52 protein-coding genes (2 of these 52 running past the window's edge) are annotated in these 57,671 nt (G+C 31.7%); 36 read left to right on the top strand and 16 right to left on the bottom strand.

Annotated elements, in window-relative coordinates:
- The 11 genes from ispH to ppk1 all read left to right on the top strand — a co-directional run.
- Nucleotides 1-522, top strand: the 3' portion of a protein-coding gene (ispH, locus tag GXM21_RS09030; protein WP_008537277.1) for a 4-hydroxy-3-methylbut-2-enyl diphosphate reductase. Its footprint begins 315 nt before the window's first position; 522 of the gene's 837 nt are visible here — the last part of the coding sequence; its start codon lies off the left edge, out of view; it ends in the stop codon at nt 520-522.
- Nucleotides 507-1,631 (top strand): 30S ribosomal protein S1, encoded by a 1,125-nt coding sequence (rpsA, locus tag GXM21_RS09025; RefSeq protein WP_039881346.1) that lies wholly within the window; start codon nt 507-509, stop codon nt 1,629-1,631. Before ispH ends, rpsA begins: the two co-directional genes overlap by 16 nt.
- 106 nt (nt 1,632-1,737) lie before the next feature.
- Nucleotides 1,738-3,111, top strand: coding sequence for a DUF512 domain-containing protein (locus GXM21_RS09020; RefSeq protein WP_008537280.1), 1,374 nt, complete (start codon nt 1,738-1,740; stop codon nt 3,109-3,111).
- A 59-nt stretch (nt 3,112-3,170) separates the two neighbouring features.
- On the top strand, nt 3,171-4,505 hold the full coding sequence (gene der, locus GXM21_RS09015; protein WP_008537281.1) for a ribosome biogenesis GTPase Der: 1,335 nt from the start codon (nt 3,171-3,173) through the stop codon (nt 4,503-4,505).
- Nucleotides 4,505-5,104: a glycerol-3-phosphate 1-O-acyltransferase PlsY gene (plsY, locus tag GXM21_RS09010; protein WP_008537282.1), complete on the top strand. Its 600-nt coding sequence runs from the start codon at nt 4,505-4,507 to the stop codon at nt 5,102-5,104. The genes der and plsY overlap by 1 nt, the downstream gene beginning before the upstream one ends.
- A 105-nt stretch (nt 5,105-5,209) precedes the next feature.
- Nucleotides 5,210-5,656, top strand: a complete 447-nt coding sequence (locus GXM21_RS09005; RefSeq protein ID WP_008537283.1) for an ACT domain-containing protein — start codon at nt 5,210-5,212, stop codon at nt 5,654-5,656.
- Nucleotides 5,657-5,683: 27 nt separating this feature from the next.
- Nucleotides 5,684-6,979 (top strand): homoserine dehydrogenase, encoded by a 1,296-nt coding sequence (locus tag GXM21_RS09000; protein ID WP_008537284.1) that lies wholly within the window; start codon nt 5,684-5,686, stop codon nt 6,977-6,979.
- 2 nt (nt 6,980-6,981) lie between these two features.
- The gene (gene thrB, locus GXM21_RS08995; protein WP_008537285.1) at nt 6,982-7,896 is read left to right on the top strand and encodes a homoserine kinase; all 915 of its coding nucleotides are present in this window, start codon (nt 6,982-6,984) and stop codon (nt 7,894-7,896) included.
- Nucleotides 7,897-7,962: 66 nt separating this feature from the next.
- Nucleotides 7,963-9,195 carry a tRNA nucleotidyltransferase/poly(A) polymerase-related protein gene (locus GXM21_RS08990; RefSeq protein ID WP_008537286.1) on the top strand — a complete coding sequence of 411 codons (1,233 nt, stop codon included), beginning with the start codon at nt 7,963-7,965 and terminating at the stop codon, nt 9,193-9,195.
- Nucleotides 9,196-9,477: 282 nt separating this feature from the next.
- Complete coding sequence (locus GXM21_RS08985; protein WP_008537287.1) at nt 9,478-10,410, top strand: Ppx/GppA phosphatase family protein; 933 nt, start codon at nt 9,478-9,480, stop codon at nt 10,408-10,410.
- Entirely contained in the window at nt 10,403-12,484 is a 2,082-nt protein-coding gene (gene ppk1, locus GXM21_RS08980) for a polyphosphate kinase 1 (RefSeq protein WP_008537288.1), read from the top strand. The genes GXM21_RS08985 and ppk1 overlap by 8 nt, the downstream gene beginning before the upstream one ends.
- 59 nt (nt 12,485-12,543) lie before the next feature.
- Here the strand turns inward: ppk1 and GXM21_RS08975 are convergent, their stop codons facing one another.
- From GXM21_RS08975 to aroC, 4 genes are all read right to left on the bottom strand, one after another.
- Nucleotides 12,544-13,950: a carbon starvation CstA family protein gene (locus GXM21_RS08975; RefSeq protein WP_008537289.1), complete on the bottom strand. Its 1,407-nt coding sequence runs from the start codon at nt 13,948-13,950 to the stop codon at nt 12,544-12,546.
- 287 nt (nt 13,951-14,237) lie between these two features.
- Nucleotides 14,238-15,320, bottom strand: coding sequence for a 3-dehydroquinate synthase (gene aroB / locus GXM21_RS08970; protein ID WP_008537290.1), 1,083 nt, complete (start codon nt 15,318-15,320; stop codon nt 14,238-14,240).
- A complete protein-coding gene (locus GXM21_RS08965) occupies nt 15,320-15,838 on the bottom strand; it encodes a shikimate kinase (protein ID WP_008537292.1) in 519 nt (172 codons plus the stop codon). Before GXM21_RS08965 ends, aroB begins: the two co-directional genes overlap by 1 nt.
- A gap of 7 nt (nt 15,839-15,845) precedes the next feature.
- Nucleotides 15,846-16,991 (bottom strand): chorismate synthase, encoded by a 1,146-nt coding sequence (gene aroC / locus GXM21_RS08960; RefSeq protein ID WP_008537293.1) that lies wholly within the window; start codon nt 16,989-16,991, stop codon nt 15,846-15,848.
- A gap of 174 nt (nt 16,992-17,165) precedes the next feature.
- Here aroC and GXM21_RS08955 point away from each other — a divergent pair, with 174 nt between their 5' ends.
- The 16 genes from GXM21_RS08955 (at nt 17,166) to GXM21_RS08880 (ending at nt 30,068) form a co-directional block, all read left to right on the top strand.
- Nucleotides 17,166-17,870, top strand: a complete 705-nt coding sequence (locus GXM21_RS08955) for an MBL fold metallo-hydrolase (protein ID WP_008537294.1) — start codon at nt 17,166-17,168, stop codon at nt 17,868-17,870.
- A gap of 26 nt (nt 17,871-17,896) precedes the next feature.
- Nucleotides 17,897-18,496 (top strand): peptidylprolyl isomerase, encoded by a 600-nt coding sequence (locus tag GXM21_RS08950; protein ID WP_008537295.1) that lies wholly within the window; start codon nt 17,897-17,899, stop codon nt 18,494-18,496.
- Nucleotides 18,496-18,741 carry a GIY-YIG nuclease family protein gene (locus GXM21_RS08945; RefSeq protein ID WP_008537296.1) on the top strand — a complete coding sequence of 82 codons (246 nt, stop codon included), beginning with the start codon at nt 18,496-18,498 and terminating at the stop codon, nt 18,739-18,741. The genes GXM21_RS08950 and GXM21_RS08945 overlap by 1 nt, the downstream gene beginning before the upstream one ends.
- 84 nt (nt 18,742-18,825) lie before the next feature.
- Nucleotides 18,826-19,773 carry a nitronate monooxygenase gene (locus GXM21_RS08940; RefSeq protein WP_008537297.1) on the top strand — a complete coding sequence of 316 codons (948 nt, stop codon included), beginning with the start codon at nt 18,826-18,828 and terminating at the stop codon, nt 19,771-19,773.
- A gap of 126 nt (nt 19,774-19,899) precedes the next feature.
- On the top strand, nt 19,900-20,802 hold the full coding sequence (locus tag GXM21_RS08935; protein ID WP_008537298.1) for a metal ABC transporter substrate-binding protein: 903 nt from the start codon (nt 19,900-19,902) through the stop codon (nt 20,800-20,802).
- A 19-nt stretch (nt 20,803-20,821) separates the two neighbouring features.
- Entirely contained in the window at nt 20,822-21,196 is a 375-nt protein-coding gene (acpS, locus tag GXM21_RS08930; protein WP_008537299.1) for a holo-ACP synthase, read from the top strand.
- A 7-nt stretch (nt 21,197-21,203) separates the two neighbouring features.
- Nucleotides 21,204-22,760 carry a bifunctional ADP-dependent NAD(P)H-hydrate dehydratase/NAD(P)H-hydrate epimerase gene (locus GXM21_RS08925; RefSeq protein ID WP_008537300.1) on the top strand — a complete coding sequence of 519 codons (1,557 nt, stop codon included), beginning with the start codon at nt 21,204-21,206 and terminating at the stop codon, nt 22,758-22,760.
- Between the two features lie 401 nt (nt 22,761-23,161).
- The gene (locus tag GXM21_RS08920; RefSeq protein ID WP_008537301.1) at nt 23,162-23,536 is read left to right on the top strand and encodes a type II toxin-antitoxin system PemK/MazF family toxin; all 375 of its coding nucleotides are present in this window, start codon (nt 23,162-23,164) and stop codon (nt 23,534-23,536) included.
- A gap of 148 nt (nt 23,537-23,684) precedes the next feature.
- On the top strand, nt 23,685-24,551 hold the full coding sequence (locus tag GXM21_RS08915; RefSeq protein ID WP_008537302.1) for a ComEC/Rec2 family competence protein: 867 nt from the start codon (nt 23,685-23,687) through the stop codon (nt 24,549-24,551).
- A 26-nt stretch (nt 24,552-24,577) separates the two neighbouring features.
- A complete protein-coding gene (locus tag GXM21_RS08910) occupies nt 24,578-24,796 on the top strand; it encodes a DUF3006 domain-containing protein (RefSeq protein WP_008537303.1) in 219 nt (72 codons plus the stop codon).
- A gap of 18 nt (nt 24,797-24,814) precedes the next feature.
- A complete protein-coding gene (locus tag GXM21_RS08905; protein WP_008537305.1) occupies nt 24,815-25,846 on the top strand; it encodes an N-acetylmuramoyl-L-alanine amidase family protein in 1,032 nt (343 codons plus the stop codon).
- A 28-nt stretch (nt 25,847-25,874) separates the two neighbouring features.
- The gene (locus tag GXM21_RS08900) at nt 25,875-26,483 is read left to right on the top strand and encodes a GerMN domain-containing protein (protein ID WP_008537306.1); all 609 of its coding nucleotides are present in this window, start codon (nt 25,875-25,877) and stop codon (nt 26,481-26,483) included.
- Nucleotides 26,484-26,512: 29 nt separating this feature from the next.
- A complete protein-coding gene (locus GXM21_RS08895; protein ID WP_008537307.1) occupies nt 26,513-27,397 on the top strand; it encodes an aldose 1-epimerase family protein in 885 nt (294 codons plus the stop codon).
- A gap of 45 nt (nt 27,398-27,442) precedes the next feature.
- Nucleotides 27,443-27,988 carry a beta-class carbonic anhydrase gene (locus GXM21_RS08890; protein WP_008537308.1) on the top strand — a complete coding sequence of 182 codons (546 nt, stop codon included), beginning with the start codon at nt 27,443-27,445 and terminating at the stop codon, nt 27,986-27,988.
- Nucleotides 27,989-28,122: 134 nt separating this feature from the next.
- Nucleotides 28,123-28,770: a hypothetical protein gene (locus tag GXM21_RS08885; protein ID WP_008537309.1), complete on the top strand. Its 648-nt coding sequence runs from the start codon at nt 28,123-28,125 to the stop codon at nt 28,768-28,770.
- A gap of 29 nt (nt 28,771-28,799) precedes the next feature.
- Entirely contained in the window at nt 28,800-30,068 is a 1,269-nt protein-coding gene (locus tag GXM21_RS08880; RefSeq protein ID WP_008537310.1) for a hypothetical protein, read from the top strand.
- Nucleotides 30,069-30,121: 53 nt separating this feature from the next.
- Here GXM21_RS08880 and GXM21_RS08875 read toward each other — a convergent pair whose 3' ends face one another.
- The 6 genes from GXM21_RS08875 to GXM21_RS08850 all read right to left on the bottom strand — a co-directional run bounded on the left by GXM21_RS08875 (nt 30,122) and on the right by GXM21_RS08850 (nt 37,503).
- Complete coding sequence (locus tag GXM21_RS08875; protein WP_008537311.1) at nt 30,122-31,537, bottom strand: aminopeptidase; 1,416 nt, start codon at nt 31,535-31,537, stop codon at nt 30,122-30,124.
- A 130-nt stretch (nt 31,538-31,667) separates the two neighbouring features.
- Nucleotides 31,668-32,768 carry a dipeptide epimerase gene (locus GXM21_RS08870; protein WP_008537312.1) on the bottom strand — a complete coding sequence of 367 codons (1,101 nt, stop codon included), beginning with the start codon at nt 32,766-32,768 and terminating at the stop codon, nt 31,668-31,670.
- A 24-nt stretch (nt 32,769-32,792) separates the two neighbouring features.
- On the bottom strand, nt 32,793-33,923 hold the full coding sequence (locus GXM21_RS08865) for an amidohydrolase (RefSeq protein ID WP_008537313.1): 1,131 nt from the start codon (nt 33,921-33,923) through the stop codon (nt 32,793-32,795).
- A 47-nt stretch (nt 33,924-33,970) separates the two neighbouring features.
- A complete protein-coding gene (locus GXM21_RS08860) occupies nt 33,971-34,924 on the bottom strand; it encodes a S66 peptidase family protein (RefSeq protein WP_008537314.1) in 954 nt (317 codons plus the stop codon).
- A gap of 155 nt (nt 34,925-35,079) precedes the next feature.
- Nucleotides 35,080-36,702: a peptide ABC transporter substrate-binding protein gene (locus GXM21_RS08855; RefSeq protein WP_008537315.1), complete on the bottom strand. Its 1,623-nt coding sequence runs from the start codon at nt 36,700-36,702 to the stop codon at nt 35,080-35,082.
- Nucleotides 36,703-36,735: 33 nt separating this feature from the next.
- Nucleotides 36,736-37,503, bottom strand: coding sequence for a serine hydrolase (locus GXM21_RS08850; RefSeq protein ID WP_008537316.1), 768 nt, complete (start codon nt 37,501-37,503; stop codon nt 36,736-36,738).
- 284 nt (nt 37,504-37,787) lie between these two features.
- Between GXM21_RS08850 and gdhA the strand changes: the two genes are divergently transcribed.
- Nucleotides 37,788-39,137 (top strand): NADP-specific glutamate dehydrogenase, encoded by a 1,350-nt coding sequence (gene gdhA, locus GXM21_RS08845; protein ID WP_008537318.1) that lies wholly within the window; start codon nt 37,788-37,790, stop codon nt 39,135-39,137.
- Nucleotides 39,138-39,358: 221 nt separating this feature from the next.
- Nucleotides 39,359-42,205, top strand: coding sequence for an excinuclease ABC subunit UvrA (gene uvrA / locus GXM21_RS08840; protein ID WP_008537319.1), 2,847 nt, complete (start codon nt 39,359-39,361; stop codon nt 42,203-42,205).
- A gap of 50 nt (nt 42,206-42,255) precedes the next feature.
- On the opposite strand, the gene bioF is transcribed toward uvrA, so the two are convergent.
- From bioF to GXM21_RS08815, 5 genes are all read right to left on the bottom strand, one after another.
- A complete protein-coding gene (gene bioF, locus GXM21_RS08835; protein ID WP_008537320.1) occupies nt 42,256-43,410 on the bottom strand; it encodes an 8-amino-7-oxononanoate synthase in 1,155 nt (384 codons plus the stop codon).
- 18 nt (nt 43,411-43,428) lie between these two features.
- A complete protein-coding gene (locus GXM21_RS08830) occupies nt 43,429-44,184 on the bottom strand; it encodes a 6-carboxyhexanoate--CoA ligase (protein WP_008537321.1) in 756 nt (251 codons plus the stop codon).
- Nucleotides 44,185-44,189: 5 nt separating this feature from the next.
- Nucleotides 44,190-44,669: a hypothetical protein gene (locus GXM21_RS08825; protein WP_008537322.1), complete on the bottom strand. Its 480-nt coding sequence runs from the start codon at nt 44,667-44,669 to the stop codon at nt 44,190-44,192.
- Between the two features lie 114 nt (nt 44,670-44,783).
- Nucleotides 44,784-45,695 (bottom strand): DMT family transporter, encoded by a 912-nt coding sequence (locus GXM21_RS08820; protein ID WP_008537323.1) that lies wholly within the window; start codon nt 45,693-45,695, stop codon nt 44,784-44,786.
- 261 nt (nt 45,696-45,956) lie between these two features.
- Nucleotides 45,957-46,163 (bottom strand): hypothetical protein, encoded by a 207-nt coding sequence (locus GXM21_RS08815; protein ID WP_008537325.1) that lies wholly within the window; start codon nt 46,161-46,163, stop codon nt 45,957-45,959.
- Nucleotides 46,164-46,430: 267 nt separating this feature from the next.
- Between GXM21_RS08815 and hsdR the strand changes: the two genes are divergently transcribed.
- From hsdR to GXM21_RS08790, 5 genes are all read left to right on the top strand, one after another.
- Nucleotides 46,431-49,721 carry a type I restriction-modification system endonuclease gene (hsdR, locus tag GXM21_RS08810; RefSeq protein ID WP_008537327.1) on the top strand — a complete coding sequence of 1,097 codons (3,291 nt, stop codon included), beginning with the start codon at nt 46,431-46,433 and terminating at the stop codon, nt 49,719-49,721.
- Nucleotides 49,718-51,139, top strand: coding sequence for a class I SAM-dependent DNA methyltransferase (locus GXM21_RS08805; RefSeq protein ID WP_008537328.1), 1,422 nt, complete (start codon nt 49,718-49,720; stop codon nt 51,137-51,139). The genes hsdR and GXM21_RS08805 overlap by 4 nt, the downstream gene beginning before the upstream one ends.
- A 1-nt stretch (nt 51,140) precedes the next feature.
- Nucleotides 51,141-52,469, top strand: coding sequence for a restriction endonuclease subunit S (locus GXM21_RS08800; protein WP_008537329.1), 1,329 nt, complete (start codon nt 51,141-51,143; stop codon nt 52,467-52,469).
- Nucleotides 52,470-52,578: 109 nt separating this feature from the next.
- Entirely contained in the window at nt 52,579-53,439 is an 861-nt protein-coding gene (locus tag GXM21_RS08795) for an AraC family transcriptional regulator (RefSeq protein WP_008537330.1), read from the top strand.
- A gap of 21 nt (nt 53,440-53,460) precedes the next feature.
- A complete protein-coding gene (locus GXM21_RS08790; protein WP_008537331.1) occupies nt 53,461-54,483 on the top strand; it encodes a S66 peptidase family protein in 1,023 nt (340 codons plus the stop codon).
- Nucleotides 54,484-54,534: 51 nt separating this feature from the next.
- On the opposite strand, the gene GXM21_RS08785 is transcribed toward GXM21_RS08790, so the two are convergent.
- Entirely contained in the window at nt 54,535-55,560 is a 1,026-nt protein-coding gene (locus GXM21_RS08785) for a threonine aldolase family protein (RefSeq protein ID WP_039881294.1), read from the bottom strand.
- A 145-nt stretch (nt 55,561-55,705) separates the two neighbouring features.
- Between GXM21_RS08785 and GXM21_RS08780 the strand changes: the two genes are divergently transcribed.
- A complete protein-coding gene (locus tag GXM21_RS08780; protein WP_008537333.1) occupies nt 55,706-57,097 on the top strand; it encodes a cation:dicarboxylate symporter family transporter in 1,392 nt (463 codons plus the stop codon).
- A gap of 128 nt (nt 57,098-57,225) precedes the next feature.
- On the top strand, nt 57,226-57,671 hold the beginning of the coding sequence (locus tag GXM21_RS08775) for an L-cysteine desulfidase family protein (protein ID WP_071987377.1). It continues 841 nt past the right edge of the window; the window shows 446 of its 1,287 coding nt (coding positions 1-446); its start codon is at nt 57,226-57,228; its stop codon lies off the right edge, out of view.

Below are 57,671 nucleotides of genomic sequence, written 5' to 3'. Positions count from 1 at the left end.
ACGCTAGCTGATGAAGGCTTCAAAGTTATTATTATAGGCGAAAAAAATCATCCTGAGGTAAAAAGTATTAAAGAGTGGGCTGGTAAAAATTCATTAGTTATTGGTTCACAAGAAGAAGCTGAAAATATAGCTTTTGTATCTAAATTGGGTATTGTAGCGCAAACAACATTTTCAGCAAAAGCCTTTAGTGAGATTGTTAATATTTTATTAACTAAATCTTATGATATCAGGATTTTAAGAACAATTTGCACAGCCACAGATAAACGTCAGTCTGCTGCGATAAAATTATCTAAAGAAGTAGATATGATGATTGTTGTTGGTGGTCGCAATAGTGCTAATACAACTCGATTAGCGCAATTATGCACCGAGCATTGTGTAACACATCATATAGAAACGGTTGATGAATTACATGATGATTGGTTCAATAATATTAAAAAAATTGGTATTACAGCAGGTGCATCTACACCTGACTGGATTATCAAGGAGGTATATGAAAAGTGCAAGACATGGCAAGCTTATTAGCAGAAGAATCTATGAAGGAATTTAATCCACATGAAGTTATAGAAGGTACTGTGGTTTTAGTTAACCGTGATGAAGCGTATGTTGATATCGGTTATAAAACAGAAATTCCTATCGCAAAAAAAGAATTAGCTTATCCAGAACCAGAAGCTGCTACAGATGTAGTTAAAGTTGGCGACAAAATTAATGTATATGTAGTTGCTTTAGGCGGAGAAAATGGATTAATTCTTTCCAAAACTCGTGCAGACCGTTTAGTTGCATGGGAAAAAGTAGAAAAAGTTAAAGAAGAAAAACAAATCATTGAAGTAGAAATTCTTCAGGTTGTAAAAGGTGGTTTACTCACTACTGCTTTTGGTCTTCGTGGATTTATTCCTGCTTCTCAGATTGCACTTCATTTTGTCAAAGATTTAAATGAATTTGTAGGTCAAAAAGTTGAAGTTGAAATTATGGAAGCAGACCCTAAAAAACAACGCCTCGTTCTTTCTCGTCGTAGCGTTCTTGAAGCACAACGTGAACAAAAACGTGAAGAAGCTTTAGCAAGCATTGTTGAAGGTGAAAAACGTGCAGGTGTTGTAAAACGTTTAGTAGATTATGGTGCATTTATTGATATCGGTGGTGTTGATGGACTTGCACATATCTCTGATCTTTCTTGGGATCATATCAAAAATCCAGCAGACGTATTATCCGTTGGTCAAGAAGTAGAAGTTTTAGTAAAAGCTTTTGACCCAGAAACAAAACGTATTTCTTTAAGCATTAAAGATACTGTTCGTGATCCTTGGTTCGATAAAGCAGAAAAATATCCAGTAGGTTCTTATGTAAAAGGCAAAATCGTAAAATTAACAGATTTTGGTGCATTTATGGAAATTGAACCTGGTTTTGATGGTTTAATTCGTATGCGTGAACTTTCTCCAAAACACATTACAAAAGCTTCTGAAGCTGTAAGTGTTGGCGATGAAGTTACTGTAAAAGTTATTCATGTAGATATGGATAATAAAAAAGTTGCTCTTAGCATTACAAAAGTGCAACAAGACGCTGAAAAAGCTGAATATCAAGATTTCTTAGCAAAACAAGATAACACAGCTGTTACAATCGGCGACGAAGTAAACGAATAATTATTTAATATTTAATGCAAAAAGAGTGGTGGAAATCATCACTCTTTTTTTCTGACTTGATAAATTGTATAATTAACATAAAAATAAGATAAAAGAGGTGATTTGATTGGCTAAAGGCGGTATCATATCAGCTATACATCAAGGAAGTTTAGCTGAAGAATTAGAATTAGTACTTGGTGATAAAATAATATCTATAAATGAACAAGAATTGACAGATATTATTGATTTAAGTTTTGCTTTAGCAGATGAAGAAATTGAAATGTTAATAGAACATGAAAATGGAGAGCAAGAAATAATTGCTTTTGAAAAAGATATAGATGAAGAGCTTGGGGCAGAATTTGAATCAGCTGTATTTGGTAAAATTCGCCAATGTGCTAATAATTGTTATTTTTGTTTTGTGGATCAAGTAGCTCCTAACATGCGTGATTCCTTGTATATAAAAGATGACGATTATCGTTTATCTTTCCTTTATGGGAATTTTGTTACTATGACGAATATGGGACCTCGTGATTTAGAGAGAATACACAGATTACATTTATCACCATTATATATTTCTGTGCATACAACTAATCCAAAACTTCGTGGAGAAATGCTCAGAACAAAACGTGGTGAATTAATCATGGAACAATTGGCTAAATTAAATGAGGCTGATGTGGAATATCATACACAAGTGGTATTATGCCCAGGATTAAATGATGGCGCGGAATTAGATAGAACAATTCAAGATATCATCAGTATGCAGCCATATGCAAAAACTTTAGGTATTGTGCCAGTAGGTCTTACTAAATTTAGAGAAAATTGTTATCCACTTAAAACATTTGATGCACAAGGTGCTACAAAAGTCATCGAGCAAGTACGCTATTGGCAAGAAAAAATGCGCAAACAAACAGGTAAGAATTTTATTTATTTAAGTGATGAATTTTATCTGTTGGCTGGTGAACCATTGCCAAAAGCTGAAGAATATGATGGTTTTCCACAGCTTGATAATGGTATAGGTCTTACACGTAATTTCATTGAACAATGGAAAGAGACAAAGATTAATCCAAATAATTATCAAAAACCTTTAAATTTAGATATTATCTGTGGAAAATCAGCAGGAAAAGTGATTAAAAATTTAGTTGATGAATTGAATATAGATAATTTAAATGCTAATGTATTAGCTTTAGAAAATGAATTTTTTGGTCATGAAGTAACTGTTACAGGATTATTGACAGGTCAGGATATCATAAAAAATCTAAAGCAGAATAAAGCTAATAGAGATGGTATTATTATTCCAAGCTGTGCACTTCGTGAAGGTGAAGATATTTTCTTAGATGATTATACTTTAGAGGATATTAAAAAAGCTTTTCCTGATGAAGAAGTCAAAGTTGCCAGCGATGCCATCATGTTAAAGAATTTGTTGGCTGATTGGCATAACATAAAATGTGAACGAAGCAAAGCTATTTATACATGGCAATCAAATGCTAGCTATACAAAATAATGATGACGGTATATAATAAATGAGTTTTGCAAAATAATATTATTGATGAGGTGAAGAATTTGAGTAAACCAATAGTAGCTATTGTAGGACGCCCTAATGTAGGTAAATCTACGTTTTTTAATCAAATAGGTAAAAAGAGAGTATCCATTGTTGAAGATTTTCCAGGTGTTACTAGAGATAGAATTTATATGGACGCTGAATGGTTAAATCATCAATTCACAATGATTGATACTGGCGGGATTGAACTTGAAAATGACGGGGAAGGTAAAATTTTAGCTTCCATGCGTCAACAAGCACGTTTAGCAATTGAAGAAGCTGATGTAATTGTATTTATGGTTGATGGTCGTACAGGAATGACTCATGATGATGAAGAAATAGGTCATATCTTAAGAAATACAAGAAAACCTGTTATTGTCGCTGTAAATAAAATTGACAGTCCAAAACAGCATTTAGATGTATATGAATTTTATAATTTAGGACTTGGCGAACCAATCGGTATTTCTGCTGCAAATGCTTTGAATGTAGGCGATTTATTAGATGAAATAGTAGCTAATTTCCCTAAAGATTTAGAAGATGATATCGAACATGATGAAATTCGCATTGCCGTTATCGGTAGACCAAATGTAGGTAAATCTTCTTTAGTAAATGCTCTATTAGGTCAAGAACGTGTAATCGTAAGTGATGTAGCAGGAACTACTCGTGATGCCATTGATACAAAATTTGATGATGGCAATACACATTTTACTTTGATTGATACTGCTGGTATGAGACGTAAAGGTAAAATTGATATGCCTATTGAGCGTTATAGCGTAATGCGTTCTCTTCGTGCTGTAGATAGAGCAGATGTAGTTTTAATGGTAATTTCTGCACCAGAAGGTGTAACAGAACAAGACAAAAAAATTGCAGGTTATGCTCATGAATCTGGTAAAGGTTGTATCATTGTTGTTAATAAATGGGATTTAATTGAAAAAGATGATAAAACTTCTTTGCGTTTTACTGAAGATATTCGTGATGAACTTGGATTTTTACAATATGCACCAGTTTTATACACTTCTGCACTTACAAAACAGCGTGTACATCGTGTAGTTGACCTTGTAAAATATGTAGCTGAACAACAAGCTATGCGTGTACAGACAAGCGTATTAAATCAATTAGTAATGGACGCTGTTTCTATCAATCCACCACCATCTCATAAAGGTAAACAATTAAAAATTTACTTTATGACTCAAGCCGATATTAAACCACCAAAATTCTTGGTATTTGTTAATGACCCAGAATTGATGCATTTTTCCTATTTGCGTTTCTTAGAAAACAAACTAAGAGAAAGTTTTGGTTTTGAAGGAACTCCTCTTAAATTAGTAGTTCGTGGAAGAAAAGAGGAAGATGATGAATAATGGAATTTAATTTTCTTATAGTAATAATCTGTAGTTATGTCATTGGTTCTATTCCAAGTGGCTTGGTTTTAGGAAAAGGAATTTGGCATGTAGATTTACGTGAACATGGTAGTAAAAATATTGGTGCTACTAATGCTTGGCGTACTTTAGGAAAATTTCCTGGATTTGTCATATTTTTAGCTGATTTAATAAAAGGCTTATTAGGCGTGTATCTAGGCATGACTTTAGTTGGTAGTGCTATGGCTATGATTTTAGGTGGTATATTAGCAATAGTAGGTCATTCTGCCTCCATATTTTTAAAATTAAAAGGTGGAAAAGGCGTAGCAACAGGACTTGGTGTATTGATTATGTTGATGCCAAAAGTATCTGTCTGTGTCTTTTTTATTTGGCTTATAATTGTAATGATTAGTAAATATGTATCACTTGCTTCAATCGTTGCAGCAGCGTTTGTACCAATCTTAGCCTATGCTTTTGATATGCCTATGGAGTTTGTCATTTTCGGTATAGTAGCAGCTATATTTGTTATTTACCGCCACAAAACAAATATAGTACGTCTTTTAAATGGAAATGAAAATAAAATAAAAGCAGGTCATAGATAATTTATCTAAAACTTAATAATACCCTTTGCTATTATGGCGATAAAATGATATAATGTCTGCTATAAAAAGAATATTATCCATTGTAAAAGTACGGAGGATTTAATAATGACAAAAAAAGATTCAGGATACTATTTAGTAAAAGAAGATATTTTACCTTCTGCAATCAAAAAAACAATCAAGGTAAAAGAAATGTTACGTCGTCATGATAATATGACTATAAATGATGCCGTTTCTAAAATGGGTTTAAGCCGTAGTGCTTATTATAAATATAAAGACTTTGTTTTACCATTTTATGAAGCAAGTATCAATAAAATTGTTTCTGTTTCTTTTGTTCTTGATAATAAACAGGGAGTACTTTCTAATGTGTTAAATATGATTTCTGAAGATAAAGGAAACGTATTGACTATTAACCAAGGTATTCCTCTTCAAGGAGTAGCAGTAGCAACAATTTCTATTGAAACTAAAAATATGAATATTGACCTTGAAGCATTGCTCGATAAATTGCGTCTTGTGAACGGCGTAAGACGTTTAGAGGTTATTGGTCAAGTTTAAAAGTCTAGTCTTGAGAGAGGGATATTTATGGCAAAGAAGATAAAATTAGGTTTATTAGGTTGTGGCACAGTAGGTACAGGTGTTTTAAAAGTTTTACAAGAAAATTATCATGATATCAGAGCAAAAATTGGCAATGATATCGAAGTGAGCAAAGTTTTAGTTCGCAATTTAAACAAAAAACGTGATTTTAATGGAGATGTTGTTTTTACAGATAATATTGATGATATCTTAAATGATGAAAGTATTGATATTGTTGTAGAATTATTAGGTGGTATACATCCAGCACGTGAATATATGTTAAAAGCTATGGAAAATGGCAAACATGTAGTTACAGCAAATAAAGATGTTTTAGCACAGTTTGGTAAAGATATGTTTGATGCGGCGGAAAAACATGATGTAGATTTTATGTTTGAAGCAAGTGTAGCAGGTGGCATACCGATTATCACTCCATTAAAACAATGTTTAACTGCGAATAAAATCACAGAATTAATTGGTATTGTAAATGGTACAACTAATTACATGTTAACTAAGATGACAGAGCAAGGTATGGATTATGATACTGCATTAGCAAGAGCTCAAGCTAAAGGCTATGCAGAAGCAGATCCTACAGCAGATGTCGCTGGTTTAGATGCCGCTAGAAAAGCAGCAATTTTATCTTCTATTGCATTTAATACACGCGTAAGTTTAGAAGATGTAAAAGTAGAAGGTATTACTAATATTACACCAGAAGATATAACTTACGCTAAAGAATTAGGCTATATTATAAAATTATTGGCTATAGCTAAACATACAGAAGATGGTATAGATGTTCGCGTTCATCCGACATTTATTGATAAGGATCATCCATTGGCTTCTGTTCGCAATGTGTTTAATGCTATATTTATTCATGGTAACGCTGTTGGCGATACTATGTTTTATGGTAAAGGAGCAGGTGAAAGACCAACTGCTTCAGCCGTTTTAGCAGATATTATTGATGTAGCACGTGATATGGGTAAAGACCGTTTTGGTAAAATACGTTGTACTTGTTATGAAGAAAAGAAATTATGCCCACCAGATAAAGTTTTATCAGGATATTATATTCGCTTATTAGTTGAAGATAAACCTGGTGTATTAGGTGCGATTGCTACAGCTTTTGGTGAAAGCAATGTAAGTTTATATTCTGTAATTCAAAAACGCAGAGTAGGGGAATTTTCTGAAATAGTAGCAATTACTCATAATGTAAATAATAATCAAATTGAAGACCTCAAAGTTCGTTTAAATAATTTAGATGTAGTACATGAAATTTCTAATATTATCCGAGTAGTAATGTCTCAGGAGGCTTAATTATGAGTGATTTTGTCAAGGTAAGAGTTCCAGGAACTACAGCAAATTGTGGCCCTGGTTTTGATGTTATGGGTATTGCCTGTAGTATTTATAATGAATTGGAATTAAAACTCTTAGAAGAAAAAAATTTATGTATAGAAATTTATGGAGATGGAGCAACAAATATACCATGTGATGAAAGAAATATGGTATGGTGCTCTATAGAAAAGTTATTAGTTAAAGCTCACTTGGAGAAAAAATATCAAGGGGCACATATAAAAATGACAAATAATGTGCCTCTATCACGTGGTCTTGGCAGTAGTGCAACTGCTATAGTAGCGGGATTATTTGCAGCTAATGTATTTTTGAATAATAGATTTTCTATACAGGATATATTTGAGTTAGCTACTGAGATTGAAGGACACCCTGATAATGTAGCACCTGCTTTATTTGGTGGAATAACAGTCAGCACAAAAACTGATTATAAATTAGAATATGTATCTTTTATGCCAAATTTTGATTTAAAAATGGTAGTGGCTATACCTGACTTTTATTTACCAACTAAAAAAGCTAGAGCAGCTTTAAAACAAGAAGTGCCATTAAAAGATGCTATTTTTAACATTGGTCATACAGCTATGATTATTGCAGCTATTTGTCAAGGAAAAATAGAAGCTTTAAAAGGTGCTTTTGCAGATAAATTACATCAACCATATAGAGCAGATTTAATTCCTGGTATGTATGATGTATTTGCAGCAGCAAATTCTAAAGGTGCACTTGGTACAACTATAAGTGGAGCAGGTCCAACACTTATTGCTTATACGATAGAAAATGGTGAAGAAATCGGTAAAGCAATGGTTGAGGCTTTTGCAAAACATAATATTAGCTCTAAATACTTAGTATTAGATATTGATAATAAAGGTGCTATGGTAATAGAATAAATTAAAATAAAACCCAGTAGATATTATATCTAACTGGGTTTTTTTATAAGTAGGTGATTTAAAATTATGAATGAAATGGAATTTTCACAGAAGATAGATGATTTAGGTGGCACTTTATATATTGTAGGTGGTTGGGTACGTGATAAAATACGAGGTGTTATTCCTAAAGATAAAGATTTTGTCATTTGTCATGTAAAAGAAGAAGATTTTAAACAAAATTTTCCAAAGGCAAAAAAAGTAGGAAAATCTTTTCCTGTGTATTTAGTAAAAATTGAAGACAAAGAATGTGAAGTAGCTTTTGCTCGTAAGGAAAGAAAAACAGGTATAGGTTATACAGGCTTTATTGTAGATTATGATGAAAAAGTAACGATTGAAGAAGATTTATATCGTAGAGATACGACTATGAATAGCATAGCTTACCGCGTACGTGATGGAAAAATAATTGACCCATATAAAGGACGAGAGGATATTGAAAAAAGATATATCAAAGCAGTATCACATCATTTTAAAGAGGACCCTGTAAGAGCGCTTCGAGCTGCGCGTCAGGCTTGTGAATTGAATTTTAAAATCAATGAAGATACTGTAAATTTGATGCGAGCATGTAAAGAGGAAATAAAATCAGAGCCACAAGAACGCATTTTTAATGAATTGCAACGTGCATTAAAAACAAAGAAACCTTCAGTATTTTTCCGCAGTTTAGTGAAAGCGGATTTATTAGAAATCTTATTTCCAGAAATCTATGCCTTGATAGGGAAAACTCAACCTGTAGCATTTCATCCAGAAGGTGATGCGTTTGAGCATACTATGGAGATTGTGGATTTAGTTGCTGGTATGACTGATGATGTCGCAGTGCGTTTTGCAGGTCTTGTGCATGATTTGGGCAAAGGTGTAACGCCAAAAGAAATGTTACCTCATCATTATGGACATGAAGAAAAAGGTTTAGCCGTATTAAAAGCATGGAATAAACGCATGACGCTTCCTAAAAAGTGGCTGCAAGGTGGATTATTTGTCATCAAAGAACATATGCGAGCAGCTAGACTAGGAAAAGTAGGAAAAATTGTCGATTTTTTATTGATTGTAGAGAAAAATCCTTTAGGCTTTGCTGGCTTTAATTGTGTGATTTTGGCAGATAGTAAATCATTACCCTATTATTTAGCAGATTATCATAGTTATCTCCAAAAAATTCATAGTGTATCTATGAAGAATTGTCCATCAAATTTGAAAGGCAAAGCGATTGGTGATTGGATAAGAAATGAGCAAATTAAATTATTTAAGCAGAATATAGAAGTAGAAGCTTAGAAAATTTTACAAATATTTAACATTTCTCATATTTAATTTTCTTATTTTTATACTATAATATTATTAAAGGCAAAATTAATCTATTATTGAAGTAGATAATAAATAAAATTTATAAATACAGCATTCTAAGTTGTGAAACGAAGAATGCTATTATTTTTGTCTATTTTAGTAAAAAGATTGTATTTTGTAATATTTTTGTAAAATAGTGAAGGAAAAACGAGGGGATATATAGAATTTAGCATAAAAAAATATTATACTTAAAACAGAGTAGGAGGGATTTAGATGTATGGTATTGTAGATATTGGCTCAAATACAATGCGTCTTGTTATTTATAAAGTAGAAGGTGGTAAACCAAGAGTACTTTTAAATAAAAAAGAAATGGCAGAATTAGCATCATTTATTCAAGATGGTATGATGGTAGCAGACGGTATCAATAGAGCTTGCTATATCTTGGATAGTTTTAATTTATTAGCTAAAGATTTAGGTGTAAATAATTTACATGTTTTTGCTACTGCATCTTTAAGAAATATTTCTAATAGTCAAGCAGCAGTTAGTGAAATTGAAGATAGAACAGGATTAGCTATTAATTTATTAAGTGGTGCTCAAGAAGCTGAATATGATTTTGTTGGTGCAGCTAGAACTATTGATTTAAAAAGTGGTTTATTAGTAGATATTGGTGGCGGTAGTACAGAATTAGTTATGTATAATAATATGCAAATACAAAATTCTATAAGCTTACCAATCGGTTCTTTAAGCATGTATACAAAATTTGTAAAACATTTATTCCCAACAAAAAAAGAACGCAAAAAAATTGAAGAATGCGTAAGAGAAATGATAGTTCGTTACGATGTAGACCAATGGGGTGATTGTCCATATGTTTGCGGTGTAGGTGGAACTATTCGTAATGTAGATAGATTAAATAGTTATTTTTATGATTTAAGTAAAAATAATCGTTTTGTCATTGCTGAAAATTTAAATTGGATGGTTAAAAAACTAGAAAACCGTGAAAATAAAAAATTAGTACCTCGTGAAACTTTAGAAACATTATTAAAAGTCGTACCTGAACGTGTGCGTACAATTATGCCAGGTATGATAATCTTAAATACTATTGTTAAATATTTTAACGTACAAAGCATTTATGTAAGTCGTGCAGGTGTACGTGAAGGATATTTATATAAGCAAGTATTAACTAAAGAGGGAGAACAGAATGCATAAAAAGATAGATACATCATATACACAAAATAGAGAATTATCATGGCTTCGTTTTGATGATAGAGTATTAGAAGAAGCTATAGATGAAAATGTGCCTCTATATGAAAGACTAAAATTTATAGCAATTTATGCTAGTAACTTAGATGAGTTTTATCGAGTACGCGTAGGTAGTCTATATGAAATGGCTTCTGTGGATACAAATGGTTTTGATAATAAAAGCTTTATGACACCAAATCAGCAATTAGATAAAATCTTTGTAGCTACAAAACAATTAAATCAAAAAGCTGATAAAATTTTTGCGACTGTGGAAAAACAGTTTAAAACATATGGCATCGAACGTAAAAAAGTAAAATCTTTAAATCAAAAAGATAAATCTTATGTTAAAGCATATTTTGACAATCAAATTAGCCCATTCTTATCTCCACAAATTATAAATGTAAGACATCCATTTCCTCATTTATTAAATAAAGCGTTATATGTAGGTATAATTTTAACACGCAAAAAGAAAAAGGTTTTTGGAATTATTCCAGTACCTAGCAATTTACCTAAAATCGTATATATACCAAATAAATCTAAAATTCGCTATGTGATGACAGAAGATATCATAGCTACATATGCTGATAAAATTTTTGATGGCTATGAAGTAGAAAATACAGCAATTTTATCTGTTACTAGAAGTGCAGATATTAGCTTAGATGATGAGCGATTAGATTTAGGGGAAGATTTCTTAGAACATGCACGTGAAGTCTTATTGAAAAGACAAAGACTTGCACCTGTTCGTTTAGAAATAGAAGGCAATATAGATTCAACAATGATGAAATATGCCACAGAACAATTTAAAATAACATCAAAACAAATTTTTATCTATAAATCTCCTATCAATAAATCTTATATTTTCAGCTTAGGTAGTAAATTTAATGAAGAACAGAAAAATAGCTTGATGTATCCACCATTTGAACCATCTCATATTTGCTGTGTTCCTGAAAATGCTAGTGTGATGGATTATGTGGCAAATAATGATGTAATGTTACAATATCCATATCAAAGCTTTGATATTTTCTTAAAATTCATTAAAGAAGCTGTAACGGACGAAAAAGTATTTGCTATAAAGATTACTTTATACCGTGTAGGAAGTCATAGAGCCCAATTGATGAATTATTTATCAATGGCAGCTAAAATGGGTAAAGATGTAACTGTCTTGATGGAACTTAGAGCTCGTTTTGATGAAGAGAATAATATAAACTGGGCAGAATTTTTACAAGATGCTGGCTGTAAAGTTATTTATGGTATGGAAGGCTATAAAGTTCATTCCAAAATTTGCTTAGTTATGAAACAAGATAAAACAGGCATAAAATACTTTACACAAATAGGTACAGGTAACTATAATGCTTCTACATCTTCTTTATATACAGATATTTCCTTGATAACTAGCAATGAAGATATAGGTAAAGATGCTGTAGAATTTTTCCAAAATATGGGTATTGATAATCTCTATGGAGAATATAAAAATCTATTAGTAGCACCTGTTAGTCTAAAAAATACTTTATTAGATTTAATTAAAGAAGAAATTGAAAAAGCTAAAGCTGGAGAAGAAACAAGCATTTTCTTGAAAATGAACTCTTTAACAGATAGACAGTTAATAGATGCATTAAAAGAAGCTTCTCAATCTGGCGTTAAGATAAAAATGATTATTCGTGGTATTTGCTGTATTTTACCAGGAATAGAGGGCAAAACAGATAATATTGAAGTTATAAGTGTAGTAGGTAGATTTTTAGAGCATTCTCGTATTTTCTGCTTCGGTACAGGCGAAAATATGAAAATGTATATAGCTTCTGCTGACTGGATGACTAGAAATACAGAAAATCGTGTAGAAATAGCAGCACCAATTTATGACCAAAAAATAAAAAATAGCATTTATGATACTTTACGCATAATGTGGAAAGATAATCTTAAAGCTAGAATTTTATGTAGCGATGGAACATATAAAAAGCCTGAAATAAAAGAAGGCGATGAATTGATCGATTGCCAAAATTATTTGCGTCATGAATATAAAGTTGGACGAAAAATAAAACTTTAAGCTAAAAATAAAACCTCCACTATTGAAAAACAATAGTGGAGGTTTTTTATATTTCAATTTTATTTTTTGAAAATAGTAGATTTGAAATAAACTATAGCCCAAAAGATAGTGATGATGACACCAGCAGGATAAGTAATGCTAGTTGGTAAACCAAAACCTTCAGGAGCTTGGAGAATATAAGTGAAAGTAACCATAGTCATAAAAATGGCAGGAATTACAGCGATATAATGTTGCCAACCACCTTTATTTTGTTTCCAAAGATACATTGCACCAGTCCAAAGAGCAATCATAGCTAATGTTTGGTTTGCCCAAGAGAAATAACGCCAAATGATATCAAAATTCATTTGAGATAAGATGCCACCGATACCAAGAAGTGGAATAGCTAAAGCTAAACGTTTTGTATAAGAAACTTGATCGATTTTGAACCAATCAGAAAGTGTATAACGAGCGCTTCTAAATGCAGTATCACCAGAAGTGATAGGACAAGCGATAACACCAATCATAGCTAAAATACCACCAACAGTACCTAATGTACCAAAGGATACATCATAAACAACGCCACCAGGACCTGCACTAGCGATAGCAGCAGCTAATCCACCAGTTGTTTCATAGAAAGCGATACCAGCAGATGCCCAGATAAGAGCGATAATACCTTCAGCTACCATAGCACCATAGAAAACAACGCGACCATTTTTTTCTTCTTTCATGCAACGAGCCATGAGTGGAGATTGTGTAGCATGGAAACCAGATGTAGCACCGCAAGCAACAGTGATAAACATTAATGGCCAAATAGGTAAATCTTTTGGATGAAGATTTTGAAGTGTCATTTCTGGCATTTGCCAGCCACCGAGGATAATACCACTAGAAACACCAACTGCCATGATGATTAGGCAAGCACCAAAAAGTGGATAAATTTTACCAATGATTTTATCGATAGGTAATAAAGTAGCTAAGAAATAATAAATGAGTACAACTACTAACCAGAAAGTAACATCTAAAGAATCAGGAGTGAGTTTGGCAAGAAGTAATGCAGGGCCTGTCATAAATACAGTACCTACTAAGACTAAAAGGATAACGGAGAAAATACGCATTACAGTTTTCATAGTATCGCCAAGATAGATACCTACGATTTCTGAAATACTTTCACCATTATGACGAAGGGAAATCATACCAGAGAGATAATCATGAACGGCACCAGAGAAAATAGTCCCAATTACAATCCAAAAATAAACAACTGGACCCCAGAGAGCACCTGCAATGGCACCAAAAATTGGACCAAGACCTGCAATGTTTAATAATTGAATCATAAAAACTTTCCATGTTGGAAGTGGTATGTAATCTACACCATCGTTATGAGTTATGGCAGGAGTAGGTTTTAGTGAAGGAGCAAAAACTTTTTCTACAAAACGACCATAAATCATGAAACCTACAATAAGAGCGATTAAACTAATAAAAAAAGTAATCATATAAGGATACACCTTCTTTAGGAAATTATAAAATTTTAAGATAGCTCCGGAACTATGCTTAATAAACTAAATAAAATTTAATACTTTGTTAAAAAAATAACTTGCATTCATTTATTAAAATATTAATATTATTTATTGTACAAATAAATTTATAATACTTTTGTGTAACTTTGTCAAGTGTTTTTACAATTTTTTAAAAATTTAAATTAGAATTTAAAATTAAAACGAGTATTTCATTCAAATTTGAAAAAAATACTCGTTTTGTTAAAGCATTATTTATAAAGTTTTTACAGTATTTCTAAAATAGTTTCCTTGACTAATTTTTCAGGAACATCTTTTTTTATACATACTTTGCCGATATCTTCTAATAAAACCCAATTAATTTTACCGTTAACAGTTTTTTTGTCATGGAAAATATCTTGATAAATTTTTTGAGCATCACAATTTTTAGCTTTAAGTGGCAAGTTCATATTTGCAAGTAATTGACACATTTTATCAACTACATCTTGAGATATTAAGCCTAATTTAAAACTTAATTTACTAGCGCCAACCATGCCGATAGCTACTGCTTCTCCATGATTATAAACGGCATAATTAGTTTCTTTTTCAATAGCATGACCTAAAGTATGACCAAAGTTTAAGATGGCACGAAGACCAGCTTCACATTCATCTTTAGATACTACATCTGCTTTTATTTCACAAGAGCGTGCAATGATATGAATTAGGGCTTCTGGCTTCAATTGAAGAATTTCTTGTTGGTGCTCAGTTAAATAAGTATAAAAATCATGGTCATAGATAAAGCCATATTTAATGACTTCGCCTAAGCCTGTGGAAATCTCTCTAGTAGGTAAAGTTTTCATCATTTCTAAATCCATGAAAACGGCTTGTGGCTGATAAAAAGCACCAATGAGATTTTTGCCTAGAGCATGATTTACAGCGACTTTGCCACCAACACTAGAGTCAACTTGTGCAAGTAGGCTAGTTGGCATTTGAATGAAAGGAACGCCACGCATGAAGGTAGCGGCAATGAAACCAGCTAAATCACCAACGACACCACCACCTAGAGCAATGATAGGAGATTTGCGGTCAAGACCTTGTTCAATTGCTTGTGTATACAGTGTTTCTGCAACGGATAAAGATTTAGATTGTTCACCAGCTGGAATGATAGCAATTTTGGCATTAAAACCAGCTTTAGTGAGTAAGTCTTTGACACTGTCTGCATATAGTGGAGCAATATTTGTATCAGTGATGATTAAAGCTTTCTGAGAATATTTTTGTGCTTTAAAAAAATCAATGATAGTTGTTTCTAGATTATGACCAATATAGATATTATAAGATTTTTCATTGAGATTTACGGGAACAATGCGCATTATTTCACACCCTTTAAGTATTTCATAATGATTTCGACATTTTGCAGTGGTGTTGTATCATCTGTTTTTATGATTAAATCAGCTTTTTTGTAAAATGGAGCACGTTTAGCCATAAGTTCAATAATAGTTTTTAAACGTTCTTCATTGCTTTTTTTGGCAAGTAGAGGACGTTTATCATTTCCAGTGCGTTTTAAAATAGTATGTGGCATAGCTGTCAGCGCTATAACGATACCATTTTTGCGAAGCTCTTGCATATCAGTTTCTTTAGTAGCAACGCCACCGCCTGTAGAAATTACTTGATGACTTTTTTGTGCTAATTTTTGGATAGTAGCTGTTTCACGTTGGCGAAATATTGCTTCGCCTTCTTTAGCAAACATATCTTTTATTTTTGTTTTGTATTCTTGTTCGATAGCTGTATCTGTATCTACAAAACTATAACCTAAACGATAAGCTAATAATTTACCTGTAATAGATTTTCCACTGCCCATAAATCCTATAAGTACAATATTAGATTTCATTTTAATCCTATCCTTTTATTCTTTCGTTATAAGCTTGTAAATTTTGAAGGACATCAACCATGCAATCACTGCCGAATTTGTCAATCATAGCTTTAGTGATAGCAAGTGCAACCATAGCTTCGCCAACTACAGAAGCTGCTTGAACAGCACAAACATCACTGCGTTCTTTACAAGCTAAAACTTCTTGTTTACTTTCAATATCAATGGAATGAAGTGGTGTCATAAGTGTAGGAATAGGTTTCATACAAGCGCGAACAATAATAGGCTCGCCATTACTCATACCACCTTCGATACCACCTGCATGATTTGTTTTGCGATAAACTGTTTTATCTTCATTATAGAACATTTCATCATGTAATTGACTGCCTGGATGATTTGCATAATCAAAACCATCGCCGATTTCAACGCCTTTGATAGCTTGAATGGACATCATGGCTCCAGCAAGTTGCATGTCGAGGCGTTTATCCCATTGAATATGACTGCCTACACCGATTGGCATATTTTGGACTACAACTTCAAAAGTTCCGCCTAAAGTATCGCCTGCTTGACCAGCATCGCGAATTGCTTCGCGCATTTTATCTTCTGCTTGAGCATCGTTGCAGTTTAAGTCGCTATCATTAGGTTGTAAATTAGCATAATCAATATTATCTGTATTAGCTTTTACACCACCGATATTGATTACATGAGATACGATTTTTATACCACAAGCTTCTAAAAATTGACGAGCAACAGCTCCAGCAGCTACGCGTGCAGCTGTTTCCCTAGCACTAGAGCGTTCTAAAATGTCGCGGATATCTTCACGATTATATTTTTTGATACCAACATAATCTGCATGACCTGGGCGAGCAGCTGTAACTTTAGTCCATGTAGGTGTACCCATCACAGACATGCGGTCAGTCCAGTTTTCCCAGTCTTTATTCACTACACGCAAAGTAATAGGGTCGCCCATTGTTTCGCCAAAACGTACACCAGATAAGATATCTACTTTATCCGTTTCTATAGACATACGACCACCACGACCATAGCCTTTTTGACGGCGTGCCATTTGTCTATTTATTTCATCAAGATTTATTTTAAGACCAGCGGGAATTCCTTCAACTAATGCTGTTAAGCATTGTCCATGAGATTCTCCAGCAGTTAAAAATCTAAACATTATGTTCAACCCCTTATATTTTTCATGTTTACAAGTTATCAATAGATATTATAACTAAAAATAGAAAATCATGCTAGAAAAATATTATTTTGTTGACAAAAATAAACAGGTCTTGACACTATTGCTAAAATTTGTGAAAATGAATGTATATTATGCCTTTTTGAGGTGAGTCTGATGTATGACAAAGTAAAAGTAACTTATTTATTAAATAGCGGTTTTATTTTAGAAATAGGCGATTGCGCGATAATTTTTGATTATTATCAAGATGAAAAAAATATAGTGGACAAAATTATTCAAGATAAAAAAGAAGTTTATTTTTTTGTATCTCATGTTCATTATGACCATTTTAATCCTAAAATAAGTGAGTTTAAAGATAAGGTAACGAAATATTTTATCAGCTATGATGTAGTAACTGATGTATTGCCTAAAGAAAAGACTATTATTTTAGATGAATACATGACTTATGATGATAAAAATATACATGTACGCTCATTTAGTTCTACTGATGAAGGAATTTCTTTTTTTGTAGAAAAAAATGATTGGAAGATTTTCCATGCAGGTGATTTTAATTGGTGGCATTGGAAAGGCGATACAAAAGAAAATAATGCATTTGCTAAAAATGGATTTGTAAAACAAATGATGCGTTTATCTGGTTTGAAAATGGATATAGCATTTTTCCCTGTAGATAGTAGATTAGAAGAATTTTTAGATTTAGGTGTAACTGAGTTTTGCAAAGTTACGGAAGTTAAAAATTTAATTACTATGCATAATGTAGGTAAAAAAGATTGGATAATACCAGAAGATTTTCCTAATAAAGAGAAAATGAACTCTATTTGGTGCCCTAAAGTTACTGGAGAGAGTCATTTTATCACTAAATAAAATAAGTATGATGGAGAATAGATGAGATGAAAAAATTTATATTTTTATGTTTATTAGCATCTGTATTTACCTTATCTTTATTTACAAGTAATGGTATTGCAGAGCAACAAATAAATTCTAATGAACAAATAGGAAAGGAAGTTCAATCAATGAGTAAAAATCGTATTGCAGTATTTGAAACAAATATGGGTACTTTTGAAATTGAATTATTCGAAGATAAAGCACCAATCACAACAGGTAATTTTATCGACTTAGCAGAACATAATTTTTATGATGGTTTAATTTTCCATCGTGTAATTGATGGTTTCATGATTCAAGGTGGAGACCCTAATGGCAATGGTACAGGTGGTCCTGGTTACACAATTAAAGATGAATTCCACAAAGATTTAAGACATGATGGCCCTGGCGTATTATCCATGGCAAATGCTGGCCCTAATACAGGTGGTTCTCAGTTCTTCATCACTTTAGATAAAACTCCATGGCTTGATGGTCATCATGCTGTTTTTGGTAAAGTAGTAAAAGGCATGGACGTAGTGGAAGCTATTGGTCATGTACAGACTGATTTTATGGATAAACCTATCGAAGATGTAGTTATTAATAAAATAGAAATCAAAGATGCTGAATAATGAATTGTTATACGTATATGGTACAATGCAGTGATGGTACTTTATATACAGGTTGGACAAATGATTTAAAAAAGCGTCTAGAAAAACACAATGCCGGCAAAGGTGCTCGCTATACACGTGGGCGTTTGCCGGTTAAATTAGTTTATTATGAAGTTTTTGCCACAAAAAGCGAAGCTATGAAGCGTGAAACTCAAATAAAAAAATTATCACGCAAGCAAAAATTATTATTTATAATTAATCCCTAATGATTTAGTATGGATTTTATGATATACTAAAATAAGATTTGAATTAAAATTGAGCAAAAAGATTTTTCATTTAGGAGGATTATAATGGCAAAGTCTATTACTGAAGTTTTAGGTATAAAATATCCAATTATTCAAGGCGGTATGGCTTGGATTTCTGATGCAAAACTTGCAGCAGCTGTTTCTAATGCTGGCGGTGCAGGTATTATTTCTTGTGGTGGTAGAACTACAGAATATGTTCGCGAAGAAATCCGCAAAGCAAAACAATTAACAGATAAACCATTTGGTGTAAATGTAATGCTCATGGCACCAAATAAAGATGAAATCGTAGATGTTATCTGCGAAGAAAAACCTGCTTTTGTTACTTTGGGTGCAGGAAATCCAGTTCCATATTTTGCAAAATTAAAAGAAGCAGGCATAAAAGTAATTCCTGTAATTCCAAATGTAAAACTTGCAAAACGTGTAGCAGCTGCTGGTGCTGATGCTATGGTAGCAGAAGGTATGGAAGCTGGCGGTCATATTGGCGTATTGACTACAATGGCTCTTATGACACAAGTAATTCCAGAGATAAAAGATATTCCAGTTGTTATGGCTGGTGGCTTCGGCGATGGTCGTGGTTTAGCAGCAGCTATGCTCATGGGTGCTGGCGGTGTACAGATGGGTACTCGTTTCTTAGTAGCAGAAGAATGTTCTGTTCATGAAAATATGAAACAAAAATTAATTGAAGCTGTAGATACAGATACTATTGTTACAGGTCTTACTCTTGGTGGTGCTGTACGTGGTATTAAAAATAAATTCTCTACAGAATTTGTACAAAAAGAAAATGAAGGTAAAACTTCTAAAGAAGAACTTATTCGCATGGCAACAGGTACAAATAAATTAGCAGCTGTTGAAGGTGATGTAGTAAATGGTATGATGCAGGCTGGTCAATCTTTGACTGTTTTACAAAAAGTAGAACCTGTAGCTACAATCATTGAAGATATCATGAAACAAGCTCGCGAAACATTATCTGCTGCAGCAACTATTAAACTTTGATATAAATTAATTTAGTGGCGAGTATATCGAGGATTTTATCCTTGGTAGTATCGCCACATTTTATATAATTTTGTATATATATTGGTGATGATTGAGGAAAAATAAAATCTTAAAGGAGTTTTTATTTTGAAAAAATTATTATTAGTGGTTTTGAGTTTGATGACAATGATGGTGTTTACAGCTTGTGGTAGTGAAAAGACAAGTACAAGTCAAGAGGATAAAGCAAATTCAGAGGATAAAATAAAAATTGTTACATCTTTTTATCCAATTTATATAGAAACTTTGAATGTTACAAAAGGAATTGATGGGGTAGTTGTAGAAAATATGACTAAACCACAAACAGGTTGTTTACATGATTATCAAATGACGCCAGCTGATATGAAAAAGTTAGAGAATGCAGATGTTTTCATAGCTAATGGAGCTGGTATGGAATCTTTTTTACAAGATGTAATTGATAATCAGAAGAATTTAAAAGTTGTTGAAGCTGCTAAAGGCATCGAATTATTAGCAGATGAACATGGAGAAAATCCACATGTGTGGGTTAGTGTATCTAATTGCATGACACAAGTACAGACAATTGCTGATGAATTGAGTAAATTGGATCCTGAACATGCAGATGCTTATCAGAAAAATGCCAAAGAATATATTGCTAAATTGGAAGATTTAAAACAAGATATGCACAATCAGATTGATAATTTACCACATAAAGATATTGTTACATTCCATGAAGCATTTCCTTATTTTGCTAAAGAATTTAATTTAAATATTGTTGGTGTAATTGAACGTGAACCAGGAACAGCGCCAACACCTAGTGAATTAGATGAAATTATTGCACAAGTAAATGATTTACAGGCAAAGGCTTTATTTGCAGAACCACAATATTCATCAACAGCAGCCAAAACGATTGCCAATGAAACAGGAGCTAAAGTTTATACCTTAGATCCTGTAGTAACAGGAGAAAATGATCTTGATGCTTATATCGAGGCTATGAAACAAAATGCACTTACATTACAAGAGGCATTAAAATAAAATAAAGGGTGAAGTATGAATGATAAAGGGTACAGGTGTTGATATCATAGAAATATCAAGAATAGAAAAATCCTTAACCAATGAAAAATTTGTCGAGCGCATTTTTACAAAAAAAGAACAGGAATATTGTAATTCCAGAAAACAAATGGCAGTTTTTTCTTATGCAGCTAGATTTGCAGCTAAAGAAGCTGTAGTAAAAGCGTTAGGTACAGGTATATCTGGTGGAGGATTGTGGACTGATATTGAGATATTACCAGATGATGATGGAGCACCACATGTAAAACTTTATGGATATTTTGCATATATAGCTACAAAAAGAAAGATATATAATATTTTTATCTCCTTGAGTCATTGCAAAGAATATGCAGTAGCTCAAGCTATTTTGGAGGGATAATGATAATATGAAAATTGCATCTGCTGAACAAATGAGACAAATTGATAATGAAGCGATTAATCAGTTTGGTATACTAGAAATAGCTTTAATGGAAAATGCAGGGCATGAAATAGCAAAAGAAGCTATGAATTTATGCAAAGATATAGCTATAGCTAGACAGAGCTATTGTATTTTAGCTGGTTGTGGTAATAATGGCGGAGATGGCTTTGTAGCAGCTAGACATTTAATGAATAATGGTGCAAAAGTTAAGATTTTTATTTTAGGAAATACAGAACATTTTACACCATCTGCTAAAATTAATTACAATGTTTTAGTGAATATGAAAGCTGAAATATACCATATTGTTTCTGAACGTGATTGGAATCGTTTGCAAATATCAATAACTTTTTCTGATTGTATTATTGATGCTTTGCTAGGTACAGGTATTCATGGACAATTACGAGAAAACATTAAAAAATGTATCCAAATAGTAAATACTTCGAATAGACCTGTTTTATCAATAGATATGCCAAGTGGTGTTAATGCTAATACAGGAGTAGTGGAAAGTGATGCTATTTTTGCCACTACTACAATTACTTTTGGTTTACCAAAAATTGGTTTGATTATGTATCCTGGTTGCAAACATACGGGTAATATAATCGTAAAAACCATTGGCATACCAAATGATTTATTGACTAAAGAAGATATAAAACAAGAAGCTATAGATGAAGCTTTTGTAAAAGCACATTTAGCTTCAAGAGCAGATGATGTATATAAAGGTTCTTGTGGAAAAGTTTTAACTTTGGCAGGTTCAACAGGTTATACAGGCGCTGCTTGTTTATCTAGCCAAGCTGTATTAAAAATAGGTGCTGGCATATCTACACTTATTTCTGCTGAAAGTTTATATGATATTTTATCCATGAAAAATACAGAAGTCATGGTAAAACCATTGCCAGAAATATTGCCTGGCGTGTTAGGCGATAGTGCTATGGAAAATATAAAAGATATAGCTAAAGATTTTGATGTAGTTTTAATGGGACCTGGACTTGGTAGAAATGATGAAACATGTCAAATGGTAAGAAAATTAGCTATTGATTTAGATAAACCTTTAGTATTAGATGCTGATGCTATTTTTGCTTTTAGCCAAGCACCTGATGAATTAAAGAAAATAAAGCAAGTGCCAATACTCACACCTCATTTGGGTGAAATGGCAAACCTATTGCATATCACTATTTCAGATTTAAAAGATAATCTTTGGGAAATAGCTAGAAAAGCAGCAGAATATTTTAATGCAATATTTGTGTTGAAAAGTGAAAAAACACTTGTTGTTTATCCAGACGGAAATATATTTGTAACTACAGTTGGCAATGCAGGTATGGCAACAGCCGGCAGTGGTGATGTTTTAGCTGGTACAATAGCAGGTATTGTAGCTGAAAAATTAGCTGGAAAAATGTCAGCGCCGGTAGGCGTTTATTTACATGGACTTGCTGGTGATTTAGCTGGAGAAAATGGACAGGCTGGTTTAATAGCAGGAGATATTTTATTAAATCTGTCTAAAGCTCGTAAACAAATAGACAATAAATAAGGTACTAATTGAGATAATATTTGTAATAAAGGGCAATAGTTCACTATTTTGGACATATAGTAAAATTTATTGCCCTTATAACAAAAATTTAGCTTGATTTTGTAAAACTATTTTGCAAACAAATAGTAAAAAAGATGTATGCTTATTAAAAATATGTTATAATGAGCTTAGTTGATAGGAAAATATAGGATTTTTAAATAAGCAAGAAGCTTAAGTCAAGACAGTTTGTTATACTAGAAGTAATTTTTATAAAAATCAATGATATTAGCAATTTCTTAATATGTTGGAGGAAACATATTAAATATAAATGGCTACAAAGTCGCGTTAGTCATATTTTATTTAGAAAAGGAGTTGAAAGCCTGAGGCAAGAGCGAAATTTATTATTTAATAAATTTCTTGTAATGGTGTATCCGCTGAGAAGAAATGAGATTGTAAAGCGTGGCGATATATATTATGCTAATTTAAGCCCAGTAATTGGCTCAGAGCAAGGTGGACTACGACCAGTACTCATTGTACAAAATGATATTGGTAATAAATATAGTCCAACTATTATAGTAGCTGCAATTACTGCCAAATTAGGTAAGACACATATGCCTACACATGTTGATTTGCCTGCAAAATACTGCAACTTAGAACGAGATTCTATGGTATTGTTAGAACAATTACGTACTATTGATAAATCTCGATTGAGTAAGAAAGTTACCACGCTGGATAAAAATTTTATGCAGGAAGTAAACAAGGCATTAATGATTAGTTTAGGGCTAGTTAAGTTCTAAAATAAATTGATTAAAAAAGTAAAACGAATTGTCTATACATAAAAAATTTTATATAATAGTTGATGTATGCGGAGTGCTCCTGATGATTTTAAGGAGCACTTTTGCTATATAACTTAATATCAAATTAAATTGGTGAAAGGTTGATAGAATGAAAAAGATTGTTGCCTTATTGATGATTTTGTGCAGTTTATTTTTATGGGGTTGTGGAAAAGATAATGCTACACAGTCAGCAAATAAAGACGAAGCTTTAAAAATAGAGATGTTAGATATCGGTCAAGGTGATGCAACGCTTATACAGACAAAAGAACAAACTATCATGATTGATACAGGCGATATTGATGAACGTGATAATTTAGTTAAATTATTGAAGGAAAGAAATATTACAACTATTGATAAATTAATCATAACTCATCCGCATGCAGACCATTTGGGTGGAGCTTATGCAGTATTTAAGAATTTTGAAGTCAAAGAAGTTTATGATAATGGAGACCCTACAACAACACAAACTTATAAGACTTATTTAAAAAATATAAAAGAGAAAAAAATAAAATATCAACAATTATCAGCAAATGATGAATTAGATTTTGGCAGTGGTGTAAAATTCAAAGTTTTTAGCCCTACAAAACAGATGTTAAAATCTGGAGATGATTTAAATAATAATTCTTTAGTTGGTCAATTAAAATACAATGATTTTACAATGATGTTCACAGGAGATGCTGAAAAAGAAGCTGAAGAAAATATGGTGAAAACATATGGTAGTGAGCTCGCTTCATTAGTATTAAAATCTCCTCATCATGGCAGTAGAACATCTTCAAGTGAAGCTTTTCTAAAACAAGTAGATGCTAAAACTGTATTGATTTCTTTAGGTGCTGGTAATGAATATGGACATCCGCATAAACAAACTATGGAACGTTATAAAAAATTGGGTATGAAAGTATATGAAACAGATAAAAATGGTTCTATTACTATAACAAGTGATGGTAGTAAAGATTATAAAATTACTACAGAAAAATAAAATATAAATAAAATCGAGGCAAAGATATGATAAGTGCTGTTATTGATAGATTTGAAGAAGATAAAGTTGTATTATTAGTAGGGGAAGATGAACAAAAAGTTGTTTTCCCTAAGAATTTATTAGATGAGAATTTAAAGGAGGGAGATTATTTATCTATAGATATTAAATATGATGAAGTAGCTACAAAAAAAGCTGTAGCAGAAATAGAAGATTTATTAAAGTCCTTAAAAAATGATAATAAATAAATTAAAGAGGTAGTAAGAGTGTATAATTTATTAAAAAAGGTAATTTTATGTTCAGTTGTTTTGTTGCTCATGGTCATACCAAATATTTCTTTGGCTAAAAGTAGTGTAAATGTAGAAAAAATTTCTCATAATCTTATGACTTCAGAGCAAGGAGATACGTATCTTCATATAGAAATAAATACTAATAGAGAAGTAAAAAACTTTTCTATTCAGGAAAATCCTAATAATAAATATCAATTGATTTTTAATATAGAAGATGCTCAAATAAGTAATATATCAAGACAAGAAAAATTAGATGGAAATATCGCTAAAAAAGTATTTTTACAAGAAAAAAAGGATACAGTTCAAGGAAAAATATATTTACAAGAAGAAGTAAATAATAATTATAAAATATATAGTTTAGGTAAAAAAGGTATAGCAATCGACATTTTTAATAGTGTAGTAAATACTCCTGTAGCTAGTGATGTAGCTTTGAGTAATGTAAAAAATAAAATAATTACTATTGATCCAGGTCATGGAGGTTCTGATTCTGGAGCTGTAGGACCTAATGGATATACAGAAAAAGAGGGAACTTTTGCTATATCTCAAAAAGTAGCTTCTATTTTAAATCAATCAGGAGCTAAAGTGGTTATGACTAGAGATAGTGATGTCGATGTTTATGGTCCAAATGCTTCTGCAAGAAATGAATTACAAGCACGTGTTGATGTAGGAAATAATGCAAATTCAGATATATTTGTTAGTATTCATTGCAATGCTTTTGTAAATCCTGCTGCAAATGGTACACAGACATTTTATTATGGTTCTAGCTATCAAGGACAAAGATTAGCACAAAGTATTCAAGAAAAAATGATTGAAGCTAATGGCTTGCGTGATAGAGGCATTTCCACTTGTAATTTTTATGTAGTAAAACATTCTTATATGCCAGCTGTACTCATTGAAACAGCTTTTATTACTAATTATGACGAAGAAGCTTTATTAAGTGATGATGAATGGCAAACAACAATGGCAAAAGCTATAGCAGAAGGTATTAACGAATATTTTAGCAATTAATTAATATAATTTGAGAGGCGAAAAAATAATGAGAGTAAAAATAAAATCTATAAAAGGTTTATTAGCAGTTTTAGCAATATCTATTTTAACAATTACTTCTGGTTGTACAGAACAAGGTACGAATTTAGAAAAAAGTTCTTCTAGCTCTGTACAGGAAAATGTAAATAAAGAAGTAAGTTCTTCTAGCACTAGTGCAAGTGATATGGAACAAACAAACGAAAAGAAAGTATCTGGTGTTACAATTTATTTCCCTGATGCTAATGGTGAAAAATTAATTCCAACACAAAGACAGATAAATTTAAATCGTGAAGATAAATATAAAGCTGTTGTACAAGCATTAATAGATGGACCTATTTCTGATAAAGAAGGTATCTATATCATGCCAAAAGATACACAAGTTTTATCGGTTAAAGTAAATAATAATATTGCCACTGTTGATTTTAATAAAGCATTTAAAACAAATTTCACAGGTGGTTCTACTGGGGAATTGATGTTGATTGGCTCTATTGTAAATTCTTTAACAGAATTCAAAGATATAAAAGCAGTTCGCTTTACTGTTGAAGGAAAAGTATTAGAAGCATTAGATAATCATTTAGATTTAACAGTACCTCAAGAACGCATGGGAGATTTGTTATAAAAAATAAAACATAAGAAGGTGTTTTTTTCATGTTAAAAACGTTAGAAAATGATATTTTACGCCTCACTGTAGATACTCATGGTGCTGAAATTCATAGCCTTGTAGCTAAAGATACAGGTATTGAATATATTTGGCAGGCTGACCCTAATTACTGGCAAAGACATGCGCCAATCTTATTTCCTATTGTTGGTAAATTAAAAAATGGTCAATATGAATATGATGGAACTGTTTATCGTATGCCAGGTCATGGTTTTGCTCGTGATAAAGAATTTGAGTTTAGCGGACAAACAGAAAATTCTTTGGAATACACATTGACTTATGATGAAGATACATTGAGAATGTATCCATTTAAGTTTAAATTGACAGTTACCTATACTATTAATTTTGCAGAAGTAAAAGTTTCATGGAAAGTAGAAAATCTTGATACAAAAGAAGATATGTATTTTTCCATTGGTGCTCACCCTGCATTTAATTGTCCAATTGGCGTTGAAGGCTCTTTTGATGAACATGAACTCGAGTTTGAACAGACAGAAGCTAATCCATTGACTTCTTATCATGTAAATTCTGCAGGAGTATTTGATGGCGGAGTAGCTCCAGTAAAACTTGTTTATGGTAAAGTATTGCGCTTAAACCATGATTTATTTATTGAAGATGCTCTAGTATTTAAAAAATTATTTTCTGAAGAAGTGAAATTAACTAATACAGCAAATAATCATTTTGTAAAAGTTAATTTCAAAGGTTTTCCATATCTCGGCATTTGGACAAAACCAGTGAAAGCACCATTTTTATGCATTGAACCATGGTATGGTTTAGCTGATAGCACTCAAAAAACAGATTTTTCCAATAAAAAAGGTATATTGCATTTAGCACCAAGTAAGCAATTTGATGCTTCTTATACTATTACTATTGGATAGTCTATAAATTAAATAAATAAAAAAGGAGCTTGGATAAGAAGATATATGACGCTTTTAGATGAAGTTTTACAGGCAAATCAAGCTTATCTTGAACATACACAAGAAGTGAATACTTGGAGTAAATATCCACAAAAACATCTAGCTATTGTTAGTTGTATGGATACACGTTTGGTTGAATTGTTAGAGCCAGCACTTGGTATTCGTCGCGGTGAAGTCAAAATGATAAAAACGGCAGGCAATACAATAACTAGTAAATTTGATGATGTAATTCGCAGTTTGTTAGTTTGCATTTATCAATTTGATATCAAGGAAATTATGGTTATTGGTCATTATGGTTGTGGTATGGCAACAGCTACTTCAAAAGAATTGATTGATACTATGATAAAACGTGGTATTGATGGAAAAGCTATTGATAAAATAAAAGATGAATTATCCCAATGGATTGATACATTTCACAATCCTAAGGATAATGTGGAAAAAAGCGTAGCAAGTATACATGAAAATCCATTAATTCCTAATGAAATCCCCGTACATGGTTTAATCATTAATCCAGATACAGGAAAAGTTGATGTGGTAGTAAATGGTTATTAAGGATAGATAAATAAAACAGAGTATAGCTTATCGAAAGAAAAGTTATACTCTGTTTTTATTTTGTGATAGTCTTAAATATTTATGATATAATTAATAATAATTTGTGGATATTAATAGTTAATGGAGGTTTTTTTATGAATAATATAATCAAAATATGTATAATTTTTACGTTACTTAGTTTCTTGCCCTCGATATCTACAGCTCAAGTGTCTAGTGAATATATGGGAGATAAAAAACAAACATATAGTTTAGCTTATCCAGTAGTAGATATAGAGGATAAAAAGATTGAAGACAAAATAAATGAAGATATTGAAGCACAGCTTGAAGATTTAAAAGAAAAGATAGAAAAACATGTATATAGCAAAGTTGATATGACTTATTATGAAAAATATGAAGATGATAATATTATTTCTTTGATGTTTTATGTGAATAAGAAAAAGAAATTCTCTAATAGTATGGAATTAGAAGGTTATACTATCACATATGATAAACATACTGGTGAACGTGTACCTATGAGTAGATATCTAAATATCAATTTAGAACAATTGCAAGATGCTTTGAATAACAGCCAAGCTTATGCAGTTGATGGTTTAGATAATGGTGTTAATTTATCAAAAAGAATACCATATGTAAGTCATAATTATTTTATTTGTCATGATGGTTCAATAGGTTTATTGTATCAAGCTGGCGATTTGATGGAAGTGGAAGCTGGTGTTTGCAAGATTGTAGTATCACCAGAAACTATTGCCAAAGTAAATGAACTAAATAAAGCTAATGAATAAAAATAAAATATAAAGTGGGTGATAGTGTCATGGAAGATTATGGATTATTAGCCATTTTAGTTTTTTTAATATTTTTGTTGACAGTAGGTTTAATAATAACAAAAAAAGTAGAATTTGTACGTGCTTTGCCAGCTTTTGGTATAGTTACAGCGATATTAGCTGGCACTCCCATAACAGGCAGTGAATATAGCATTGCTGATTATGTTATTGCAAAAGGAGCTACGACTTTAGCTGAGCCGATGTTTATTTATATTTTAAGTGTGATGCTAGCAATATTTATTGTAGAATTTAAATTAGATGAGAGTATAAATCATTTATGTTTAAAGTATTTGCAAAATAATTTAAAAGGTATCTTATGGGTAGTAGCTATTTTGACAATAATAGTTTCTAGTATAATAACAAATTTTAGTTCGATAATTTTGATTGCGATTATATTTATGCCTATTTTGTTAAAAATAGGATTTAATAAGCAAGGTTCAGTCGTGTTGTTATTATTATCTAATGCGATAGGTAGTTGCTTAAATTCTGGATATCATATTTTGTACGCTAATTTATTATCATGGAATATTGATAAAGTAAAAGATTTTTATTATATCATGGCAGTTGTTGGCGTTATAGCTTTAGTTTTTTATATTTTCTTGAACAGTAAATATGTTAAAGATATTGAAAGCATAGATTATGAGCAGAAAAATATAAAAGTAAATTGGCAGGGATTATGTACTATTTTCATACCGTTTATAGCTGTTTTTGGCTTTAAATTAAATATTGAAACAGGTTTAATTTTAGCCTTATCTTATGGTTTTTTAGCTATGGGCTCCAAACAGCCATTTATGGATATGTTGGAATTATTGAAGGTTAGTATTTATAAATCTACGAGGGTTATTATTTTATTATCAAGTGTGGGGATTTTTATGCATGCTGTGAAGACTCCAGAAGTTGTAGATTTAATGGCACCGTTATTATTGCATTTAATGCCAAAATCGCCAACGCAATGTCTATTATTTTTCACGATATTATCACCACTTGTTTTATACAAAGGACCTTTCAACTTGCAAGGTATGGGGGCAGGTCTAAGTGCTGTGATAATATCTTCAACATCTATGAATCCTATGGTATTAGGTATGGCACTATTATCGTTGAATAATTTGAGAAAAATGATGGACCCTTTAGATGTGCAAAATATAGCTTTGATGCAATATGTAGATGTGGATACTAATTTAGTTATCAAGAAAATTTTGCCTTATGCTTTGAGTATAAATTATATTATGTTGTTTTATGCCTTAGTAGCTGTTGTATAAAAATAATAAAAAATGCCTTCTTAAAGTTTTTAGCTTTAGAAGGCATTTTTATTTTAAGCGTCTTTTAAGAAAGCGCTATATCCTTTTTTAGTTTCATAAACATCAATTTTGCTAGTGATTTCCCATGGGGAATGCATATTCAATACAGCAACACCACTATCTATTACTTGCATACCATATAGAGCCATGATATAAGCGATTGTTCCGCCACCGCCTAAGTCTACACGACCAAGCTCAGAAAATTGAATAGCTACATTATTTTTTTCCATGATAGCACGGATATTGCCGAGATATTCAGCATTAGCATCATTAGAGCCAGATTTTCCACGAGCTCCTGTGAATTTATTAAATGCCATACCATGACCAAGGTAAGCGATATTTTTCATATCAAAAGAACCTTTATACAAAGCATCATATGCAGAAGTTACATCAGAAGATAACATTTTGCAATTAGCAAGACAACGTCTTAATGTTAAATCGTTATATTGACCAAGTAAATTTAAAACTTCAGCTACTGCATTTTCAAAGAAGCGAGATTGCATACCAGTAGCACCTACAGAACCGATTTCTTCTTTATCTACAAGAAGACAACAAGCTGTGCGAGTCATATTTTTAGTTTCAAGCATAGCTACTAAAGAAGTATAAGCGCAAACTCTATCATCTTGACCATAAGAGATGAGCATACTACGGTCAAAACCAGCTTCTCTAGCACGACCAGCAGGTACTACTTCAAGTTCAGCAGAGAGGAAATCTTCTTCTTCGATATCGTATTTTTTGCCAACGATTTTTAAAACATTTGCTTTTACAGCATCTTTTTCAGCGCCATCAAGAGGAATAGAGCCAACTAAGATATCGAGGTTTTCACCTTCAATGACTTTAGCTGCATTTTTTTGCATTTGTTCTTGTGCTAAATGAATTAATAAATCTGTTACGCAAAATACAGGGTCATTATCATCTTCACCGATATTGATATCAAGAACAGTTCCATCTTTTTTGGCTACAACGCCATGGATAGCAAGTGGAACAGTAACCCATTGATATTTTTTGATACCACCATAATAATGTGTATCCATATAAGCAAGTCCACCATCTTCATAAAGTGGATTTTGTTTGATATCAAGGCGAGGACTATCGATATGAGCACCTAGAATATTCATGCCATTTTCCATAGGTTCAGAACCGATATTGAATAATACAACAGATTTATTCATACATACGGAATAAACTTTATCACCAGCTTGAAGTGTTTCTTTATTAGTGATGATATCTTTTAAATCTCTATAACCAGCTCTTTGAGCTTGGAAAATAATTTCTTTTACACATTCACGTTCTGTTTTGCATTTACTTAAAAAATGACGATAGTTTAAGCAAAGTTTCTCTAATGCTTTTTTTTCAGAAGCGGAATAATTATTCCAAATATCTTTTTTAGCATTTTTTAATGCTTTTTTATCTTTTTTTTCTTTAGCCATATATAAACACCTCTTAAATGATAATTATTATATGCATAACAATTTTATTATAGCAAAGATTAAAATAAAATTTAATTATTAATTGAGATTTTTTATAAAGATACAAAAAAAGGCTAGAATTTTCTAGCCTTTATTTTATTTCAGTGATAAATTCCCAGTCTTTGATATTTGTTATACCAAGACCATTGTTTTCATTTAAAATGATATGATTTTGTTTATAGGATATACCACCAACTATAGGGTCTGTGGCAAGTAAATCAGCTGCATCTAAATCTGCTTTAGTGATGATGGATTTACTACCAGCTAGACTAGCAGATGCTGTAATGCCTACTTTGGACTCGAGCATACAACCCATCATACATTCAACGCCACAAATTTTTGCCATATCAGCGATTTTTAAAGCATTGTGAATACCGCCAGCTTTCATGAGCTTGATATTGATTAAATCGCAAGCTCTTTTAGCGAGAAGTTCAAATACTTCATATGTGCCAAAAGCTGATTCATCAGCCATGATAGGAGTATCTACATTATCTGTTACGAATTTTAGACCTACAGTATCATGAGCGATTACAGGTTGTTCAATGAGTTCAATATTTAAATTTTTATCTTCAAATTGGCGAATTAAACGAACAGCTTCTTTAGATTTCCAACCTTGATTGGCATCTAGGCGAATGTTTATTTCATTGCCTACAGCATTTCTAATGGCAATAATGCGTTTAAAATCTAAAGTTGAGTCGTTGCCAACTTTGATTTTTAAATCAGTATAACCATTACTTACAGCTTCAAGAGCATCTTGAGCCATGATTTCAGGTTCGCGTAGGCTAATTGTTAAATCAGATTTTATATCTGTGCGATAGCCACCTAATAATTTATATAATGGCAAATTGCACATTTGAGCGAATAAATCGTAAATAGCGATATCTATAGCAGCTTTAGCAGAAGAATTATGAAGCATTGCTTTATCAATTTGATTGCAGATGGTTTCTAATTCGCAAATATCTAAGCCAATTAATTTAGGTGCAATGATATCATGAATGGCAGAGACTACAGACGCTTGACTATCTCCTGTGATGACAGCAGTTGGCGGAGCATTGCCAAAACCTATATTTCCTGTATCAGTGATTATTTTTATGATGATATCTTCGGCAAAGTCAACACGGCGCAGGGCTGTTATAAAAGGTTTTTTTAAGGGAATTTTGACTTTGCCAATTTGAATTTTTATGATTTTCATAATGAATAAGACCTCGAAATATGATTATTTTTCAAATAGCACATCAATCGCAGTCATTGCCATAGCTTTAGCACCGATTAATGCTTGTTTTTTCGCATATTCAGAACCACTGGCATTAGTAAATTCTAAAGTGTGAACAAATAAATTATTGCCAATGCAAATAGTAGGTTGACAAGTTCTAGTAACATGACTAACATTGCCTACATCAGTAGAGCCATCAGCAAAATCATCAGGAAGTAGAGTGTATTTTTCACCAAGTAGAGAGAAATTTTCTTGATAATATTGATTTAATAGTTTATCACTGCGCAAGTTTTTATAAAGTGGCTCATAGTGATGCATTTTTAACTGTGTTTGATGTTTTAGCGCTATTTTTTGTGCTAATTTTTTGATTTGTGGAAGCATGACTTCTTCTAAATAATCTGTATCAAGACTGCGAATAGTAGCTCTTAGTGTAGCTTTAGCTGGAATGATATTAGGAGCTATGCCACCATCTGTGATAATTGTGCCAATGATATTAGGTTTAGTGAAGCTTTGTTTAAGTTTTTTAAATTCTTGATAAAAATCTACAAGTGCATCTAAAGCATTAATACCGTGATATACAGGGTCAGCGACATGAGCTTCTTTGCCTAGAAATGTTATTTCTAAAGGGTGAGTGGCAAAAGAGGTGCCACCGATAGTTGTTTTATCATCAGGGTGAATGATTAAGCATGCTTGTAAATCATCAAAATAACCATTATCAGCAATGTTTAATTTAGCGCCAATAGTTTCTTCAGCAGGACAGCCAAAGATTACTGTTTGGGCAATTTTATCTGTTACAGTATTGAAAGCTAATCCAGCCCCTAGACTCATCAAAGAAATGAGATTATGACCACAGCCATGACCAATATCAGGAAGGGCATCATATTCAGCTAAAAAGCCGATTTTTTTATCTCCATTTCCTTTAGTAGCAATAAAAGCAGTAGAAAATGTGTCTTTGAGAATAGGCGTGAATATAAATTGAAATTCTTCTAAAAGTTTTTTGAGATAATTTACCGCTTTTATTTCTTGCATGCTGATTTCAGGATGTTGATGAAGATAATCAGCAAGTTTGGATAAGACGGGTTCGAGTTTATCAATTTCTTGACAGACTAATTGTTTTAAATCTTGTTTGTACATAAATAAAATCTTTCTAAAAATAAAATTAATTGATGAAATTAATAGAATTAACGTAATTTGCAGTGAGCTTCACTGATGAAAAAATTAATATTATCGTCAGTAATATTAATAGTAGCATTTACACCTAATGGCAAAAATGCATTTGTGCGTTCATGCCCTGCTGGGAAATTATAAATTGTAGGAACTTTGGCTAAATTAGCATACTGCTCTAAGACTTCTTTAACAGTAAATTCATAAGGTTCTTGTTTATTTGGTTGGCAATGAGAAAAATTGCCGAAGATTAAACCTTTGATGTCTTTTAGTAAACCGTTTTGCCAAAGTTGACGAAGCATGCGGTCGATAGCATAAGCATCTTCACCGATATCTTCTAAGAATAAAATACTATTTTCCCCTTTTAATTCATAAGGAGTACCGCAAAGAGAAGTGATAACGCTTAGATTGCCACCGATTAATTTACCAAATGCTCTACCTGGATAAAATGATTCTAAATCGTGTTTTTTAGGTAGCGGAAAAGCACCGAGTGGAACAGACATGCGAAGACCACGACAAAAAGAAGAAATCGTATATTGCGTAGGTTTTCGTGATAAAGTTTTGAGCATAGGTCCATGAATAGTAACAAGTCGGCTATTTTGTCCAATGGCAGTATGAAGAGCTGTAACATCGCTAAAACCTATTAATAATTTTGGGTGTTTGCGGATTAAATCATAATCTAATAAATCAAGAATACGTGTACAACCATAACCACCACCAAAACATAAGATAGCATCAACTTCATCATCAGCAAAAAATTTATTGAGTTCACTTGCTCGCAATTTATCAGAACCTGCGAGATAACCTTCATTTGTTTTTAAAGTTTTGGAGATTTTTGTTTTATAACCCCATTGATGTAAAAGTTCAATGCCAGGAGTATAATCAAAATCTGCACAAGCAGTAGCTGGCGCTATGATGCCAATACAACTACCAATGCCAAGAATTTTGCCTTTGTGGCGAGTCTTCATCATAAAGGAAGCCTCCTTTATTCATAAATATTATTAATAAATCTAATTATTAGAATAGCATTTGAATAAGTATGAGTCAATTAAATGTTTTGACTTTATTGAAAATATAAAAGAAAAAACCATTATATTTAAATATATAATGGTTTTACTTATAAGATTTATTTTTCGGAAGCTTTTTCAGGGGAATTTTCGATATATGCTTCTTTAAAATCGATAGTGCCTAATATTGACCAGCGATAATTTTTTACATAAGGTTGAGCTATATAAGGTTGAGTAGTGTAATAAATCGGTAAGACAACAGCATCGTCCATCAAGATTTTTTCAGCTTCATGCATTGCTTGCATACGAATTTCTTGATTGTTTGTATTTTGAGCTTTATGAACTAAATCATTATAAAGTGGATTGTGATATTGACCATCGTTATTTTCATCAAGATATACGTCCATAAAAGTCATAGGATCGGCATAATCTCCAATCCATGAAGCACGGGCTACTTGGAAATTTCCTGTATTTCTAGCATCTAAATACACTTTTGATTCTTGATTTAAAAGTTCTACATTAACATTTAGATTTTCTTTCCACATAGCTTGGATTACTTCGGCTACAGCTTTATGCATTTCATTTGTATTATATAAAATAGTTATAGGAGAAAGACCTTCGCCATTTGGATATCCAGCTTCACTGAGTAATTCTCTTGCTTTTTGTGGATTGTATTCTACGAGATTACCACCTTCACGGCGAAAATCTTGTTTAGTTACAGGATTAGTAAGCCCAGGAGGAACCCAAGCATAAGCTGGTTCTTTGCCACCTTTAATTACATTGTTGACAAGTTTTTCTCTATCCACAGCCATAGAAAAAGCTTTACGCACTAGAGGATTATCAAATGGAGCTTTTTGTGTATTGAAACTATAATAATAAGAGCCTAAATAAGGACTCATCTTGAATAAGCCTTCTTTAGTCAAGCGTTCTTGTTCAGAGATTGGCGGTTCTACAGTGATATTAGCTTGACCACTTTCTACCATAGAAACGCGGGTGGATTGAGATTCACTGATAGGCCATTGCATATTTTCAAGTTTAACTTTATCTTTATCCCAATATTTATCATTTTTGACAAATTGTAATTGATTAGAATGTATCCAATGAGTTAAAACGAAAGGGCCATTAGAAACAATTTTATCATTAGCTGCCCAGATTTCAGGGTCTTTTTCAACAACATGACGTGGTACAGGATAATAAGCATGAAAGGCAGTTAAATTTAAAAAATATGTGATAGGTGCTTTTAATTTTACATATAGAGTTTTATCATCTAAAGCTTTTACCCCTACTTGGTCAGCAGATACTTCTTGTTTGAAAAAGGCTTCACCATTATTTAATGGATACATCATATAAGCATTTTCAGAAGCTGTTTGAGGGTCAAGTACACGTTTCCATGCATATTCAAAATCATGAGCAGTAAGAGGTGTACCATCATTCCAGAGAAGATTATCACGCAAATGGAATGTGTATTCTGTGCCGTCTGGAGAAATATCCCAACTTTTAGCTGCTGCTGGTTGAGGTTGTTCATGTTCATCTAAACGAGTCAAACCTTCAAATAAAGCAAGTTCTACATTTGATTCAGCGAGAGCTGTACTTTTAGCAGGGTCTAAAGTAGATGGTTCGCTTTCTAAAGCATAGCGAACAGTATCATCAGTCATAGCTTCATCACTACAACCACTGATGAGGAAACTATATACTATGAATATGGAAATTAAAATTAATTTAGGTGAAATAATTTTAAACATATAATCAGTCCTTTAATGATTAAATAATCAAATTTATTTTTGTGCTAGATAATTATAAATATATTGCCCTAATTTTCCTATTTCACGACCACCGATAGCATTTGATTTTAAATTAGAAGCAAAAATAATAATACTATAAGTGCCAAAATCTGCTTCTAAAATACCACCATCATGTTCGACAAAATCAAGCATACCTGTTTTATGATGGAATATGATATCTTCATCCCAATAATAAGGAATGCGGTCTCTAAATTGTTGGCGAGCTAAGATTTGCCATGCGATATTAAATCTTGCTAAATGACGATTATCATAGATATGACAAAGTAATTTATGGTAATCATTTACAGTTAAATAATTTTCTCTACCTTGCTTACTTGCTTCAAAATCCATCATATAACGTTGAATTTTTGTCTGTTTTAAATTTAATTTATCAGCATAAGCTTGAATATTATACATACCTAATTTTTTTATGAGAATATTTGTGGCTAAATTATCACTAAGGACAATCATTAGACTAGCAAGAGCTTTGATACTGACTTTTGTATCGCTATCCATTTCTTGTAATGCGCCACCACCTTCAACATATGGTACATAATCAATAGAGATTTTTTCATTAAAATCTAAATCACTAGCGCATAATGTAGCTAAAATAAGAACTTTAATCATACTAGCTGATTTATGAAGGTGATTTCCATTTAAGCAAATTGTTTCTTGGGAATTTTTCAGATTGCAGATTAAATAAGACCAATCTCCATCTAATTTTTGTACATAATCATTTAGATAATTTTGTAATTTATTCATGATAACACATCTTTTCTGTATAATAATTAAATTATTATCTATTATATCATACTGTACACAAGAGCCAAAATACGTGATAAATACCTGCTATAATGGAGTTTGGAAATACTGTATACAGTATTTAATTGTAAATTTGTAAAAAATATCTATGCAAGATAAAAATGACGTGCTATAATGATTTACGTTAAATACAGAAAAGGTATATAAGTAAAATTTATATACCTATTTTATTTTTTTATGATTTGTGAATAAAGATATTTCTATCAAGGAGTTGTGGTTTAATCATGAGTTTAAAAAACGCATATTTACAGAAAGTTTACGACAAAGTAGTAGCTAAAAATCCAAACGAAGCAGAATTCCAACAAGCAGTTTATGAAGTTTTAGAATCTATTACACCTGCAATTGAAAAAAATCCTGCTTATGAAAAAGCTAATATTATTGAACGCATGGTTGAGCCTGAACGTATGATTACTTTCCGTGTAACATGGGTTGATGATAATGGTAACGTACAAGTAAATCGTGGCTATAGAGTACAATTTAACTCTGCTATTGGACCATACAAAGGTGGTCTTCGTTTACATCCTTCCGTATGCGCTTCTGTAATTAAATTCTTAGGTTTTGAACAAGTATTGAAAAATTCTTTGACTACTCTTCCTATGGGTGGCGGTAAAGGCGGTAGTGATTTCGATCCAAAAGGTAAATCTGATATGGAAATCATGCGTTTCTGCCAAAGCTTCATGACTGAACTTGCAAAACATATCGGTGCAGATACTGACGTTCCTGCTGGTGATATCGGTGTTGGTGCTCGTGAAGTTGGTTACTTATTTGGTCAATACAAACGTCTTCGCAACGAATTCACTGGTGTATTAACTGGTAAAGGTTTATCCTTCGGTGGTTCTTTAGTAAGAACTGAAGCAACTGGTTATGGTTTATGCTATTTCGTTGAAGAAATGTTAAAAGATAGTAATACATCTTTTGCTGGTAAAGATGTTGTAGTATCTGGTTCTGGTAACGTTGCTATTTATGCTGCTGAAAAAGCTATGGAATTAGGTGCAAAAGTTATTGCTATGAGCGATTCCAATGGTTATGTAGTAGATAACGATGGTATCAAACTTGATGTTGTAAAACAGATTAAAGAAGTTGAACGTAAACGTATTAAAGAATACGCTGAACGTGTTGAAGGTGCACAATATCATGAAGGTTGCAAAGGTATTTGGACTGTTAAATGCGATATTGCTCTTCCTTGTGCAACTCAAAATGAAATTGATCTTGAATCCGCAAAAGCTCTCGTAGCTAACGGCTGTAAAGTTGTTGGTGAGGGTGCAAATATGCCTTCTACTATTGATGCAATCAACTATTTCTTAGACAATAAAGTTCTCTTTGCTCCTGCAAAAGCTGCAAATGCTGGTGGTGTTGCTACTTCCGGTCTTGAAATGAGCCAGAACAGCGAACGTTTAAGCTGGACATTTGAAGAAGTAGATGCAAAATTACATTCAATCATGGTAAATATCTACAAAAATGCAGCAACAACTGCAAAAGAATATGGCTTTGAAGGTAACCTTGTAGTAGGTGCAAACATTGCTGGTTTCTTAAAAGTAGCAGATGCTATGCTTGCTCAGGGCTATGCTTATTAATAAGTAATTTAAAATATAGATTAAAGCAATTAAAAGTGCAGAAATTTATTTTCTGCACTTTTTTTATTTTATAAAGATGTTGTTAATCAATAAAAGTCTATAAATATAAAAAATAAATTCTTATTTAATAATTATTATTAATATGATATAATTAATAGTATAAAACTAGGATTTATAAATGATTTTAAATTTGATAATAATATAAATAAGGAGGATATATTTTGTCTGATTTTATAACAGTAAAAGGAGCGAGAGCTCATAATTTAAAAAATATAGATGTAAAAATTCCTCGTGATAAATTAGTAGTAGTAACAGGATTGAGTGGCAGTGGAAAATCTTCATTAGCTTTTGATACGATATATGCCGAAGGTCAACGTCGTTATGTAGAGTCTTTATCTGCATATGCTAGACAATTTTTGGGGCAGATGGATAAACCAGATGTTGATTATATAGAAGGACTATCTCCTGCTATATCTATTGATCAAAAGACAACAAGTCATAATCCTCGTTCTACAGTGGGAACAGTTACCGAGATTTATGATTATTTGCGTTTATTATTCGCTAGAGTGGGAAAACCTCATTGTCCAAAATGTGGTAAACCGATCACTCAGCAGACAGTAGACCAAATGGTGGATAATATCATGAGTTTGCCAGAACGCAGTAAATTATTGATCATGGCACAAATCATTCGTGGAAAAAAAGGCGAACATAAAAAAGTATTGGAACAAATTCGCAAAGAAGGTTATGTGCGTGTACGTATTGATGGCGAAGTTATAGATATTAATGAAGAAATTAATCTAGAAAAAAATAAAAAACATACGATTGAAGTGGTAATCGACCGCCTCATTGTGCGTGAAGGCATTGAACAACGTTTAGCAGATTCACTTGAAACTGCTTTAGATATAGGTGAAGGAATTGTCTATGTACAAGTGGTTGATGGTGAATTATTGATGTTTAGTCAAAATTTTGCTTGTATAGATTGTGGTATCAGTCTGCCAGAGATTGCTCCGCGTATGTTTTCATTTAATAGTCCATATGGGGCTTGCCCTGAATGTAGTGGACTTGGCAGTCATCAACAATTTGATATTGATTTAGTAATGCCTAATAAAAATTTAAGCCCAGCAGAAGGTTTATTTGCACCATTATCTAAAAATCCAGCTTCTTATGCTATGGTACAGATTGAAGCTGTATTAAAAAAATATGGTTATACTTTAAATACTCCATGGAATGAAATCGATAAAAATATTCAAGAGTATTTGATAAATGGTTCAGGTGAGGAAAGATTTAATTATTCATATGTGAATATGTATGATGAATATAAAGAGTATTTTTCACCATTTGAAGGTGTAATGCCTATGCTTGAGCGTCGTTATAAAGAGACTAATTCAGATATAATGCGAGAATCATATGAAGCATATATGAGCACTACACCATGTCCAAAATGTAAAGGGGCAAGGTTAAAACCAGAAGTATTGTCTATCACTATTGGCGATAAAAATATAAAACAAGTAACAGATATGACTATCGCTGAAGCTAGTGAATTTTTTAAAAATCTTAAATTCACTGAGCGTGAAGAAATCATTGCTAAACAGATTATGAAAGAACTTCATGCTAGATTGGGCTTTTTACTAGATGTAGGGTTAGAATATTTGACATTATCTAGAGCAGCAGGCACTTTATCTGGTGGGGAAGCTCAGCGTATTCGCTTAGCTACACAGATTGGTTCAGGTTTAGTCGGTGTATTATATATTTTAGATGAACCTAGTATAGGACTTCATCAAAGAGATAATAATAGATTGTTAGCTACATTAAAACATCTTCGCGATTTAGGAAATACATTGATTGTGGTAGAACATGATGAAGATACTATGTATGCAGCAGATTGTATTATTGACATAGGGCCAAAAGCAGGAGCTGGTGGCGGTGAAGTAGTAGCTCAAGGAACTGTTGAAGAAATCAAGCAAAATTTAAATTCAATAACAGGGCAATATTTAAGTCGTAGAAAATATATACCAGTACCAAAAGATAGAAGAAAAGGCAATGGCAATTTTATCGAAGTTGTCGGTGCTAAAGAAAATAATTTAAAAAATATAAATGTAAAATTTCCATTAGGTGTATTTACTGTAGTAACAGGAGTTTCTGGTTCTGGAAAATCTACTTTGGTAAATGAAATATTATATAAAGGTTTAGCAAGTAAATTATATACAATAAAAGGAAAACCAGGTAAACATAAAGAGATAAAAGGCATTGAAAATATAGACAAAATCATCAATATTGACCAATCGCCAATAGGTAGAACACCTCGCTCTAATCCTGCGACATATACAGGTGTATTTGATAGTATTCGTGAATTATTCAGTCAAACTAATGAAGCGAAGATAAGAGGATATAAACCTGGTCGTTTTAGTTTTAACGTTAAAGGTGGACGTTGTGAAGCTTGTCATGGTGATGGCATTATAAAAATCGAAATGCACTTTTTACCAGATGTATATGTTCCATGTGAAGTTTGTAAGGGAGCGAGATATAATCGTGAAACTTTAGAAGTAAAATATAAAGGAAAAACTATATCTGATGTACTCAATATGACAGTTGATGAAGGCTGTGTATTTTTTGAAAATATACCTAAAATTTATCGCTATATGAAAGTATTACAAGATGTAGGACTTGGTTATATTCAATTGGGACAGCCAGCGACAACATTATCTGGCGGTGAAGCACAGCGTGTAAAATTAGCTTCTGAATTAGCTAGAAGAAGTACAGGCAAAACTCTTTATATTTTAGATGAACCGACAACAGGACTGCATACAGCAGATATTCATCAACTTTTAGATGTATTACAGCGATTAGTTGATGGTGGAGATACTGTAGTTGTCATTGAACATAATCTTGATGTGATTAAGACAGCAGATTATTTGATTGATTTAGGTCCTGAAGGTGGCAATCGCGGTGGTACTATTGTAGCCAAAGGAACACCAGAAGATATAACGAAAGTAAAAGCTTCATACACAGGGCATTTTTTAAAACCTTTACTTGAAGAAGGAAAAAGATTAAATAAACGAGATGCATAAAAATAAAGACCTTGATAATATAATTTATGTATTATCAAGGTCTTTTTATATTAAAGTAATTTAATTAATTCGGTGATGACAAAGTGCAAATCTTCTTGTGTATGACTAGCTGATATAGCAAGACGCAATCGACTTTGATTTTGTGGGACTGTCGGTGGGCGGATAGCAGATAAAATAATATGTTTTTCATAGAGTTTTTGAGCTATTTGCAGAGCTTTTTCATTGCTATGCACAATGATAGGCACGATAGGAGTCGTTAAGTTTATATCTATATTATTTTGTTGGAATAAATCTTGTACATAGGAAATATTATCGTATAATTTATCAACTAAGCTATTATCGTTAGCAATTAAGGATAAGGCTTCAAGGCTACTTGCTATATCTGCTGGTGTCAATGCTGTAGAAAAAATGTAACTGCGAGCCTTATTGATGAGATATTCAATAAGAATTTTTTTGCCAGCGACAAAGCCACCTTCAGAAGCGAGGGCTTTGCTTAAAGTGCCTAACTGAATATCAATTTTTCCTTGTAGGTGAAAATGTTCTACACTGCCATGACCTTTGCCCAAGACTCCTGTAGCATGAGCATCATCAACCATAGTTAAAGCATTGTATTTATGTGCTAAATAGACTATTTCATCTAAAGGTGCGATATCGCCATCCATGCTAAATACGCTATCAGTAACGATTAATTTCGTATGAGAATATGGCAAATTTTTTAATATATTTTCTAAATCTGTCATATTTTTATGACGATAAATTAAAGTTTTAGCTTTGCTGAGTCGACAGCCATCAATTATACTTGCGTGATTTAATTCGTCGCTGATGATGTAATCATTATTATTAGTCAATGCACTGATAGTGCCAACATTAGCCATATAGCCAGTATTAAAGACCAATGCTTTTTCTATAGATTTAAATTCAGCAAGTGCTTGTTCTAATTTGGCAAATAAAATATGAGAGCCAGATATCAAACGTGAGCCACCAGAGCCTGTGCCGTATTTTTCGATAGCCTTGATAGCAGCTTTTTTCACTTGTGGGTGATGAGTAAGCCCTAAATAATTATTAGAAGCCATCATCAAAAATTCTTCATTATCTTTTAGAACTTTAGTGGCAGAAATGGGAATATAAGTTATAGGTTTCCGATATAATTGTTGTTGATGTAAAATTTCTATTTCAGTTAAATATTTATTTAAATTATCTTGCATGATAAACTCCATTTCAATTTATAAATTAATATCTACAAGTACGGGTTGTCTTTCAAGATAATTTTGCAAAACTGTGATATCTACAGGCGTTTTTACAAAAAATACTCGACCACCTTGATTGCTATGTAGTGGTTTCATTTTAGTAATGCGGTGATAAATATTATTGGCAGATACATAACCGATAATATAATTAGGGTCATCAGACCAACATAATTCTCCTACGACATTTGGAGCAGATAAAACTTTACTAGCTAAGACAAGAGCTTCTTGTACATGATTGTCTGTATAGCCTAATTCATCAAAATGTTTTTTTGCTTGTAATGTATCTTTAAAATCCATGCGACTGACGCGAATTCCTCTCATGCCTGTATTATCCAAGCGTTTTCCAGTAGTGGCATCAATTAAAATAGCACCACGCATATTTTCTTGTAGTGATAATAAAGATGATATAGCATTATCTATGGCTATTTTAGAAATACCTGCATTGGCTAAAAATTCACAAGCATTTTTATGTCCATCACTTACATCAATAGCTGTATACGTTTCCATCTTAAGCATGGGAATAGTTATGATGTCTTTAGGTTTAACTTCTTCAATAGTAAGGCGGATAAAATCTGCTCTGCCTTTTTCATGAGTTAAAGCTCGTTGAATTAATTTTTCTGTGATTGTAGTTAAATCTTGTGTTGTAATCAAACGTTCGGCACCGGAAATATGATGACCACCATGTTCATGGGCTCCACCTTGAGCTGAACGCATACGAATACTATAGAGCATAAATATTATCTCCTTTTATGAATTATTTTCTTTAAGATATTTACCAAAATAGGGGAAGCTATAGCAGTGAAGATAAGTCCAGGAATGGTAAATAAAATCATGGAAAATGTTAAAGCTCCTAGATTGCCTAGAAAGAAAAATAGACTAAATCTAGCGATGAGTGAAGCGATAGGGCCAGCGAAAATTATCATATAGAGATGATTTTGAGCTAAATATAAAAGTAGACCAACGATTAGACGAAATTGCATGGCAATAGCTACATTTAATATATTTTGTGTACCTAAAGCTAAACAGATTACACTAGATAAAATGCCACTGATGATATATTTTTTAAAACCAAAGACACTACAAATAGCTACAGCTAGTGGAGCTGATAATTGGAATTCAATGCCAGGAATTATATTAGGAATTTTGATTGAGCCTAATATAGAAATCATGGCAACTAAAATAGCGATTTCACAAAGTGTAGAAGTTTTATATCTCATATTGTCAACCTTTCTATAATTTTAGTTAACATTTTAAAGAAAGATGAGATATTTGTCAAATAAAAAAACAGATATAGATTTCATAAGAAAAATATATCTGTAGATTAGTTTTGTTTAATTAAAGATTTTTTTTAGTTTTGTAAAAGGAATGGTCAATAATCCTAGGGCAAATAAAACAGTGAATAGACCGATTAAAGATAAGACAGTAGGTATTTCTTGATAAAAGAAAATACCAAAGAGCATAGCAGCTATAGGTTCACCAGAGGCTAAAATTGCAACCTTGCCAGCTTCGACATAATTTAAGGCTACAGTAAAGCAAATATATGGTAATACAGAAGTAAGTAAAGAATGTAATAATAAAAATCCACTCATAGGCGCTGGGTCAATTTGAATGATTTCCCAAACTTTTAACCAATCAGTAAAAGGCAATAAAGCTATGCCAACAGCCATTAAGCTATAAATTGTAACTGTAAAAGAATGATAGCCTTTGAGCATAGCGATTTTGGAGAATATACTATATGTACCGTAGAAAAATGCACCTAAAGTGCCAATGATAATACCGATGGTAGTCCATTTCATAGCACCGACTTCTTCTAAGACACCACTAGATAATATACAACCAATTAAAGCCAAAATAGCACAAACGGTTTTTTGCAAAGTGAGTTTTTCTTTGAATAAAATACTAGCCAAAATCAATACAAATATAGGGGCAAGGCTCAATAAAACAGCAGATAAGGATAAGGTCAATTCATTTATGGCGAAGTTATAACAAAGATTTAGACCTAACATACTAAAAATACCAGCACAAATAAAAATCCATAAATCCTTTAATTTGATTTTGAGTAATTTTTTGTCTAAACATAGTAAACCAGCAATAATAATGATAATAGCAACAATGATGCGAGTTTCGACAATAGAAACACTATTTAGACCTAATTCGCTAAGTTTTCGGACAAAAATCCCCGCAGAACCCCACATTATGCCCGACAAAATGGGAAAAATTTGAATCCATTGCTTCAATTTCATAAAATAACGCTCCTAAAATAAATTTCATATTTTAAGATTATACTATGTTAATATTTGACTAACAATATATTGACTTTAAAGGAATAAATTAATGAAATGTAACCATAAAAAAAAGAGCTTATTAAAGATTTTTCAATCCATAATAAGCTCCACAAAAATTATACATTAGATTAAGATTTAATTAATATATAGGTTTTGATTTGAAGACATAAGTGTATTTATGTCAGAGGTATAATAATAGCCTACAATATATTATTAATATTATTGTAAACTATGTGCGCTGTGATAAGATGCTTCTGCTTCGTTATCTTTTTTAGTAATAAGTCTATAAGTGATGAGATTTGCTAAGAAGCCTAAATAAATAATGCCTAAAGTTAAAGCAGTAATTGTTGGATTATTTATATAAAGGGAAAGAATGAAACTTGCAATAGCTACTAATAAAGCACGAATAATAAGAACAGTTTTCATAATGAAATTCCTCCTGATTTTAAAAAATATATATAAAATGTTGTATAATTTTTTTCGTGAAAATTTATTTCGGTTATTATTATAACGCTTTATAATCAAGAGTCAATGAATTTGAAGAAAGTTTATATCTTAAAATTGTTGTCAAATATAGCTATTTTCAAAAAATTTTTTAATATGTAAAAATAGGCGTATTATTTGCGCAAAAAGATAGAATTTAATATTATAATAAAGATTATAAGTATAAAAAATAATTTATGGTGATAGATTATGAGTAATTTTGATTTTTTAAAAGAAAAATTTCCAGTATTAGCAAATTTAGGCAATTTAGCAGAAAAATATTTATATACAGACCCTAATTCTTGTTTAATTAAATTAGGCATGATAGGGGAAACTGTTGTAAATTTAATTTTTGAATATGATAATATAAAAAAACCGACAGAAGATAAAGCGGTAAATCGTATAAATATTTTAATTCGTGAAGGTTATATTGATGAACAACTTAAAAATATTTTACATGCTTTGCGTAAAGCAAGAAATAAAGCTGTTCATGAAAATTATGAAAAGCCTTGTGGTCTTTTATTAGAATTTGCCTATGTGCTTAGTGAGTGGTTTATGCAAACTTATGGAGATTATAGATATGAACACAGACCATTTATTTTGCCTAAAAAAGAAGATATTTATTATACGAATATTGAAGAAAACGAATTACAGCAATTAACACAATCTGCATTGCAAACAGCTTCTAAAGCAAAAGTTATTAAAAGAGATAAACGTTTGAATTTAATAAAATCGGCAACAGATAGATTAAAATTAACAGAAGAACAGACAAGATATATCATTGATGCACAACTAAGAGAAGCTGGTTGGCAAGTAGATACAAGAAATATTCGCTATAGCAAAGGCTCAAGACCACAGAAAAATGTAAATATGGCAATAGCAGAATGGCCTACAATGACAGATAAAAAAACTACAGGTCATGTAGATTATGCGTTATTTATTGGTTTAAAACTTGTAGCAGTAGTGGAAGCTAAAAGTATAGATAAAGATATTTTATCTGTAATGGATTATCAAGCAAAAGAATATGCTAGTCAAATTATAATTGATGAAAAATATTTAATTGGTCAATATGGTGAGTATAAAGTTCCTTTTGTATTTGCGACAAATGGTAGACCGTATTTAAAACAGATAGAAACAGCTTCGGGTATTTGGTTTAGAGATTTACGCAGTAGTTTAAATTATCCTGTAGCTTTGAGAGGTTTTAAATCTCCAGAAGGACTTAAAGAATTATTGCAATTAGACATAGAAAAAGTAAATAGTGAATTAACAAATTATAATCAAGGCTTTTTAGTAGATAAGCAAGGTTTGAATTTGAGATATTACCAAGTAAATGCGATAAAAGCAACTGTTGATGCTATAGTAGCAGGCAAGAAAAATATTTTATTAGCTATGGCTACAGGTACAGGAAAGACTCGCACTATTTTAGGCATGATATATCTATTTTTAAAGACAAAGAGATTTCACCGCATATTATTTTTAGTGGATAGAACGAGTCTAGGTGAGCAAGCTTATGAAACTTTTCGTGAAGTAAAGCTTGAAGAATTGATGACTTTAGATGAAATCTATAATATAAAAGGGTTAAATAATAAACAGATAGATAGAGAAACTAAAATACAGATAGCAACTGTACAAAGTATGGTTAAAAGATTGTTGTATCAAAATGATGAAGATGGTGAAAAATATAATAAAATGCCGTCTGTTAGCGATTTTGATTTGATCATTGTAGATGAAGCTCACAGAGGTTATATATTGGATAGACAAATGAGCGAAGAAGAACTTTTGTATAATAATCAGCAGGATTATATCAGTAAATATCGCTATGTCATTGAATATTTTGATGCCGTAAAAATAGGGCTTACAGCTACACCAGCACTGCATACTACAGAAATTTTCGGCGAACCAGTATTTACTTATTCTTATCGTGAAGCTGTTAATGATAGATTTTTGGTAGACCATGATGTACCGCATAATATTCGTACAAGATTATACAATGAAGGTATAGTCTATCATAAAGGCGATAATATGTTATTTTATGATACAGCTACAAAAGAGGTAACAAATGTAGCTTGCTTAGAAGATGAAGTTCATATCGAAGTGGATAAATTTAATCGTGAAGTAATCACCGAAGATTTTAACCGCAAAGTCTTAATCGAAATCATAGAAAGTATCAGTCGAAAAAATAATCAAAAAGATGAAGATAAGCAAGGAAAAGTATTAATTTTCGCTGTTGATGATAATCATGCAGATTTAATCGTAAAAATCTTAAAAGAAATTTGCTCTGATTATAATATTCCTAGTGATACAATTATCAAAATCACTGCTAGTGCAGGTCAAGGCAATAAAGACCGTATTTCAGAATATATACGTCGTTTTAAAAATGAAAAAGATCCTTCTATTGTTGTTACTGTAGATTTATTGACTACAGGTGTTGATGTGCCGAAGATAGATACTTTAGTATTTTTACGTAGAGTAAAATCTCGTATTTTATTTGAACAGATGTTAGGCAGGGCAACTCGTCTATGTCCGCAAATTGATAAGACTTGTTTTGAGATTTATGATCCTGTAGGTGTATATGAAGCTTTAGACAGTGTAAATACTATGAAACCTGTTGTGGTAAATCCTAATATCAGCATAGGAGATATCATCAATAAAATAAAAGAAGATAATGGCATATATACAGCAGATGAACTGAAATATAAACAAAATCAATTAGAGCAATTAGTCGGTAAATTAAATCGTAAACAGCAATCTATGAGCGATAAAAAGAAAAAAGATTTCAAAACAATGACAGGTAAATCAACAACTGATTTTATTGACGAATTGAGAGCTTTGCCAGTAGAAAAAATTAGCTCTTATATACAAGAGCATGAAAGCTATTTTACTTTTTTACAAGAAAAAGATGCTTGTCATGGCAAAACTCGCATTATTTATGAGGGTGAAGATGAAGTAGTATCTCATACTAGAGATTATGGAAATACGCAAAAACCACAAGATTATATAGAGAGCTTCACTCAATATTTAAAAGATAATATGAATGAAATAATGGCTTTGAAATTAATCTGTACAAAACCTAGCGATTTAAAACGTGAAGATTTAAAAAGATTATGCTTAAAACTAGATAGTAATGGTTTTAGTCAAACACATTTAAATACAGCTTTAAACCAAATGACTAATCAAGAGATAACAGCAGATATCATCAGTATAATTCGTCAATGTATGCTTGGCAGTGCTAGAGTTAGTCATGAAGAACGTATAAAAAAGGCTATGGAAAAATTGAAAGCAAATCATTATTTTTCTGTAAGTGAAGAAACTTTCTTGAAAAGCATAGAGAAATATTTATTGCATGAGTCTGTAATCAATAAAGAAACCTTTGATACAGATACAAGATTTGTAAAAAAAGGTGGTTTTAAAACTATTGATAAAAAATTTGGCGGACATTTAGCAGAAATTATAGTAGAATTAAACCAATATTTATATGAAGATGGAGGAAAAATAGCTTGAATACACAAGAGATAGTAGGAAAACTTTGGAATTTATGTAATGTACTAAGAGATGACGGTATAACTTATCATCAATATGTAACAGAACTCACCTATATTTTATTTTTGAAAATGGCAAAAGAAACAGGTGTAGAAAAAAATATTCCTGAAGCATATCGCTGGGATAATTTAGTAAATAAAAGCGGTATTGAATTAAAAAATTTCTATAAAGAATTATTAGATAAATTAGGCACTAATACTACAGGCAGAATTAGAGAGATTTATCAAGGTTCAGCGACCAACATTGAAGAACCAAAGAATTTAGAAAAAATAATTAAAACTATAGATGAACTTGATTGGTACAGTGCTAAAGAAGAAGGCTTGGGCAATCTTTATGAAGGTTTGCTCGAAAAAAATGCCAATGAGAAAAAATCTGGAGCAGGGCAATATTTTACCCCTCGTGTACTCATTGATGTGATTGTAGAGCTTGTAGCACCACAGGCAGGCGAACGTTGTAATGATCCAGCTTGCGGAACTTTTGGCTTTATGATTTCTGCAAATAATTATGTAAAATCTCAAACTGATGATTATGATGATTTAGATGAAGAACAAAGTGATTTTCAATATAAAGAAGCTTTTACAGGTTGCGAATTAGTACATGATACACATAGATTGGCTTTGATGAATGCAATGCTTCACGATATTGATGGCGATATCATGCTTGCTGATACATTATCCAATCAAGGAAAAGCATTAAAAGATTTTGATGTAGTGCTTGCCAATCCTCCTTTTGGTACGAAAAAAGGTGGTGAACGTGCAACACGTGATGACTTCACTTATCCTACGAGCAATAAACAGTTGAATTTCTTGCAACATATTTATCGTAGTTTAAAAGCCAATGGCAAAGCTAGAGCAGGTGTTGTACTTCCAGATAATGTATTATTTGCTGACGGTGATGGCGAAAAAATCCGTGCTGATTTAATGGATAAATGCAATCTGCATACAATTTTGCGATTACCTACAGGGATTTTCTACGCTCAAGGTGTAAAAACGAATGTATTATTTTTCACACGTGGCAAAACAGATAAAGATAATACAAAAGAAGTGTGGTTCTATGATTTAAGAACGAATATGCCTTCTTTTGGTAAAACAAATCCACTCAAAAAAAGTGATTTTGCCGATTTTATCAAGGCTTATACAGCAGAAGATAGACATAAAATACAAGATGAAAGATTTTCTGTATTTACAAGAGAACAAATTGCCGAAAAAGGCAATAGCCTTGATTTAGGCTTGATAAAAGATGATAGTATCTTAGATTATGAAGACTTGCCAAATCCTATTGATTGCACAGAAGAAATGATTGCAGACTTATCCGAAGCACAAGCCTTACTTAGTGAAGTTGTAAATGAATTAAAATCCTTAGAAAATGGTGAGGCTTAAAATGGCAAAGAAAAAACAAATAGAGTTAACCATAGAAGAAAAATTGCGAAATGCCTTAGTACCAAAAGAAGAACAACTATATAAAATACCTAGTAATTGGTGTTGGACATATATACATAACATAGCAATTGTTGTAACAGGGAAAACACCAAGTAAAAAAAATAAAGAATATTATGGGGGTAAGTTTCCTTTTTTTAAACCAGCTGATTTAGATGCAGGTAGAAATATGCAATATGCAACAGAATATCTATCAGAAAAAGGAAAATCTATATCTGTAATAATTCCTGAAAAATCAACTGGAATTTGTTGTATAGGAACAATAGGAAAATGTGGATATTTTTTAGTTGAAGGAACAACTAATCAACAAATAAATACAGTAATTTCAAAAATAAATCCTTTATATAGTTATTATTTTTTTAATACAAATAGTTTTGTTAGAGAATTAATATCTAAAGCATCAGCAACAACGATAGCTATAGTTAATAAAAGTAAGTTAGAATCATGTTTATTTCCTGTTGCTCCATTAAATGAACAACAAAGAATTGTAAATAGAATAGAGTCTTTATTTGCTAAATTGGATAGAGCAAAGGAATTAATAGAAAATACTTTAGCTCAATTTGAACAAAATAAAATGGCAATACTGCATAAAGCTTTTACTGGTGAATTAACAGTAAAATGGAGAAAAGAAAATAATATTAATGAAAAAAATTTTTTTAATAAAGTTAAATTAAAGAATGTCATAAAATTAATTTCAGGTAGAGATGTTAGTGTAAGTTTATGTAATGATAAATCTATAGGAATACCATATATTTTAGGTGCAAGTAATATAAAAGATAATAAATTTTTTATTGAACGATGGATAGAAAATCCAGTAGTAGTATCAGAAAAAAACGATATATTACTCAGTGTAAAGGGAACAATAGGAAAGCTTTATTTACAAAAAGAAGAAAAAATAAATATTAGTAGACAAATAATGGCATTAAGAGCTTTAAATGAATTAAATACGCATTATCTATATTATTTTTTATTGAGAGAATGTGAACGATTAAAATTTGAAGGAAATGGATTAATACCAGGAATTTCAAGAAAAGATATTTTAGATTTAAATATTTTATTACCTACTCTTGAAGAACAACAGGAAATTGTTAATATTTTGGATAATTTATTGGCTAAATATAATAAAATAAAAAACTTAGAACAGCAATTAGAAAAAATAGAATTACTGAAAAAAGCAATACTAGCTAAAGTTTTTCGTGGTGAGTTAGGCACAAATAATCCTGACGAAGAAAGTGCTGAAAATCTATTAAAAGAGATTTTAGCTGAAAAATAATTTAAGAAAGACTATCTCAAAAAATGAGATAGTCGTTTTTTTATAGATTTAGTAGATAACTCTTTTTATGTTAAAATAAGTGTACTAAATAAAATAATAAGAGGTAATCATGGAGAATATGAATAAGAATATTGCCTATGAGCATATAGATTTTTCGGAGATAACGAAGGTGCGTTTTTGTACTTTGGTGGAAAAATGTAATTATATACCTAATCATTGGCATCAATCCATAGAGTTTATTTATCTAATCAAGGGCGAAAGATTGGCGACTATAGAAAATAAATCGTTTTTGCTTCATGATGGTGATTGTGTTTTAGTAAATGCAAATGCTATTCACTCTATGAAATTGATGGAAACAAATACGATTATTTTGTTGCAAATTCCTATAGATTTTTTAGAGCAGTTTGTACCAGATATACAAGAGATTATATTTGTACTCAATGATAGTAAAAATACACCAAGAAAACAGGAATGTTTAAATAAGGTAAAATCTATATTATTGGAAATGAAAAGGGTTTATGACGCAAAGGAAGATGGATTTTTATTGAAGTTTAATAGTTTATTGTTTTCATTATTGTTTGAATTGAAGACTCATTTTAGTGTGAAAATGATGAATGTCAATGTAGGTCAACGGAAAAAAGATTTAGCTAGATTGAATATAATTTTAAAATATTTGCAAGAGAATTATAAGCAAAATATAGCTTTAGAAGATATAGCAAAATTAGTACATTTTCAGACGAATTATTTTTGTAGATTTTTTAAAAAGCATATGGGTGTTACTTTTATCGAGTATCAAAATCAAGTGAAATTAGCTTATGTTTATCGAGATTTAATCAATACAAAAGATAGTTTGTCTATGATTTTATCAAGACATGGTTTTAATAATTATAAATTATTTAGGACTTTGTTTAAAAAGCATTTTGGCGATACACCAATGAAGGTGCGTAAACATATTGTTGAGCAAGATTGATAGTCGGTTGGAGGTGAAGTGATGAAAAATTATTTTAAATATTTTTTGAGTATATGTTTTATTATTAGTTTATGTTTGCATAGTGAATTTGTTTTTGCTGAAAGTTTGAAGGGTAATGCTCTAAAACAAGGCGATTGTATAGGTATAGTAGCACCTGCTTCAGGTATTGAAGATATGAATATAGATGACGCTACCAATAAATTGCAAAATTGGGGTTATAAGGTGAAATTATCACCGAATTTGTATCAGCAATCAGGATATTTAGCTGGTAGCGACCAAATGAGAGCTGAAGATTTAAATAATTTTTTTGCTGATGATGAAGTTGATGCGATACTTTGTCTTCGTGGTGGTTATGGTAGCGGTAGAATACTTGATTTATTGAATTATGAAATGATAAAACAGCACCCTAAAATGGTGATTGGCTATAGTGATATAACGGCATTGCATATGGCATTGATAAAAAAAGCGGATTTAGTGCCAGTACATGGGGCTATGGTTATAGATATCAACGACAATGGCTATAATTATACAGATAATCAATTAAAATTGGGTTTGGCAAATGAAAGTTTGGGTATGAATAATGAATTTGTTTTGCCAAGCAATCATAAATTAAAAGTATTAAAAGAAGGTTATGCTAAAGGTAAAATCATTGGCGGTAATTTATCTGTATTAGCTTCTTTATCTGGCAGTGAATATCAGCCGAATGGTGAAAATTGTATTTTATTCATTGAAGAAGTCGGTGAGGACTCTTATGTAATAGATAGATGTTTTCAGCAATTATGGCAAAGTGGAGTGTTAAAGCAAGTGAAGGGATTAATCATTGGTAATATGCGAAGATGTGAACCAACAGAGCCGACACAGTTTGATTATTCTGTGATGCAGGTAATCAAGCAATATACAGATAAAGCCAATATTCCTGTAGTCTATGATATGCCAGTAGGTCATGGAGCGATAAATGGATTTTTGCCTTTGAATGTAGAAATAACACTTGATGCAAATACTTCTAATCCACAGATAATTTTTAATGAAAGTTATGTAAAATAAAAAAGAGTAGTTTGATAAATATAATATCAAACTACTTTTTTTTGAAGATTTTTATAAAATTTCTTTTAATGTATCAATAGATGATTGTGGTGTTGCCCAGCTAGTGGCAAAACGCACTACTGTATGTGTATCGTCATATTTTTCCCAGAAACTACAGCTGATTTTTTGGCGGAGTTCTTTTAATTTAGTATCTTCTAAAATGATGAATTGCTGATTAGTATCTGTTTCTAAGAAGAATTTATAATTTTTTTCTTTGAAGATAGCTTTTAATTGTTCAGCTTTTTCAATGGCATTTTTAGCGATTTTAAGATAGAGATTATCAGTAAATAATGTATCAAATTGAATACCGAGTAGTCTACCTTTAGCAAGTAATGCCCCATGTTGTTTGATGATAGTGAAGAAATGAGGTATTAAATTTGGTTTTGTGATTACTACTGCTTCACCGAATAATGCACCAACTTTTGTACCACCAATATAAAATACATCACAATATTTAGCGATATCTTGCATAGTAACATCAGTATTTAAAGAAGCAAGACCATAGCCAAGTCTAGCGCCATCTAAAAATAACGGTAGATTGTATTTGTGGCAGATAGCAGATAAATCAGCTAATTCTTGTTTAGTATATAAAGTACCCCATTCAGTAGGGTGGGAGATATATACAGCTCCAGGAATAGTCATATGTTCAAAACTTTCATCACCATAAAATTTAGTGAGATATTTTTCTACTTCACTAGCTTTGAGTTTACCTTCTTCTTGTGGCAAAGTGATGACTTTATGTCCACCAAATTCAATAGCACCAGCTTCATGAAGTTCGATATGAGCGCTATCTACGCCGATGACACCTTCATATGATTTTAATAGACCATCGATTACAGTAGCATTTGTCTGTGTACCGCCAACGAGAAAATGAACTTGTGCTTCAGGACAGTTACAAGCTTGACGGATTTTTTCGCGAGCAGATTCGCAATATGTATCATTGCCATAACCAGGAGTTTGTTCAAAGTTAGTAGTTACAAGTTTTTCTAAAATAGAGGAATGTGCTCCTTCTAAATAATCGCTGTCAAAATATAACATCATATCACCCTTTTATATAAAATTAGATAATCTATATTATATCGTAAAGAAATAAAAAAATGAATATTTAAAGTTATTGTCAATTTTCTATATTATATGTTATGATAATAAATCATATAGAAATAGTATGAAAGGTGGTATGATTATGAATGGCGATTTTTGGCAATCATTTTTGATGATAAGTGATATATATACGGTAGGATTTTTGATTTTATTATGTATTTTCTTTGGCATTATTCATTATCTCTATCGCAAACGTAAAATGGATTTTTCCTTAGTGGTATTAATCGGTATGGGTCTTGGCTGTATTTTAGGTATACTCATGCAGTATATGGCAGGTTTTCCTAATGACCCAATGAAGATTACTTTTATTAAAGAAACAACGAATTGGTTACAATTATTTGGCAATGGTTATATTGATTTAATCAAAATGATAGTAGTACCACTTGTAATAGTTTCTATCGCTCATGTCATTGTGAATATGAAATCTGAGCAAAAAATGAGCCGTTTAGTGAAGAAAACTATTTTAGTTACAATGTCTATGGTAGCTGTAGCTTCTATAGTTGGTATAGCTTTTGGTATTTTCTTCAATGTTGGTGGCGATGCTTTGACAAATGTAGCAACAGAGGCAAAAGCGAAAGAGATTGTTTCTGTGGCAACTACACTTAGAGGGCTGATACCAGGAAATTTAGTTGATGCTATGGTAAAAAATAATATCATTGGCATGGTTATTTTTGGAACATTTTTAGGTAGAGCTATTTGGTGGATAAAAGCGGATGAGCCAAAAGTTGAGGAATTTATGCGCAAATTAGTCAATGGTTTGCATAAAGCTTTGATGAATATGGCGCTTTTGATTTTAGATTATATGCCATGGGCAGTAATTGCATTACTAGCTAATACTATTGCGCAAAAAGGTTTAGATAGTATTTTAAGTGTAGTACATTTTATTTTTGTATTGTATTTAGCGATTATTGCACAGTTTATTATTCAGTTGATAGCATTGAGTGTAAATGGCATAAATCCTATTGTGTACATGAAAAAATCATTAGCCCTGCTTATTTTAGCCTTTACTTCTCGTTCTAGTGTAGGGTGCTTGCCTGTTACGATTGAAACTTTGACGCAAAAATTAGGTGTAAATCAAGCAACAGCAAGTTTTGTAGCTGGTTTTGGTACAACGGCAGGTATGCAAGGTTGTGCAGGAATTTTTCCTTCACTATTAATTGTCTATGTATGCCATTTGACAGGAACAGCTATGGATTTTAGCATGATCGTCATGACAATAATTGTAGTAACGTTAGGTTCACTTGGTATAGCAGGTATTCCGGGAACTGCGACAATGGCAGCATCTGTAGGTTTATCTGGTGTAGGCATGGCGTCTTCTTTTAGTTTGATTGGCCCAATTTTGGCTATAGACCCATTGATTGATATGGCTAGAACTATGTTGAATGTATCTGGCTCAGTAACGAATGCTTTGATTATTGATAAAAGATTAGGTAATTTAGATGAAAATATATATAATGAAATAAATAAAAATTAGTATGTGAATTTGTCAAAGAGGTGATATATTATAAATTTCTTGTAATATATTGCCTTTTTGCTTATTTTGCGATATTTTTTTTATAGAGGATATAATTAATTTTTTAATAGAAAGGTTGGCGTAATACGATGGAGCAGAAAATATACGATAATTATATAAATATTTTAAAAGAGGAATTAGTGCCAGCTTTGGGATGTACTGAACCTATTGCTATAGCTTATGCTGGTGCTAAAGCTCGTGAAATTTTGGGAACATTTCCGCAAAAAGTAATAGTAAAATGCAGTGGTAATATCATTAAAAATGTAAAAGGTGTAACAGTTCCAAATTCTGGCGATTTAAAGGGCATTGATACTGCAGCGCTACTCGGTATTATCGGTGGTAATGCTGATATGCAATTAGAAGTTTTAGAATCTGTAACTGATGAAGATAGAGTAAAATTAAGAGAGTTATTAAAAGCTAAAATCTGTAGTTGTGATTTAGTGGAAAATACAGACAATCTATATATAGATATAACAGTGGTAGCAGATGAACATAAAGCTCAAGTCATTGTATCTGATTATCATACTAATATCAT

Source organism: Megamonas funiformis, assembly GCF_010669225.1.
GTDB classification, from domain to species: Bacteria; Bacillota; Negativicutes; order Selenomonadales; family Selenomonadaceae; genus Megamonas; species Megamonas funiformis.
The sequence above is the reverse complement of the archived record's forward strand: the minus strand, read 5'-3'. Positions and strand labels throughout refer to the sequence as shown.

Coding starts and splice junctions, on each gene's coding strand:
- rpsA (WP_039881346.1), top strand. CDS start 507: ATGGCAAGCTTATTAGCAGAAGAATCTATGAAGGAATTTAATCCACAT.
- plsY (WP_008537282.1), top strand. CDS start 4,505: ATGGAATTTAATTTTCTTATAGTAATAATCTGTAGTTATGTCATTGGT.
- GXM21_RS09005 (WP_008537283.1), top strand. CDS start 5,210: ATGACAAAAAAAGATTCAGGATACTATTTAGTAAAAGAAGATATTTTA.
- GXM21_RS09000 (WP_008537284.1), top strand. CDS start 5,684: ATGGCAAAGAAGATAAAATTAGGTTTATTAGGTTGTGGCACAGTAGGT.
- thrB (WP_008537285.1), top strand. CDS start 6,982: ATGAGTGATTTTGTCAAGGTAAGAGTTCCAGGAACTACAGCAAATTGT.
- GXM21_RS08990 (WP_008537286.1), top strand. CDS start 7,963: ATGAATGAAATGGAATTTTCACAGAAGATAGATGATTTAGGTGGCACT.
- GXM21_RS08985 (WP_008537287.1), top strand. CDS start 9,478: ATGTATGGTATTGTAGATATTGGCTCAAATACAATGCGTCTTGTTATT.
- ppk1 (WP_008537288.1), top strand. CDS start 10,403: ATGCATAAAAAGATAGATACATCATATACACAAAATAGAGAATTATCA.
- GXM21_RS08975 (WP_008537289.1), bottom strand. CDS start 13,950: ATGATTACTTTTTTTATTAGTTTAATCGCTCTTATTGTAGGTTTCATG.
- aroB (WP_008537290.1), bottom strand. CDS start 15,320: ATGCGCATTGTTCCCGTAAATCTCAATGAAAAATCTTATAATATCTAT.
- GXM21_RS08965 (WP_008537292.1), bottom strand. CDS start 15,838: ATGAAATCTAATATTGTACTTATAGGATTTATGGGCAGTGGAAAATCT.
- aroC (WP_008537293.1), bottom strand. CDS start 16,991: ATGTTTAGATTTTTAACTGCTGGAGAATCTCATGGACAATGCTTAACA.
- GXM21_RS08955 (WP_008537294.1), top strand. CDS start 17,166: ATGTATGACAAAGTAAAAGTAACTTATTTATTAAATAGCGGTTTTATT.
- GXM21_RS08950 (WP_008537295.1), top strand. CDS start 17,897: ATGAAAAAATTTATATTTTTATGTTTATTAGCATCTGTATTTACCTTA.
- GXM21_RS08945 (WP_008537296.1), top strand. CDS start 18,496: ATGAATTGTTATACGTATATGGTACAATGCAGTGATGGTACTTTATAT.
- GXM21_RS08940 (WP_008537297.1), top strand. CDS start 18,826: ATGGCAAAGTCTATTACTGAAGTTTTAGGTATAAAATATCCAATTATT.
- acpS (WP_008537299.1), top strand. CDS start 20,822: ATGATAAAGGGTACAGGTGTTGATATCATAGAAATATCAAGAATAGAA.
- GXM21_RS08925 (WP_008537300.1), top strand. CDS start 21,204: ATGAAAATTGCATCTGCTGAACAAATGAGACAAATTGATAATGAAGCG.
- GXM21_RS08920 (WP_008537301.1), top strand. CDS start 23,162: ATGGTGTATCCGCTGAGAAGAAATGAGATTGTAAAGCGTGGCGATATA.
- GXM21_RS08915 (WP_008537302.1), top strand. CDS start 23,685: ATGAAAAAGATTGTTGCCTTATTGATGATTTTGTGCAGTTTATTTTTA.
- GXM21_RS08910 (WP_008537303.1), top strand. CDS start 24,578: ATGATAAGTGCTGTTATTGATAGATTTGAAGAAGATAAAGTTGTATTA.
- GXM21_RS08900 (WP_008537306.1), top strand. CDS start 25,875: ATGAGAGTAAAAATAAAATCTATAAAAGGTTTATTAGCAGTTTTAGCA.
- GXM21_RS08895 (WP_008537307.1), top strand. CDS start 26,513: ATGTTAAAAACGTTAGAAAATGATATTTTACGCCTCACTGTAGATACT.
- GXM21_RS08890 (WP_008537308.1), top strand. CDS start 27,443: ATGACGCTTTTAGATGAAGTTTTACAGGCAAATCAAGCTTATCTTGAA.
- GXM21_RS08885 (WP_008537309.1), top strand. CDS start 28,123: ATGAATAATATAATCAAAATATGTATAATTTTTACGTTACTTAGTTTC.
- GXM21_RS08880 (WP_008537310.1), top strand. CDS start 28,800: ATGGAAGATTATGGATTATTAGCCATTTTAGTTTTTTTAATATTTTTG.
- GXM21_RS08875 (WP_008537311.1), bottom strand. CDS start 31,537: ATGGCTAAAGAAAAAAAAGATAAAAAAGCATTAAAAAATGCTAAAAAA.
- GXM21_RS08870 (WP_008537312.1), bottom strand. CDS start 32,768: ATGAAAATCATAAAAATTCAAATTGGCAAAGTCAAAATTCCCTTAAAA.
- GXM21_RS08865 (WP_008537313.1), bottom strand. CDS start 33,923: ATGTACAAACAAGATTTAAAACAATTAGTCTGTCAAGAAATTGATAAA.
- GXM21_RS08860 (WP_008537314.1), bottom strand. CDS start 34,924: ATGATGAAGACTCGCCACAAAGGCAAAATTCTTGGCATTGGTAGTTGT.
- GXM21_RS08855 (WP_008537315.1), bottom strand. CDS start 36,702: ATGTTTAAAATTATTTCACCTAAATTAATTTTAATTTCCATATTCATA.
- GXM21_RS08850 (WP_008537316.1), bottom strand. CDS start 37,503: ATGAATAAATTACAAAATTATCTAAATGATTATGTACAAAAATTAGAT.
- gdhA (WP_008537318.1), top strand. CDS start 37,788: ATGAGTTTAAAAAACGCATATTTACAGAAAGTTTACGACAAAGTAGTA.
- bioF (WP_008537320.1), bottom strand. CDS start 43,410: ATGCAAGATAATTTAAATAAATATTTAACTGAAATAGAAATTTTACAT.
- GXM21_RS08830 (WP_008537321.1), bottom strand. CDS start 44,184: ATGCTCTATAGTATTCGTATGCGTTCAGCTCAAGGTGGAGCCCATGAA.
- GXM21_RS08825 (WP_008537322.1), bottom strand. CDS start 44,669: ATGAGATATAAAACTTCTACACTTTGTGAAATCGCTATTTTAGTTGCC.
- GXM21_RS08820 (WP_008537323.1), bottom strand. CDS start 45,695: ATGAAATTGAAGCAATGGATTCAAATTTTTCCCATTTTGTCGGGCATA.
- GXM21_RS08815 (WP_008537325.1), bottom strand. CDS start 46,163: ATGAAAACTGTTCTTATTATTCGTGCTTTATTAGTAGCTATTGCAAGT.
- hsdR (WP_008537327.1), top strand. CDS start 46,431: ATGAGTAATTTTGATTTTTTAAAAGAAAAATTTCCAGTATTAGCAAAT.
- GXM21_RS08800 (WP_008537329.1), top strand. CDS start 51,141: ATGGCAAAGAAAAAACAAATAGAGTTAACCATAGAAGAAAAATTGCGA.
- GXM21_RS08795 (WP_008537330.1), top strand. CDS start 52,579: ATGGAGAATATGAATAAGAATATTGCCTATGAGCATATAGATTTTTCG.
- GXM21_RS08790 (WP_008537331.1), top strand. CDS start 53,461: ATGAAAAATTATTTTAAATATTTTTTGAGTATATGTTTTATTATTAGT.
- GXM21_RS08785 (WP_039881294.1), bottom strand. CDS start 55,560: ATGTTATATTTTGACAGCGATTATTTAGAAGGAGCACATTCCTCTATT.
- GXM21_RS08780 (WP_008537333.1), top strand. CDS start 55,706: ATGAATGGCGATTTTTGGCAATCATTTTTGATGATAAGTGATATATAT.